This window comes from Methylobacterium sp. XJLW (assembly GCF_003254375.1).
In the GTDB taxonomy this organism is placed as follows: domain Bacteria; phylum Pseudomonadota; class Alphaproteobacteria; order Rhizobiales; family Beijerinckiaceae; genus Methylobacterium; species Methylobacterium fujisawaense.
This window is the reverse complement of record NZ_CP016429.1, coordinates 2,331,862-2,388,286: the sequence shown is the minus strand read 5'-3', so window position 1 is coordinate 2,388,286 and position 56,425 is coordinate 2,331,862. Positions and strand designations below refer to the sequence as shown.

General features: G+C 71.0%; 53 protein-coding genes and 1 riboswitch (2 of these 54 running past the window's edge). Of the genes, 23 read left to right on the top strand and 30 right to left on the bottom strand.

From position 1 onward, the window contains the following. The 7 genes from A3862_RS11000 to A3862_RS10970 form a co-directional block, all read right to left on the bottom strand. Positions 1-2,277 carry the 5' portion of an efflux RND transporter permease subunit gene (locus A3862_RS11000; protein WP_043759442.1) on the bottom strand. It extends 897 nt beyond the left edge of the window, so 2,277 of the gene's 3,174 nt are visible here — the first part of the coding sequence; its start codon is at positions 2,275-2,277; its stop codon lies off the left edge, out of view. 147 nt (positions 2,278-2,424) lie between these two features. Further along, positions 2,425-3,603 carry an efflux RND transporter periplasmic adaptor subunit gene (locus tag A3862_RS10995; RefSeq protein WP_051976111.1) on the bottom strand — a complete coding sequence of 393 codons (1,179 nt, stop codon included), beginning with the start codon at positions 3,601-3,603 and terminating at the stop codon, positions 2,425-2,427. Positions 3,604-3,660: 57 nt separating this feature from the next. Continuing rightward, the gene (locus tag A3862_RS10990; RefSeq protein WP_236952735.1) at positions 3,661-3,978 is read right to left on the bottom strand and encodes a hypothetical protein; all 318 of its coding nucleotides are present in this window, start codon (positions 3,976-3,978) and stop codon (positions 3,661-3,663) included. Between the two features lie 536 nt (positions 3,979-4,514). Then, entirely contained in the window at positions 4,515-5,684 is a 1,170-nt protein-coding gene (locus A3862_RS10985) for an MFS transporter (protein ID WP_043759443.1), read from the bottom strand. 7 nt (positions 5,685-5,691) lie between these two features. Continuing rightward, entirely contained in the window at positions 5,692-6,987 is a 1,296-nt protein-coding gene (locus tag A3862_RS10980) for an arsenic transporter (protein ID WP_043759444.1), read from the bottom strand. A gap of 34 nt (positions 6,988-7,021) precedes the next feature. Then, positions 7,022-7,459, bottom strand: coding sequence for an arsenate reductase (glutaredoxin) (gene arsC / locus A3862_RS10975; RefSeq protein ID WP_043353683.1), 438 nt, complete (start codon positions 7,457-7,459; stop codon positions 7,022-7,024). Then, complete coding sequence (locus A3862_RS10970; RefSeq protein WP_043353685.1) at positions 7,452-7,811, bottom strand: ArsR/SmtB family transcription factor; 360 nt, start codon at positions 7,809-7,811, stop codon at positions 7,452-7,454. The genes arsC and A3862_RS10970 overlap by 8 nt, the downstream gene beginning before the upstream one ends. A 50-nt stretch (positions 7,812-7,861) precedes the next feature. On the opposite strand from A3862_RS10970, the gene arsH reads away from it, so the two are divergent. After that, positions 7,862-8,608 carry an arsenical resistance protein ArsH gene (gene arsH, locus A3862_RS10965; RefSeq protein ID WP_043353686.1) on the top strand — a complete coding sequence of 249 codons (747 nt, stop codon included), beginning with the start codon at positions 7,862-7,864 and terminating at the stop codon, positions 8,606-8,608. 227 nt (positions 8,609-8,835) lie between these two features. Further along, positions 8,836-8,908, top strand: a riboswitch (Fluoride riboswitch). A gap of 41 nt (positions 8,909-8,949) precedes the next feature. Further along, positions 8,950-10,347, top strand: a complete 1,398-nt coding sequence (locus A3862_RS10960) for a voltage-gated chloride channel family protein (RefSeq protein ID WP_043759445.1) — start codon at positions 8,950-8,952, stop codon at positions 10,345-10,347. A 305-nt stretch (positions 10,348-10,652) separates the two neighbouring features. On the opposite strand, the gene A3862_RS10955 is transcribed toward A3862_RS10960, so the two are convergent. The 4 genes from A3862_RS10955 to A3862_RS10940 form a co-directional block, all read right to left on the bottom strand. After that, entirely contained in the window at positions 10,653-12,344 is a 1,692-nt protein-coding gene (locus tag A3862_RS10955; RefSeq protein ID WP_043759447.1) for a methyl-accepting chemotaxis protein, read from the bottom strand. Between the two features lie 138 nt (positions 12,345-12,482). Further along, the gene (locus A3862_RS10950; RefSeq protein ID WP_052083689.1) at positions 12,483-13,460 is read right to left on the bottom strand and encodes a sigma-70 family RNA polymerase sigma factor; all 978 of its coding nucleotides are present in this window, start codon (positions 13,458-13,460) and stop codon (positions 12,483-12,485) included. A 61-nt stretch (positions 13,461-13,521) separates the two neighbouring features. Beyond that, on the bottom strand, positions 13,522-13,938 hold the full coding sequence (locus tag A3862_RS10945; protein ID WP_043384020.1) for a cupin domain-containing protein: 417 nt from the start codon (positions 13,936-13,938) through the stop codon (positions 13,522-13,524). A gap of 31 nt (positions 13,939-13,969) precedes the next feature. Continuing rightward, a complete protein-coding gene (locus A3862_RS10940) occupies positions 13,970-14,719 on the bottom strand; it encodes an SDR family oxidoreductase (protein ID WP_043759449.1) in 750 nt (249 codons plus the stop codon). A 639-nt stretch (positions 14,720-15,358) separates the two neighbouring features. Between A3862_RS10940 and A3862_RS10935 the strand changes: the two genes are divergently transcribed. The 4 genes from A3862_RS10935 to A3862_RS10920 all read left to right on the top strand — a co-directional run bounded on the left by A3862_RS10935 (position 15,359) and on the right by A3862_RS10920 (position 17,731). Beyond that, positions 15,359-15,688, top strand: a complete 330-nt coding sequence (locus A3862_RS10935) for a CsbD family protein (RefSeq protein ID WP_111474336.1) — start codon at positions 15,359-15,361, stop codon at positions 15,686-15,688. 377 nt (positions 15,689-16,065) lie between these two features. Further along, positions 16,066-16,539 (top strand): VOC family protein, encoded by a 474-nt coding sequence (locus A3862_RS10930; RefSeq protein WP_111474335.1) that lies wholly within the window; start codon positions 16,066-16,068, stop codon positions 16,537-16,539. 28 nt (positions 16,540-16,567) lie between these two features. After that, a complete protein-coding gene (locus A3862_RS10925) occupies positions 16,568-17,392 on the top strand; it encodes a 2-keto-4-pentenoate hydratase (RefSeq protein ID WP_111473583.1) in 825 nt (274 codons plus the stop codon). A 102-nt stretch (positions 17,393-17,494) separates the two neighbouring features. After that, entirely contained in the window at positions 17,495-17,731 is a 237-nt protein-coding gene (locus A3862_RS10920) for a hypothetical protein (RefSeq protein ID WP_043353327.1), read from the top strand. A gap of 16 nt (positions 17,732-17,747) precedes the next feature. On the opposite strand, the gene A3862_RS10915 is transcribed toward A3862_RS10920, so the two are convergent. Together A3862_RS10915 and A3862_RS10910 are read right to left on the bottom strand one after the other, a co-directional pair. Then, entirely contained in the window at positions 17,748-18,455 is a 708-nt protein-coding gene (locus A3862_RS10915) for a response regulator (RefSeq protein WP_043353334.1), read from the bottom strand. After that, positions 18,452-19,045, bottom strand: a complete 594-nt coding sequence (locus A3862_RS10910; RefSeq protein WP_210274645.1) for a MarR family winged helix-turn-helix transcriptional regulator — start codon at positions 19,043-19,045, stop codon at positions 18,452-18,454. Before A3862_RS10910 ends, A3862_RS10915 begins: the two co-directional genes overlap by 4 nt. A gap of 140 nt (positions 19,046-19,185) precedes the next feature. On the opposite strand from A3862_RS10910, the gene A3862_RS10905 reads away from it, so the two are divergent. Further along, positions 19,186-20,553 (top strand): 8-oxoguanine deaminase, encoded by a 1,368-nt coding sequence (locus A3862_RS10905; RefSeq protein ID WP_111473582.1) that lies wholly within the window; start codon positions 19,186-19,188, stop codon positions 20,551-20,553. A 33-nt stretch (positions 20,554-20,586) separates the two neighbouring features. On the opposite strand, the gene A3862_RS10900 is transcribed toward A3862_RS10905, so the two are convergent. The 4 genes from A3862_RS10900 to A3862_RS10885 all read right to left on the bottom strand — a co-directional run bounded on the left by A3862_RS10900 (position 20,587) and on the right by A3862_RS10885 (position 27,523). Beyond that, the gene (locus A3862_RS10900) at positions 20,587-22,260 is read right to left on the bottom strand and encodes a formate--tetrahydrofolate ligase (RefSeq protein ID WP_043384032.1); all 1,674 of its coding nucleotides are present in this window, start codon (positions 22,258-22,260) and stop codon (positions 20,587-20,589) included. A 258-nt stretch (positions 22,261-22,518) separates the two neighbouring features. Then, the gene (locus tag A3862_RS10895; protein ID WP_111474334.1) at positions 22,519-23,478 is read right to left on the bottom strand and encodes an OmpA family protein; all 960 of its coding nucleotides are present in this window, start codon (positions 23,476-23,478) and stop codon (positions 22,519-22,521) included. Positions 23,479-23,826: 348 nt separating this feature from the next. Further along, entirely contained in the window at positions 23,827-25,695 is a 1,869-nt protein-coding gene (locus A3862_RS10890) for a tetratricopeptide repeat protein (RefSeq protein ID WP_043759454.1), read from the bottom strand. 154 nt (positions 25,696-25,849) lie between these two features. Next, entirely contained in the window at positions 25,850-27,523 is a 1,674-nt protein-coding gene (locus A3862_RS10885) for an electron transfer flavoprotein-ubiquinone oxidoreductase (RefSeq protein WP_043353371.1), read from the bottom strand. A 312-nt stretch (positions 27,524-27,835) separates the two neighbouring features. On the opposite strand from A3862_RS10885, the gene A3862_RS10880 reads away from it, so the two are divergent. Both A3862_RS10880 and ypfJ read left to right on the top strand, forming a co-directional pair. After that, positions 27,836-28,726, top strand: coding sequence for a uracil-DNA glycosylase (locus A3862_RS10880; RefSeq protein ID WP_100794022.1), 891 nt, complete (start codon positions 27,836-27,838; stop codon positions 28,724-28,726). Between the two features lie 143 nt (positions 28,727-28,869). Then, entirely contained in the window at positions 28,870-29,781 is a 912-nt protein-coding gene (gene ypfJ, locus A3862_RS10875; RefSeq protein ID WP_043384038.1) for a KPN_02809 family neutral zinc metallopeptidase, read from the top strand. A gap of 87 nt (positions 29,782-29,868) precedes the next feature. On the opposite strand, the gene A3862_RS10870 is transcribed toward ypfJ, so the two are convergent. Further along, on the bottom strand, positions 29,869-30,129 hold the full coding sequence (locus A3862_RS10870) for a hypothetical protein (protein WP_043384142.1): 261 nt from the start codon (positions 30,127-30,129) through the stop codon (positions 29,869-29,871). Positions 30,130-30,366: 237 nt separating this feature from the next. Between A3862_RS10870 and A3862_RS10865 the strand changes: the two genes are divergently transcribed. Next, complete coding sequence (locus tag A3862_RS10865) at positions 30,367-31,989, top strand: ABC-F family ATP-binding cassette domain-containing protein (protein WP_111473581.1); 1,623 nt, start codon at positions 30,367-30,369, stop codon at positions 31,987-31,989. 104 nt (positions 31,990-32,093) lie between these two features. Then, entirely contained in the window at positions 32,094-32,573 is a 480-nt protein-coding gene (locus A3862_RS10860) for a hypothetical protein (RefSeq protein WP_043356918.1), read from the top strand. Positions 32,574-32,674: 101 nt separating this feature from the next. Here the strand turns inward: A3862_RS10860 and mnmE are convergent, their stop codons facing one another. After that, positions 32,675-34,000, bottom strand: a complete 1,326-nt coding sequence (gene mnmE, locus A3862_RS10855) for a tRNA uridine-5-carboxymethylaminomethyl(34) synthesis GTPase MnmE (RefSeq protein WP_111473580.1) — start codon at positions 33,998-34,000, stop codon at positions 32,675-32,677. A 123-nt stretch (positions 34,001-34,123) separates the two neighbouring features. Between mnmE and bla the strand changes: the two genes are divergently transcribed. From bla to A3862_RS10830, 5 genes are all read left to right on the top strand, one after another. Next, positions 34,124-35,002 carry a class A beta-lactamase gene (bla, locus tag A3862_RS10850; RefSeq protein ID WP_053609610.1) on the top strand — a complete coding sequence of 293 codons (879 nt, stop codon included), beginning with the start codon at positions 34,124-34,126 and terminating at the stop codon, positions 35,000-35,002. An 11-nt stretch (positions 35,003-35,013) separates the two neighbouring features. Beyond that, positions 35,014-35,499, top strand: a complete 486-nt coding sequence (locus A3862_RS10845; RefSeq protein ID WP_043356908.1) for a YbaK/EbsC family protein — start codon at positions 35,014-35,016, stop codon at positions 35,497-35,499. A 67-nt stretch (positions 35,500-35,566) separates the two neighbouring features. Further along, positions 35,567-35,923 (top strand): hypothetical protein, encoded by a 357-nt coding sequence (locus tag A3862_RS10840; protein WP_043356906.1) that lies wholly within the window; start codon positions 35,567-35,569, stop codon positions 35,921-35,923. A gap of 140 nt (positions 35,924-36,063) precedes the next feature. Next, positions 36,064-36,912: a pantoate--beta-alanine ligase gene (panC, locus tag A3862_RS10835; protein ID WP_043356904.1), complete on the top strand. Its 849-nt coding sequence runs from the start codon at positions 36,064-36,066 to the stop codon at positions 36,910-36,912. A 191-nt stretch (positions 36,913-37,103) separates the two neighbouring features. Then, positions 37,104-38,390: an OprO/OprP family phosphate-selective porin gene (locus A3862_RS10830; protein ID WP_111473579.1), complete on the top strand. Its 1,287-nt coding sequence runs from the start codon at positions 37,104-37,106 to the stop codon at positions 38,388-38,390. Between the two features lie 41 nt (positions 38,391-38,431). On the opposite strand, the gene A3862_RS10825 is transcribed toward A3862_RS10830, so the two are convergent. After that, on the bottom strand, positions 38,432-39,904 hold the full coding sequence (locus A3862_RS10825) for an EAL domain-containing protein (RefSeq protein WP_111473578.1): 1,473 nt from the start codon (positions 39,902-39,904) through the stop codon (positions 38,432-38,434). Positions 39,905-40,189: 285 nt separating this feature from the next. On the opposite strand from A3862_RS10825, the gene A3862_RS10820 reads away from it, so the two are divergent. Together A3862_RS10820 and A3862_RS10815 are read left to right on the top strand one after the other, a co-directional pair. Beyond that, positions 40,190-41,062, top strand: a complete 873-nt coding sequence (locus tag A3862_RS10820; protein ID WP_051976115.1) for a MipA/OmpV family protein — start codon at positions 40,190-40,192, stop codon at positions 41,060-41,062. A gap of 85 nt (positions 41,063-41,147) precedes the next feature. Continuing rightward, positions 41,148-41,369 (top strand): heavy-metal-associated domain-containing protein, encoded by a 222-nt coding sequence (locus tag A3862_RS10815; protein ID WP_043761495.1) that lies wholly within the window; start codon positions 41,148-41,150, stop codon positions 41,367-41,369. Between the two features lie 159 nt (positions 41,370-41,528). On the opposite strand, the gene A3862_RS31500 is transcribed toward A3862_RS10815, so the two are convergent. After that, a complete protein-coding gene (locus tag A3862_RS31500; protein WP_164706362.1) occupies positions 41,529-41,678 on the bottom strand; it encodes a hypothetical protein in 150 nt (49 codons plus the stop codon). Between the two features lie 416 nt (positions 41,679-42,094). On the opposite strand from A3862_RS31500, the gene mnmG reads away from it, so the two are divergent. The 5 genes from mnmG to A3862_RS10790 all read left to right on the top strand — a co-directional run bounded on the left by mnmG (position 42,095) and on the right by A3862_RS10790 (position 47,314). Then, positions 42,095-44,002: a tRNA uridine-5-carboxymethylaminomethyl(34) synthesis enzyme MnmG gene (mnmG, locus tag A3862_RS10810; protein ID WP_043759465.1), complete on the top strand. Its 1,908-nt coding sequence runs from the start codon at positions 42,095-42,097 to the stop codon at positions 44,000-44,002. Next, on the top strand, positions 43,999-44,634 hold the full coding sequence (rsmG, locus tag A3862_RS10805) for a 16S rRNA (guanine(527)-N(7))-methyltransferase RsmG (protein ID WP_043759468.1): 636 nt from the start codon (positions 43,999-44,001) through the stop codon (positions 44,632-44,634). The genes mnmG and rsmG overlap by 4 nt, the downstream gene beginning before the upstream one ends. Then, positions 44,631-45,488, top strand: a complete 858-nt coding sequence (locus A3862_RS10800) for a ParA family protein (protein WP_043354859.1) — start codon at positions 44,631-44,633, stop codon at positions 45,486-45,488. The genes rsmG and A3862_RS10800 overlap by 4 nt, the downstream gene beginning before the upstream one ends. 61 nt (positions 45,489-45,549) lie before the next feature. Then, positions 45,550-46,443, top strand: a complete 894-nt coding sequence (locus A3862_RS10795; RefSeq protein ID WP_043761497.1) for a ParB/RepB/Spo0J family partition protein — start codon at positions 45,550-45,552, stop codon at positions 46,441-46,443. A 136-nt stretch (positions 46,444-46,579) separates the two neighbouring features. Continuing rightward, positions 46,580-47,314, top strand: a complete 735-nt coding sequence (locus A3862_RS10790) for an SAM-dependent methyltransferase (RefSeq protein ID WP_043759469.1) — start codon at positions 46,580-46,582, stop codon at positions 47,312-47,314. 7 nt (positions 47,315-47,321) lie between these two features. On the opposite strand, the gene holA is transcribed toward A3862_RS10790, so the two are convergent. The 9 genes from holA to A3862_RS10745 form a co-directional block, all read right to left on the bottom strand. After that, positions 47,322-48,365, bottom strand: a complete 1,044-nt coding sequence (gene holA / locus A3862_RS10785) for a DNA polymerase III subunit delta (protein ID WP_043759471.1) — start codon at positions 48,363-48,365, stop codon at positions 47,322-47,324. Between the two features lie 6 nt (positions 48,366-48,371). After that, a complete protein-coding gene (lptE, locus tag A3862_RS10780) occupies positions 48,372-48,917 on the bottom strand; it encodes an LPS assembly lipoprotein LptE (protein WP_043346867.1) in 546 nt (181 codons plus the stop codon). Positions 48,918-49,086: 169 nt separating this feature from the next. Further along, entirely contained in the window at positions 49,087-50,043 is a 957-nt protein-coding gene (locus A3862_RS10775; protein ID WP_043346866.1) for an AEC family transporter, read from the bottom strand. Between the two features lie 107 nt (positions 50,044-50,150). Then, complete coding sequence (locus tag A3862_RS10770) at positions 50,151-52,394, bottom strand: TonB-dependent siderophore receptor (protein ID WP_043759474.1); 2,244 nt, start codon at positions 52,392-52,394, stop codon at positions 50,151-50,153. A 130-nt stretch (positions 52,395-52,524) separates the two neighbouring features. Continuing rightward, positions 52,525-53,403 (bottom strand): acid phosphatase, encoded by an 879-nt coding sequence (locus tag A3862_RS10765; protein ID WP_043346862.1) that lies wholly within the window; start codon positions 53,401-53,403, stop codon positions 52,525-52,527. A 159-nt stretch (positions 53,404-53,562) separates the two neighbouring features. After that, the gene (locus A3862_RS10760; protein ID WP_043759475.1) at positions 53,563-54,417 is read right to left on the bottom strand and encodes an alpha/beta fold hydrolase; all 855 of its coding nucleotides are present in this window, start codon (positions 54,415-54,417) and stop codon (positions 53,563-53,565) included. A gap of 40 nt (positions 54,418-54,457) precedes the next feature. Then, complete coding sequence (gene dapD, locus A3862_RS10755) at positions 54,458-55,303, bottom strand: 2,3,4,5-tetrahydropyridine-2,6-dicarboxylate N-succinyltransferase (RefSeq protein WP_043384148.1); 846 nt, start codon at positions 55,301-55,303, stop codon at positions 54,458-54,460. A 51-nt stretch (positions 55,304-55,354) separates the two neighbouring features. Continuing rightward, positions 55,355-55,846, bottom strand: coding sequence for a cyclic nucleotide-binding domain-containing protein (locus tag A3862_RS10750; protein WP_043384073.1), 492 nt, complete (start codon positions 55,844-55,846; stop codon positions 55,355-55,357). Positions 55,847-55,911: 65 nt separating this feature from the next. Then, a protein-coding gene (locus tag A3862_RS10745) for a response regulator transcription factor (protein ID WP_043346856.1) crosses the window boundary here: on the bottom strand, positions 55,912-56,425 show its 3' portion. Its footprint extends 173 nt past the window's final position; only the last 514 of its 687 coding nucleotides appear in the window; its start codon lies beyond the right edge, outside the window; it ends in the stop codon at positions 55,912-55,914.

The window sequence follows — 56,425 nt, the reverse complement described above, 5'->3', positions numbered from 1 at the left end:
GGACGACCCCACGTAGCTCGAGAGCGTCGAGAAGACCTGCCCGACCGTGACGCCGAGCGCCTCGGCCTTGATCCGGTCCACTGCGATCGCGATCTGCGGCACGCCGGCCCGGAACGAGGTGTTGAGCCTCCGCAAGCCCGATTGCGCGTTCCCGTCGGCGACGATCGTCCGGGCGAGGCTCTCCAGCAGGGGGTAATCGAAGTCGCCGTTGCGCAGCTCCACCTGCATGGTGAAGCCGCTGGCATTGCCGATGCCCTGGATCGGCGGCGGGATGAGCACGAAGGTCGCGGCGTCCTCGACGCCCTCCAGCATCGTGTTGAAGCGGTCGTAGAGGCTGCGCAGATCCTGGCCCTTCTCCCTGGCCCGGGCGTCCCAGTCCTTGAGGACGACGTAGGCGACACCGGCATTGGGCAGGGTGGCGTTGGAATCGAGGACCGAGATGCCGCTGATGGTGAGCACGTTGTCGACGCCGGCCGTCGCCTTCGCCTGCGCGCTGATGCGCTGCATCACCGCGTCGGTGCGCTCCTTCGAGGCCCCGTCGGGCAGCTGGGCCCCGATCAGCACGTAGCCCTGATCCTCCGTGGGCAGGAAGGCGGTGGGCAGGCGGGTCAATCCCCATCCCGCCAGGCCGATCAGCAGGAGCGCGAGGACGGCCATGAGGCCGCTGCGCCGGACCATGTGGGCGATCAGCCGGGCGTACCAGCCCTCGACGACCCCGTAGACGCGGTTGAAGCCGCGGTAGAACAGGTTCCGCTTCTCCGGCGGCACCGGCTTGCGCAACCACAGGGCGCATTGGGTCGGCTTCAGCGTGGCGGCGTTGATCGCGCTGATCAGCGCGGTGGCGGCGATCACCAGGGCGAACTGCTTGTAGAGCTGCCCGGTCAGGCCGGGGAGGAACGCGGCCGGCACGAAGACCGACATGAGCACCAGGGTGATGCCGATGATCGGGCCGAACAGCTCCTCCATCGCCTTCTCGGCCGCCGCCCGGGGCGAGAGGCCCTCGTCGATATGGTGGGCCACGCCCTCGACGATCACGATGGCGTCGTCCACCACGATGCCGATCGCCAGCACGATGGCGAACAAAGTCGAGAGGTTCACGCTGAAGCCCATCGCCGCCATGGCGGCGAAGGCGCCGATGATGGTCACCGGCACCGTCGTGGCCGGCACCAGCATGGCCCGCCAGTCCTGGACGAAGACCAGGATGACGATCAGGACCAGCACGGCGGCCTCGAACAGCGTCCTGTAGACCTCGTGGATCGAGGCCTGGACGAACGCGGTCGTGTCGAACGGGATGGCGTAGACGAGGCCCGGCGGGAAGGTCTTGGCGAGTTCGGCCATCCGGGTGCCGACGGCGTTCGCCACCGTGAGCGCGTTCGCCTCCGGCAGCTGGTAGATGCCGATGCCGGCGGCGGCCTGACCGTTCAGGGTGAAGGACTGGCTGTAGGTCTGCGCGCCGAGTTCGACCCGGCCGACGTCGCGCAGGCGGGTGATGCGGCCGCCGTCCTGCGCGTCCGCCTTGATGATGATGTTCTCGAAGTCCGGGGCGTCGTTCAGCCGCCCGTTGATGTTGAGGGTGTACTGGAAATCCTGTCCGGTCGGCACCGGCGGCATCCCCAGGGCCCCGGCGGTGACCTCCTGGCTCTGCTGCTGCACGGTGTTGATGATGGCGTCGGGGGTGAGGCCCCGGGCCTGGAGCAGATCGGGGTCCAGCCAGATCCGCATCGCGTACTGGCCGGCGCCGAACACCGTGACGTTGCCGACGCCGGGGAGCCGGGCCAGCTCGTTCTGCACGTTGATCACGCCGTAATTCGACAGGAACAGGCTGTCGAACTTCCCGTCGGTGGCCGACAGCGTCACGAATTGCAGGATTGCGGTGGATTTCTTCTGGGTCGTGACGCCCTGGACCTGGACCGCCTGCGGCAGCGAGGACATCGCGATCGCGACGCGGTTCTGCACCAGAACCTGCGCCTGATCGCCGTCCGTCCCGATCGCGAAGGTGACCGTGAGGGTGTAGGTGCCGTCGCTCGCGCTGGTCGACTGCATGTAGAGCATGCCCTCGACGCCGTTGACCTGCTGCTCGATCGGCAGCGCCACCGTGTCGATCACCGTGCGGGCGCTCGCACCCGGATAGCGCGTGGTGACCTGGACCGTCGGCGGCACGACGTTGGGGTATTGCGACACGGGCAGGTTGAGGAGCGACACCGCGCCGACCAGCACCATGATCAGGGCCAGCACGTTGGCCAGGACCGGCCGCTCGATGAAGAAGCGCGAGATCATGCCGTTGGCCCTCGGTGCCGGCGTCTCAGGGGCGGTCCGCCGCATCGGCGGGCCGCGGATGGGCGGATGCCGGCCTCCGGTGACCGGGCGGATCGGTGCCCTGGACCATCGGTCTCGCGGGCTCGGCCGGGCGCACCGGCCGGTGTCTCACCGCTGAAGCGGCGCCGGGCTTGGGGAGGCCTCGGCCACCGCCGACTTCTGGGGTGCGACCTTGGCCCCGGGGATGGCTCGCTGGATGCCGTCCGTGACGACCCAGTCGCCGGGGGCGAGCCCCGCCTCGATCACCCGGTACCGCCCGTCCCGCGCCCCGAGCGTCACCACCCGCTGCGCGACCGTGTTGTCGGCCCCGACCGTGAGCACGTAGCTGCCCTGCTGGTTCGTCCCGATGGCGTCGTCGCGGACCAGCAGCGCCTTGTCGTCGCGGCCGACCGGGATCCGGACCCGCACGAACAGGCCCGGGAGGAGCGCGTGATCGCCGTTCTCGATGAGCGCCCGGGCCAGCAGGGTGCCGGTGGACGGATCGACCTGCGGCGCGAGGTAGTCGAGCCGGCCGGTATGCGGATAGCCGGTCTCGGTCTGCAGGCCGATCTCCACCGGTATCTTGGCCAGATCGCCCAGCGGCTGCTGCGTCGCGCGCAGGTGCTGCTTGACCAGCAGCACCTGCTGCTCGCTGACGTTGAAGTAGACGTAGAGCGGATCGATGCGGACGAGCTGCGCCAGCTTGGTCGGCCCGCTGATGCCGACGAGCGCCCCGACATCCGCCAGGTGGTTGGTGACCACGCCGTCGAAGGGCGCGGAGACCTGCGTGTAGCCGAGGTTGATGGTGGCGATGTCGAGGTTGGCCTGCGCCTCCATGACGGCGGCGCTGGCTTGGTCCTGCTTGGTCTTGGCGTCCTCGACCCGGGCCTGCGAGGCGAATTCCTGCCGCCCCAGCGTGGATTGGCGCTGATATTCGGACTGGGCGTTCGCCAGGGCGGCCTGCTGCGCCGCCAGGGCGCCCTGCGCCTGCTTGAGCTGCGCCTCGTAGGTGTTGCGCTGGATGGCGAAGAGCGGCGCGCCCGCCTTCACCACGGCGCCGTCCTTGTAGGTGATCGCCTCCAGAAAGCCCTGGACCCGCGCCTCGAGATCGACGGCCGCGAACGCCTTGGTGTTGCCGGTGAGTTCGAAGTAGCGCGTCACCGTGCGCACGACCGGCTGCGAGACCGAGACGCCGGGCGGCGGTGGCGGGACGTACTGGTTCGAATCGCGGCAACCGGCGGCGCATCCGGCGATGGCCGCGAGGGCGAGAAGACGGACGGATCCGGGAAGCTGCAGCACGATCGGCACGGCCGGCCCTCAACCTGAGATCGTTACGGATGGTCTTTGGCCTCGGTCCTGCCGCGGCTACTGACCATCCTCGGCCTTGGCTTCCCGGGCGAGGGTCAGGCATTCGAGCAGATCGACATAGCTGGGCAGGCCGTCGAGTTGCGCTTCCGCCGCGCAGCGTGTCCGGTCACCGGCCGGGTAGCTGGACCACTTTTTTTCGACCTCGGCCCGCGCCGACCCCTCATCCTCGAGGCAGAGCTTCTGCCGGCCGGCATCGAGGGTCATCTGCTGCGTCGCCGCCCGGCAGCTGCCGTGAACGTCGAAGACCGGCATCGTGTCCGAGACCGGCGTCGCCAACGCCAGCTCCATCAGCAGGGCAGGAACGGCAAACATCATGATCGACACACCCGCGCAGCGCGCCAACCGGACAACCCGGTCGATCCTGACTTTGGCGGCCCAACACAGATGCCCCGCCCTGCGACAATACAGGTTCGATGCGCAAACGGGCCCGATTCGGTCGCCTGTGCTCTATCGATAGCACATTTCGCAGCTGAGCCATGGCCTCAAAAATTGTTATCAACCAAGGCTGACTACCGAATCCCGCGATCCCCCGGCAGATCGGGCACGCGATGTATTTACGTCTTATTTAAACGTCCCACCCGATACGGGACAGCAACAGACCCAACGATACACCTGCATCACGGTATTTCGGCGCCCCCAGGATCGACGGCCCGCGAAGATTCACCTGTGAAAGACGGGCGCCGCCAAGGAGAGGGGATCGGCCGGTCTTGGACCCGGCGGAGTGGGACGATGGACCGAGCCGCGAACAGCCGAACATGCAGGGTTCGTCGCGGTCGCGCGATCCCCCCTCCCGTCGGCCGGCGGGACAGGGCCGGTGTCGCGATCCCCTGCCTGTCGGCTTGGCCGCCGTCTCACCGCTCCGCGCGGTGGAGATGCCACAGCGCGCCGACCAGCCCGAGATTGGCGAGGCTCAGGGCGAGCAAGAGCCACAACAGGGCCTCCGGGCTGGCCTGGGTCAGCACGAACGCGCCGGCCGGCGGGGCGAGCGCCTGCGCGACCAGCCCCGGCCGCGCCAGGCGGCCGACCACCAGCGGGTAGCGCACCGGACCGAACAGGGCCAAGGGCACCGTGCCCCGCGCGATCGAATAGATCCCGTTGCCGCCGCCGTAGAGCACCAGCCAGATCCCGACGCCCGGCAGCCCCAGGGCCAGCAGCACCAAACCCAGCGCCACCAGGCCCAGGGCGGCGGTGAGAGTCCACAGCGGGTGATGCCGCCCTTCGAACGACATCTCCACGATGCGGGCGCCGACCTGCGCCGGGCCGATCAGCGCCGCGTAGGACACGGCGGACGGCAGCGCCACGCCCCGCGCCTGCAGCAGCGTCAGCAGATGCACCGACACCAGCGCCATGATCGCGCCGCCGAGGACCAGCACCCCGGCGAACAGCAGGAACGCCCGCCGCTCGGAGGCGGACAGAGGGCCGGTGCGCGCCGCGCGGTGCTCCGCCGCCGCCGCCGGCGGGTTCGGGATCAGCAGGAGCACCAGCGGCAGCGTGACCCCGAGGTGCAGGCCGGCATAGGCGAGGCAGGCGCCCCGCCAGCCGACCTGCGCGACCAGGAACGCCGAGAGCGGCCAGCACACGGTGCTGGCGAACCCACCCCACAGGGTCAGGGTGGTGATCGCCGGCCGTGCCGCCGCCCCGTAGAGGCGCCCGAGGGTGGCGAAGGCCGGATCGTACAGGCCGCAGCCCATGCCGAGCCCCAGCAGAAGCCAGCCGGCCAGGTAGACCGGCAGGACCGGCGCGGCGGCCAGCGTGATCAGGCCGGCCGCCAGCAGCAGCGCCGCCAGCGCCAGAACCGGACGGCCGCCATGGCGGTGGATCGCCGCCCCGACATGCGGCGCGGCGAACGCGGCAACGAGGAGCCCGAGGGACAGACCGCCGACCACCCAGGCCAGCGGCCAGCCGGTGCTCTCCGCCACCGGGCCGGCGAGCACGGCGGGCAGGTAGAACGAGGACCCCCAGGCGAGGATCTCGATCACGCCGAGGGCGGAGATCACCGGCCAGCGCCGCCCCCCGGACACGCGCGGCCTACCGGGTGCCGAGCAGCGGCAGCCAAGCCGCCAGCGCCAGCAGCGTGGCCAGCAGCACGGGCGGGGTGATGACCAGGCCGACCTTCATGTACTGGCCCCAGGTGATCCTCTGGCCCTTGCTGTCCAGGACATGCAGCCAGAGCAGGGTGGCGAGGCTGCCGATCGGCGTGAACTTCGGCCCGAGGTCGCAGCCGATCACGTTGGCGTAGACCATCAGCTCGCGGGTCAGCGGCGACAGGTCCGGCGCCCGCTCGATCGCGAGCGCCCCGATCAGCACGCTCGGCATGTTGTTCATCAGCGACGACAGGATCGCGGCGGCAAAGCCGGTGCCGATGGTGGCGGCCCACGGGCCGTGGCCGGCGAGCCAGACCAGGCCCTTCGCCAGCGCGTCGGTCAGGCCGGCGTTCCGGAGGCCGTAGACCACGAGGTACATGCCGAGGCTGAACAGCACGATCTGCCAGGGCGCGCCGGTCAGCACCTTGCGGATCGGGATGATCCCGCCCCGGTTGGCGAGCAGCAGGAGCACCGCCGCGCCGGCGCAGGTGACGGCCGACACCGGCACCCCGAACGGCGCGGTGACGAAGTAGGCGGCGAGCAGCACGCCGAGCAGCGGGAACGCCGCCCGGAACACCAGCGGATCGCGGATCGCGTCGGCCGGGCGTTCGAGGGCATCGACCGGGTAGGCTTCCGGCACGTCGCGCCGGAAATAGGCCCACAGCACCAGCAGCGTCGCCGCCAGGGACACCAGGTTCACCGGCACCATCACGGCGGCGTACCGGCCGAAGGTCACGGCGAAGAAGTTGGCGGAGACGATGTTGACCAGGTTGGAGATCACCAGCGGCAGGGAGGTGCTGTCCGCCACGAACCCGCAGGCGACGATGAACGCCAGGGCCGCCGCCGGCTTGAAATCGAGCCGGAGCAGGATCGCCAGCACGATCGGCGTCAGCAGCAGCGCCGCGCCGTCGTTGGCGAACACCGCCGCGATGGCCGCGCCGAGGAGCACGACCAGCGGGAACAGCCGCCGGCCCCGGCCGCCGCCCCAGCGGGCGATGTGCAGGGCCGCCCAATGGAAGAACCCGGCCTCATCGAGCAGCAGGGAGAGGATGATGAGCGCCACGAAGGTGAACGTGGCGTCCCAGACGACATGCCAGACCACCGGAATGTCGCCCGGGTGGATCACGCCCGCGGCGAGAGCGACCCCCGCGCCGGCCAGTGCGCTCCATCCGATCCCGAGGCCCCTGGGCTGCCAGATGACGAACACGAGGGTGGCAAGGAAAATGGCGAGCGCGAGCATCCGGGCGTTTTCGTCTTATGGATCGGTGTGAGGCTCAGGCCGTGGCGACGCGGCGGCCGTGCTCGTCCACGACCCGCTCACCGTCTTCCTTGACGAACTCGCCCTGCTGCACCGGCAGAAGATCGAGCACGGCTTCCGACGGTCGGCACAGGCGCACGCCCTTGGGCGTGACCACCAGCGGGCGGTTGAGGAGGATCGGGTGCGCCGCGATGGCGTCCAGGAGCTGCGCATCCGTCAGCGCGGGATCGCCGAGGTTCAGCTCCGCGAACGGCGTGCCGCTCTCCCGCAGCACCGCACGCACCGACAGACCGGCGCGGGCCAGGAGCTGCACCAGCAGCGCCCGCGCGGGCGGGGTTTTGAGGTACTCGATCACGTGCGGCTCGATGCCGGCGTTGCGGATCATCGCGAGGGTGTTGCGGGACGTGCCGCATTCGGGGTTGTGGTAGATCACGACGTCGAACGGCTCAGGCATGGGCGGTCTCTCCAAGGGCGGGGCAGCAGGGTGCCAGGGCGGCCATCGCCGGGGTGCAGACCTCCGGGCGGCCCTGGCAGCAATCTTTCATCAGGAAGGCGATCAGGCCGGACAGCGCCGGGTAGGCGGCGCTGTAGATGATCGAGCGGCCCGCGCGCCGCGAGGCGACCAGGCCCGCGTGGCTCAGTTCCTTGAGATGATGGGACACGGTGGCGGCGGAGACGCCCACCGCCTCGGCCAGCACGCCGGAGGCCAGCCCGTCCGGGCCGGCGGTCACGAGCACCCGCACCAGGCGCAGACGGTGCTCCTGGGCGAGGGCCGCGAAGGCGGCGAGGGCTTGCGGCTCGTCCATATTCGTTACAATCTTCAAATCACTCTTTGAACGTACAAGAAAGCTGAACCTTGGACAAGCCGCGCCAGCCTTTCACCGATGGCCTGCCGAACCTGAGCGCCGCGCATTTCGTGGTGCCGACCCGCGCGCGCCTGGAGGCGGTCAAGCCGCTCACCCACGCCCCCCGGTTCCTGATCCTCTACGGCTCCCTGCGGGAGCGCTCGTTCAGCCGCTTCCTCGCCTACGAGGCCGCCCGGCTCCTGGAAGCCATGGGCGGCGAGGTGCGGATCTACGACGCGCACGGCCTGCCCCTGCCCGACGACACGACCGCCGATCATCCGAAGGTGCAGGAGCTGCGCGACCTCTCGATCTGGTCCGAGGGCCAAGTGTGGGTGTCGCCGGAGCGGCACGGCACGCTGACCGGCGTGATGAAAAGCCAGATCGACTGGCTGCCGCTCTCCGAAGGCAGCGTGCGGCCGACCCAGGGGCGCACCCTGGCCGTGATGCAGGTGTCCGGCGGCTCGCAGAGCTTCAACGCCGTGAACAGCCTGCGGATTCTCGGCCGCTGGATGCGGATGATCACGATCCCGAACCAGTCGTCGGTCCCGATGGCCTACAAGGAGTTCGACGAGGCCGGCCGGATGAAGCCGGGGCCGCTCTACGAGCGCGTCGTGGACGTGTGCGAGGAGCTGATGAAGTTCACGCTGCTGACCCGGGAGCGGGCCGACGACCTCGTCGACCGCTACAGCGAGCGGAAGGAGCGCGCGCCGGAGCGGCTGAGCGCCGTGGCCGCCGACATCGGCTTTGTGAAGCGCTGAGACACACCGCCGCCGATGCGACCGTCCACGCGGGCGCCGTCGTGATCGCGGCGGCGACCGGCCGCCCGTGGGGCAGGTCTGTGCGGGACCAGGGTCCCAGCGCCCCGAGGGCCGACCGGATCCGCTGTCTCCGCGTCCACCCTCGGGGGAGCGACGGGTTCGCCCCTCCCCGCACGCCGCAGGCCTGCACGAAGGGCCTTGACGCGGTTCGGAGGGGTCCCGTATCTCTTGAGGACGGCAATGGTGTCTGCCGGGCCATCAAGGCCGAACCGCCGTCAGGCTGATGACTCCTACTTCTTGCGATCCCGCAAAGTCTTGCGGCGTCGCATCAAGGGGATGTCATGCGCGCAACCTTCCGAAATCTGTTCACACGCTTCAACGTAGCGGCTTTTGTCCGCACGCGGCACGATCATGCCGTCTCGGTCGCGCGCTGGATCCTGGTTCTGCTGCCCATGGCCGCCGCCGTGGGCTCCCTGTGCGCGGCCTTCCTCTGGAGCCTCGATGCGGCCACCCGGGCGCGCTTCGCCTATCCCGGGCTGCTGTTTCTCCTGCCGCTCGGCGGCTTGGCTATCGGGCTGCTCTACCATCGCTTCGGCCAGTCCGTGGAGGGCGGCAACAACCTCATCGTCGAGCAGATCCATGTGCCCGGGGGTGGCGTGCCCCTGCGCATGGCGCCGCTGATCTTCCTCGGCACGGTGGTCACGCATCTGTTCGGCGGATCGGCGGGCCGCGAAGGCACGGCCGTCCAACTGGGCGGCAGCCTCGCAAGCGCCTTCGGCAAGGCGGTCCGCCTGGATGCGCCGAGCTTCCGGATCATGCTGATGGCCGGGATCGCCGCGGGGTTCGGCGCCGTCTTCGGTACGCCACTGGCCGGCGCGGTTTTCGCGCTCGAGGTCCTCGCTGTCGGACGCGTCGAATATGCGGCCCTCGTGCCCTGCCTCGTCGCGGCCGTGGTCGGCGACTGGACCTGTCAGCTGTGGGGCATCGAACACGGGGTCTTCCGTATCGACGACCACGCCGGAGCCGTCGGCACGCACATGGTCGAGCCGCTGCTCCTGGCCAAGGTCGCGGTGGCAGGCGTGGCCTTCGGACTGGCCGGCTTGGTGTTCGCCGAGGCGAACCACATGCTCGGCGGATGGTGCAAGCGGGTCATCGCCTTCGCGCCCCTCCGCCCCGTGGCGGGCGGCCTCGCGGTGATCGCCCTGGTCTACCTCTGTGGCACGCGGGATTATCTGGGACTGGGCGTCTGGTCGGCGGATCCGCACGGGCTGACCATCGCCCGCTTCTTCGGTCCGGAGGTGCATCCCTGGAGCTGGGCGCTCAAGATGCTGTTCACGGTCGTCACCCTGAGCGCCGGGTTCAAGGGCGGCGAGGTCACGCCGCTGTTCTTCATCGGCGCGGCCCTCGGCAACGCGCTGGCCGGGGTGCTGGGGGCGCCGGTGGATCTCCTGGCCGGCCTCGGGTTCGTCGCCGTGTTTGCCGGAGCGGCCAACACGCCGCTGGCCTGCACGCTGATGGGTATCGAGCTGTTCGGCGCCACGCACGGCGTCTACATCGCGACCGCCTGCTTCCTGGCCTACCTGTGCTCCGGGCACAGCGGCATCTACCTGTCCCAGCGCATCGCCGTCCCGAAGGTTTCCGTGGGCACTCTGCCGCCGGACGCCACCCTGCGCCATGCGCGCACGCACCGCGCGGCCCGGCTGACCGCGCCGGCCCCCGTGTCGGCCCCCGACAGATAGGTGCGCCCCAGGGCTTCGACGCGTCCGGTCGTCCCGGCCGGGATCGGGACGGTGCGGGCATCTCAATGACGTGCGCCGACAGGGCTCGACCACGCCAAGCCCGTTCCCTGGGGGGCTCCAGGCCCCTCTGCGGGGAACGGGTCGTGCAGGCGAAGGCCGACGGCCTGCTCAAGGCCGTCGGCCGAGGACGCCCCGGTCTCAATGGGCGCCACACGCCCCCCCCGCAATCCGCGCCCTGCCCCCGCACCGCCGTCGGGCCGGCCCGCGCCGCGAGGGCGGACCGGGAGGATCCGGCCAGAGACTCGTCAGGCGGCGCGGACGGTTGCGAGGAAGCGGGCGACCTCGGCACCGAGATGCTCGGACTGGCGCGAGAGTTCGGAGGCGGAGGCGAGCACCTGGCTGGCCGCGGCGCCGGTCTCCTCGGAGGCCTGCGCGACGCCCGCGATGGTGCCGGTCACCGCGGTGGTGCCGGTCGAGGCCTGCGCCACGTTGCGCACGATCTCCTGCGTCGCCGCCCCCTGCTGCTCCACCGCCGCGGCGATCGAGGTCGCCACGCCGTCGATCTCCCGGATCCGCCCGGTGATCCCGCCGATCGCCGTCACCGCCTGCCCGGTCACCTCCTGCACCGCGCCGATCTGCCGGGCGATCTCCTCGGTCGCCTTGGCGGTCTGCTCGGCCAGCGCCTTCACCTCGGCAGCCACCACCGCAAAGCCCCGCCCCGCGGCGCCGGCCCGCGCCGCCTCGATCGTGGCGTTGAGCGCCAGCAGGTTGGTCTGCCCGGCGATCCCGGAGATCATCCCGACCATGTCGCCGATCCGGGCGGCGGTCTGGCTGAGCGCCTGGACCAGGGCGGCGGTCTGGTCGGCCTCGCCCACCGCCGATTGCGCGAGCCGGGCCGAGCCGGTGACCTGCCGGCCGATCTCCTGCACCGACGAGCCCAGCTCCTCCGCGGCGGCCGCCACGGTCTGGACGTTGGCGGCGGCCTCTTCCGCGGCCGCCGCCACGGCGGTGGATTGCGAGGCCGTCTCCTGGGCGGTGGCGGTCATCTGCCGGGCGGTGGCCTGCAGCTCCGTGGCCGAGGACGAGACCATGCCGACGACGCCGCCGACCGCCCGCTCGAACCCGTCGGCGAGTTCGATCATGGTGCGCCGGCGCGCCTGGGCCGCGGCCGCGTCGGCCAGCCGCTTGACCTCGGCCTCCTCGGCGGCCTTGCGGGCGACCAGGGCCTTGATCCCCTCCACTGCCCGGCCGACCGCGCCGATCTCGTCGCCCCGGCCAGCCTCCCGGATCTCCGCCTCGATCTCCCCTTGCGCCATGCGTCGCAGGACGACGACCAATCTGCCGAGCGGGCGCGTGATGCCGACGATCGTCACGAGGGCGGCCGCAGCGAGCCCGACCAGCAAGCCGAGCGCGCTGAACGACACCAGGGAGATGCGGGTGGCGTTGGTCTGCTCGGTCAGTTCGGCCGAGCCCTTCTCCATCGCGCCATCGATGTCGTTCCCGAGCTTCGAACTGCCCTGCACCAGGGCGACGAAGGTCGGGTCGATCGTACGATGGACCAGCGCGAGGGCCTCGGCGTTCCGGCCCGCCAGGCAGAGCTGGCGAACCTCGGAAACCTGCTGGACGAACTGATGGATACGGGCCGCCTGCTCGTCGATGCGCGCGCCAAAATCCGGCGCGAGTCGGCGCAGGTCGGCCAGAGCCTTTGTCAGGGTGGGGATGGCGTCGTCGAATCCAGTGTTGGCCACCTTCATCTGAGCTTCGTCTGTCTCAGCGAGGATGCGATACACCCAGTAATTCATCTCGAAGACGCTGCGATTCAGGCGACGCGCCGTTGCAACCGCCTTCGCATCGCGATCGATGAAAGAACTGTAGGCCTTATCGATCTGGCCGATCCGCGCCTGCGCAAACCAAATACAGCCACCGATCACTCCACCGATAAGCACGATGACCGCTGACAGCTTTGTCAATATTTTAGCGTTGGAGAGCAAGGACATGGTTCCACCTGTGTGCATCAGGCAAAACGTCAACGAACACGATTAAATTTCGGTTCAAATTTCCGTGATGCGGAGAGAGCCAGCGCGATCCCGGCGCCTCGGGGCCGGGCCGATGCGCGGCCGCTCTCGGCGATGCGGTCAAGGAACCGCCCCTCCCGGGCGCCGCTCCCCGGATCCGCGCGGTTGCGGCTCCGCATGCGGCCCGGTGCCGGCTGCGCCCGCCACAGGGGGCAGGACCTGACGGAGCACATGGCGGAGCTTGTCGGGGTTGCGGGTGATGTAGAGGGCGGCGATCCGACCGTTCTCGATGGCGAGCGCGGTCGTCTGAAGGAGATCGCCGCGTTCCCGGCTGATGTATCCCGGCAATCCGTCGATCCAGACCGGCGCGACCATCGCGGCCCGCTCGGGCCCCCATTTGCGCCGGACGCCCGCGAAGAGACGGAGCAGGCGCTCCGACCCGACGATGGGGTTGGGAAAGGCCAGGACCTTGCCGCCGCCGTCCGAGCAGAGCACCACGTCCTCCGCGAGCAGCGTGCGCAGGGTCGCGATGTCCCCGCTGGCGGAGGCCGCGAAGAACGCGTGGGCGATCCGTTCGCCCTCCTCCCGCGCCACGGGAAAGCGCGGCCGTGCGGACTGCACGTTCCGGCGGGCGCGCACCGCGAGCTGACGCACGGCGGCCGCCTCCCGATCAAGCGTGTCCGCCACCTCGCCGAGCGGGATGCCGAACACGTCGTGGAGCAGGAAGGCTGCGCGCTCGAGGGGCGAGAGGCGTTCCAGCGCCATCATCAGCGTCAGCGTGAGATCGTCCTCGTCCACGCCGTCCTCCCCCGTCTCGACCAGGGGCTCCGGCAGCCAGGCGCCGACATAGGTCTCCCGGCGGGCGCGGGCCGACTTCATCTGGTCGAGGCAGAGCCGGGTCACGATGCGGGCCAGAAACGGATACGGGGCCGCGACCGCGCCCCGATCCGCCGCGATCCAGCGCAGCCACGTGTCCTGCACCATGTCCTCGGCCTCGCTGCGGGAGCCGAGCATGCGGTAGGCGATGCGCAGGAGGCGCGGACGATGGGCCTCGAAGGTGGCGGTCGCCGCGTCGGTCTGCGTGTCGGTCGGCGGCATGGGATCTGTCTGCGGAGCGATGGCGAGACCCGGGGATCCTCGCACGCGGCCGGAGGGGGTGTCACCGCCGGTCCGGCACGGTCAGGTCGCGGTCGTCCGTGTCGACGACGAACACCGCGAGAAGGCGGGACGGCTCCGTGGCGCTGGCATTGGCGCTCACGGCATGGTGGTCGCCCGGCTGCTCCACGAAGCTCTCGCCGACCCGGAAGATCTGCTCAGGCCCGTCGTTGATGCGGCTGCGGATCGCGCCCTCGATCACGGTCGCGGTGATGAAGGCGGAGCGCGCATGCCTGTGGGCGGGGGAGGACCCGCCCGGCCCGTACGCGACGAGGACGCCGCGCAGACTCTTGCCGGGGATGCCCGGCAGGGGGTGGTCGAAGATCGTCGTGACGCGGGCCTCGCCGGCCCGCAGCTCCGCCGCCCCGACCGGGAGCGCGAAGCCGGCCAGGCAAGCGGAGAGGATGAGTGCTTTGACCATGGGGGTTCGTCCAGCGTGGTGAAGGAGGCCGTCAGACGGTCGCGAGCCAGGTCGCGAAGCGCGTGGATCCGAGGCGCGCCGCGGCAGCGTCCTCGGGAACGAGCGAGCCCTTCTCCAGGGCGGCGCCGAAATACCGTGCGCCGCGGTCGGCCGACACCGCCCGGCGGTCGCCGGCGGCGGCGGCGCATCGGGCGACGAAGTCGCGGAAGGGCAGCCTGTCCGGTCCGGCGATCTCGATCGTCCGGCTGCGGGGCTCGTGGACGGCGACCTCCGCCAGCGCGGCCGCGACGTCGGCGGCGGCGATGGGCTGGAAATCGGCGTCGGGGACGACGATGCGATCGCCCACGACCGACGCCGCGGTGATCGTGGCGACGAACTCGAAGAACTGGGTTGCACGAACGATCGTGTAGGGCAGGCCGGACGCCACGATCAGCCGCTCCTGCGCGACCTTCGCCCGGAAGTATCCGTTCCCGTCCAGGCGATCCGTGCCGACGATCGAGAGGGCGACATGGTGCGTCACGCCGGCCCGACGCGCGGCGGCCAGGAGGTTGCGGCTCGACCGCTCGAAGAAATCGAGCACCGCCGCATCCTCGAAGGACGGTGCATTCGCGACATCGACCACGACCTCGGCGCCGACGAGAACCTCGGCGAGCCCCTCACCCGTCAGGGCGTCGACGCCCGTCCGCGGGGAGGCGGCGACGGCTTCGTGTCCCCTGCGGCCGAGTTCGGCGGTCAACTGCCTGCCGATCAACCCGCTCCCGCCGATCACAACCACCTTCATGACGCGCGTCTCCTGCGTGAACCGGGCGGCGCGGCGGGGTGCCGCTGAGGCGCTCGTTCGACGTCAAGACGAGGGGACGACGCGGGATGTGACATGCCGTCGGAGAAAAAGGCGATGCCGCCGTGTGGGACGCCGTCCATGGCCACCACCGGACGCCAGCCCCCCCTCCGGGCTGAGCGTCACGGGGTCGATCCGGGCCTCCCCCATCAAGCCGACCCGGAGGGCGTTCCAGCGGACAGTCCTGGCCAGACCCGGCCAGTCCCGTGACGGTCTCGCCGACCGTGTCGGCGCCGGCACCGATGCGTCCGCGGGCGACCGGACGGCCTCAGCCGCCCTTCGCCGTCGCGGCGACGTCCGCGCCTCCGACCAAACCGCCGATCCGCACAGGGTCCCGATTGAAGACGTCCGCGCCGGCGTCGCGTGCGGCTCAACCGATATCGCCTTCCGCGCGACCCCGACGGGACAGCGCGCCATCCCGGAATGGCCAGGGTCCGTGGCGGAAGCCTGGACCCACTGGACTGGACCGCTCGCCGGAACGCTTGGAGGAGGCCGCCGTTGCACCCGTCGCGAGAGGGTGGGCGTCGGGCTTGCGAGACCGCAGCCGATGCCAGCCCGAGACAGGATGTGAAGGACAGCGCGATGATCGACACGGACAGGATCACGGGGGCCGCGCGCGCGTTCGGCGGCACGGTTCAGGGCTCGGTTGGCGACCTCGCCGGTTCGAACCGCCATGCGGTCGAGGGCCGGCTCCGCGAAGCGCAGGGCACCGCCGAGAACCTCTACGGTCAGGCCAAGGACGCGGTCCGGCACGCGGCCGACGAGATCTCGGACCACGCCGCGGAGGCCTATGGCCGGAGCCGTGCCTACGCGTGGGAAGGTCACCAGACCTCCGTCGCCTGGCCCCACGCTTCCTTGCTCGTCGCCGGGCTCGCGGGCTTCGGTCTGGGCTTGCTCGTCAGCAAGCTCTGAGCCGCGACGCCCGCTCGCATCGACACCGTCGGCGGCGTGGCACTCGCGGATCTCCCAGGCGGGGCCGCTCGCGGGGCCCGCGCGGCCGATGATCGGCCCGCGTCCCGGCCGGGCCTCCACGGCGCCGGGCAAAACGGTCCCCGCGCGGTCGATCGCGCGGCGACGCAAATCCGTGCGGCCAACCCGACCGGCCGGTCCCGCGTGTCGGTCTTTGCCGGGTCGACCTCTCATGGTTGTATGGGGGCGTGCCGCGGCCCCTGTCGGCCGGCGGCGAGGCCCGCCCGTCGGCACGGCACGGGAACGGCAAGGGAGGCACCGCAATGGCCAGCGTGGTCGCCGAGGATCAGGACGCCCGGAACGCGCTCGGCGAGAGCGAAATTCCCAAGGCCACGATCTGCCTCTGGTACGACACGGAGGCCGAGGCGGCCGCCCGATTCTACGTCGCGACCTTTCCGGACAGCGCCATGGGCGCGATTTACCGGGCACCGGCCGATTACCCGTCGGGCAAGGCGGGGGACGTGCTGACGGTGGCGTTCACGGTGGCCGGCATCCCGTGCATCGGCCTGAACGGCGGTCCCGCCTTCCGGCACAGCGAGGCCTTCTCGTTCCAGATCGCCACGGACGACCAGGCGGAGACGGACCGGCTCTGGACCGCCATCGTCGACAATGGCGGGCAGGAGAGCGCCTGCGGCTGGTGCAAGGATTGCTGGGGCATCGCGTGGCAGATCACGCCACGCGTGCTCACCGCCGCGCTGGCGGCCGGCGGCGCGGAGGCCCAGCGCGCGTTCACGGCCATGATGACCATGGGGAAGATCGACGTCGCCGCGATCGAGGCGGCCCGGCGCGGATGACGTCGCGTCGGCCTGGACCCTGTTGCCGATGACCGAGCCGATATCCGCCGCGGCCCACGCGCGCACCATCCTGGCCGCGCACGAGCATCGCCGCCCCATCGCACCGCTGACCGGCTGGGATCCGACCTTCGACCTGCCGGCGGCCTACCGGGTCGCCGAGGCGATCCGGTGCCTGCGTGCCGGGCGCGGCGAGCGGAATGTCGGCTACAAGATCGGCTTCACCAACACGACCCTGTGGGAGCGGTACGGCGTCCGGGCGCCGATCTGGGGGCATGTCTACGACACGACCCTGCGCGACCGGGCCGCCCTGGGCGGACCGGTGCCCCTCGCGGCCTTCGTCGAGCCCCGGATCGAGCCGGAGATCGTGTTCGGTCTGGCACGCGCGCCGGAACCCGGCATGGATGCCGAGGCGCTGATCGCCTGCCTCGACTGGGCCGCGAGCGGCTTCGAGATCGTGCAGTCGCTCTATCCGGGCTGGCGCTTCGCGGCGCCCGACACCGTGGCGGCCTTCGGGCTGCACGGGTTGCTGGTGGTGGGCGAGCGGGTGCCGGTTCCGGCGGCCGCGCGGCGCGGCTGGATCGGCGACCTCGCGGGCTTCACCGTCGACCTGCTGCGGGACGGCGCCGTCGCCGACCGGGGCGGCGGCCGCAGCGTCCTCGGGACGGGACCGCTCGCCGCCCTCGCGCACTTGGTCGATGCGCTGGCTAACGATCCGGTCGCCCCGCCGCTCGCAGCCGGAACGGTCGTCACAACCGGCACGCTGACAGACGCGCTTCCGGTCGCCTCCGGCCAGCACTGGAGCACGCGGCTCGACGGGCTGCGGCTTCCCGGCATCGACCTTGCCCTGATCTGAAAGACCCGGCACGGGTTATCGTGCCAGGATCGTGTCGTTTCCCGGGCCGGCTCCGGGACTCTGGCATTGGTGATGGTTAGCCGACATGCCAAATGCTGAGCCATGCCTGGACGCCTGCGGCGACGCCACACGACCTTCCTCGTCTCCGTCACCGTGCAGGGCTCCAGCCCGGCATCCGGCGCCACGGTCTACGCGGTGATGAAGCCCAGCGCCGCGGAGGCGCTGGAGGCCGTCCGCCCTCTGGTCGACCCGTCGGCCACACTCGCCGTCGTGGGCAGCCTGTCCACCCGGATCGCCAAGGCCCTCAAGCTGAAGCGCGACGAGCCGCGGGTGGTCTGAGCCGCCCGGTTCCGGCTCAATCCACCGCGAGCCGGTAGCCGACGCCCCGCACAGTCTGCAGGAAGACCGGATTGGCGGGGTCGACCTCGGTCTTGCGGCGCAGGCGGTTGATCTGCACGTCGACGGTGCGCTCCGCCGCGGCCCCGCCCGGGCCGGCGAGCTGCTCGCGCTCGACATTGGCGCCGCCCGCCATCGCCAGGATCGTCAGGATCTCGCGCTCGCGCTCGGTGATGCGGATCAGCTCGTCGTCCCGGCGCAGCTCGCCCCGGTCGACCCGGAACGCGAACGGCCCGAAGGTCACCGCCTCGGCGGCCGCCGCGCGGGGCCGCGCGCTGCGCTTGATGATGTTGTTGAGCCGCAGCGTCAGCTCCCGCGGCTCGAAGGGCTTGGGCAGGTAATCGTCCGCGCCGATCTCCAGCCCCATCACCCGGTCGTTCGGGTTGGAGCGGGCGGTGAGCATCAGGATCGGCACCCGCGACGTCTCGCGCACGCTGCGGGCGTAGTCGAAGCCGTTCTCGCCGGGCATCATCACGTCGAGGACCATGGCGTCGAACACGACGCTCTGGGCCCGGGCCCGCGCCTCCGCGGCGCTCGCCGCGGCGGTGACCCGGAAGCCCTGGTCGGTGAGGTAGCGGGCGAGCAATTCGCGCAGCCGGCGGTCGTCGTCGACCACGAGGACGTGGGGCGCCTCGTCGGGCAGGTCGGCCCGGGCGGCATTGCTCACGCGCACTCCTCCCCGGCGACGCGCCCGTCGCTCCCGCCCCCGCGCCGCGCCATCAGGCGCTGGACCGCCGGGCGGTCCTCCGGCTCGATCATCGCCATCAGGAAATCCTCCGGGGAGCCCCGGGCATCCGGCGCCGCGAGCGCCCGGGCGAGGCGGCGGGCCTGGACCCGCGTGAGGTCGGCTGCGAGACGGGCGCCGGCCTCGGTGCAGTAGAGGAGGCGCTGGCGCCGGTCGCTGGAACCGGGTTTCTGCGCGACGTAGCCCTGCCCGATCAGGTCCTTGAGCACCCGGTTCAGGCTCTGCTTGGTGATGCGCAGGATGTCGAGGAGTTCGGCGATGGTCAGGCCGGGATAGCGGTCGACGAAGTGCAGCACCCGGTGGTGGGCCCGGCCGAAGCCGTAGGCGGCCAGGATCCGGTCGGGATCGCCCACGAAATCCCGGTAGGCGAAGAACAGAAGCTCGATCAGGTCGTCGCTGCCGAGGGCGGCCGGCGCGGCACCCGGGACGGGTTTCGCCGCGAAGATCGCCTCGCGCGGGGCTGTCCGTGTCACGGCGCGGCCGCTCCCAACGGGTGATAGGTCAGTCCCCATGACGTTTCTCAAGGCGGCCCGGGCCCGTCAACCCTGACCGGGCCGGCCGGGGCGCCGGCCGGCGGCGATCCTCAAGCGGGATTGCCGCCGGTCCGGCCCCTCCGCTACGCAGGATCCTCGATCGACGGGAGCGGACGGACATGGCCGAGGTAGCTGAACCGGGACCGGGACGCCTCTGGATCCGCGATCCGCGCGCCATCCTGGCCGAGGGCGCCGGGGGCGGGATCGTCGTGGCGGGCACCCGGATCGTCGAATGCGTGGCGGCGGGCGCGAAACCCGCCGCGCCCGTGGACGAGACCTTCGACGCCTCGCGCCACGTGGTCATCCCGGGGCTGATCAACACCCATCACCACGCCTTCCAGACGCTGACCCGCGCCCACCCGCTGGCGATCAACAAGCCGCTCTTTCCCTGGCTGAAGGCGCTCTACACGGTCTGGGGGCGGATCACCCCGGAGGCGTTCCGGCTCGCCACGCAGGTGGCCTTCACCGAGCTGCTGCTCTCGGGCTGCACCACGGCGGGCGACCATCACTACCTGTTCCCGAAGGGGCTGGAGGATTCGATGGACGTCCAGGTCGCGGAGGCCCGGGCCCTCGGGATCCGGGCCGCGATCACCCGCGGCTCCATGAGCCTGTCCGACCGGGAGGGCGGGCTGCCGCCCGAGAGCCTGACCCAGGACGACGACACGATTCTTTCGGATTGCGAGCGGGTGCTGAACCTGTTCCACGACCCCGCCCCCGGCGCGATGGTGCAGGTCGCGCTCGCCCCCTGCTCGCCCTTCGCGGTGACCCGGCGTCTGATGCGCGAGAGCGCGGCGCTCGCCGCCCGGCACGGGAGCCGGCTGCACACCCATCTCGGCGAGACGCTGGACGAGGACGCCTATTGCCAGCAGATGTTCGGTTGCCGGCCGGTGGAGTACCTCGAGGAGGTCGGCTGGCTGAACGACCGGGTCTGGCTCGCCCACGGCATCCACTTCACCGATGCCGAGGTCGCCCGGCTCGGCAAGGCCGGGGTCGGCGTCTGCCACTGCCCGACCTCGAACATGACCCTGGCCTCGGGCCGCTGCCGCACCTGCGAGCTGGAGGCGGCGGGCTCGCCGGTGGGCCTCGGTGTCGACGGCTCGGCCTCGAACGACAGCTCGAACCTGATGGAGGGCGTGCGCCACGCCCTGATGATCAACCGGCTCACCTACGGGGCGGAGGCCGTGACGCATCTCGACGCCCTGCGCTGGGCCACCGAGGGCTCGGCCGCCTGCCTCGGCCGCACCGATATCGGCCGGATCGAGCCGGGCCGGGAGGCGGACCTCGCCCTGTTCACCCTGGACGAGCTGCGCTTCTCCGGCGCCCACGACCCGCTGGCGGCTCTGGTCCTGTGCGGCGCCACCCGGGCCGACCGGGTGATGGTGGCGGGCCGCTGGCGGGTGATCGACGGCCAGCCGCTCGGGGTCGATACCGGGATGCTGCGCGAGGCGCATTCCCGGCTGGCGGTGGACCTGTTCGGAGCGGTGTAGAGAGCGAGCCCTGACCCGCCCCGCGCGTGATCCTCAGAACAGCCCGTCGATCTGCCCGTTGGCGTCCAGCCGGATTGTGTCGGCGGCGGGCACCCGGGGCAGGCCCGGCATGGTCATGATCTCCCCGCAGATCGCCACCACGAAGCCGGCGCCGGCCGAGAGCCGGACGTCGCGCACGCCCACGATGTGGCCCTCGGGGGCGCCCATCAGGGTCGGGTCGGTGGAGAACGAGTACTGGGTCTTGGCCATGCAGATCGGCAGGTTTCCGTAGCCGTCCTTCTCGAAGGTGGCGAGCTTGGCCTGAGCCTTCGTCTCGATCTGGATGTCGGCGGCCCCGTACAGCTTGGTGGCGATCGCCCGGATCTTGTCGGAGAGGCGGCTCTCCGTCTCGTAGGCGTGGCGGATCGGCGCCGGCTCGGCCTCGGAGAGCTTCACCACCGCGCGGGCCAGCTCCTCGGCCCCGGCCCCGCCCTCCGCCCAGTGGCGGCAGGTGATCGCCTCGACGTCGAGCCGCTCGCGGCACAGTTCCTTGAGCTTGGCGTGCTCGGCATCGGTGTCGGCGTAGAAGTGGTTGACGCCGACCACCACCGGCAGGCCGAAGCCGCGCAGATTGGTCACGTGCCGGGCGAGGTTGGCGAAGCCCTTCTCCAGGGCGTCGATGTTCTCGGCCCCGAGGTTCTTCTTGTCGACGCCGCCATGCATCTTGAGGGCGCGGATGGTCGCCACCACCACCACGGCCGAGGGGGTCAGCCCCGCCTGCCGGCACTTGATGTCGAGGAACTTCTCGGCGCCGAGATCGGCGCCGAACCCGGCCTCCGTCACCGTGTAGTCGGCGAGCCGCAGGCCGGCCCGTGTGGCGATCACCGAGTTGCAGCCATGGGCGATGTTGGCGAAGGGGCCGCCATGGATCAGCGCCGGGTTGCCCTCGAGCGTCTGCACGAGGTTGGGCTGCAGGGCGTCCTTGAGCAGCACCGTCATGGCGCCGGTGGCCTTCACGTCCTTGAGGGTGACGAGCTTGCGGTCGCGGGTCTCGGCGATCACGATCCGGCCGAGGCGCTCCTCCAGGTCGGCGAGGTCCTTGGCGAGGCAGAACACCGCCATCACCTCGGAGGCCACCGTGATGTCGAACCCGTCCTCCCGGGGGAAGCCGTTGGCGACGCCGCCGAGCGACTGGGTGATCTGGCGCAAAGCCCGGTCGTTCATGTCGACGACGCGGCGCCAGTGGATGCGGCGCACGTCGATGTTGAGCTCGTTCGCCCAGTAGACGTGGTTGTCGATCAGCGCGGCCGCGAGGCTGTGGGCCGACGTGATGGCGTGGAAGTCGCCGGTGAAGTGCAGGTTGATCTGCTCCATCGGCACGACCTGGGCCTTGCCGCCGCCGGCGGCGCCGCCCTTCATGCCGAAGCACGGCCCGAGCGACGGCTCGCGCAGGCAGATCATGGTCTTCTCGCCGATGCGGTTCAGGGCGTCGCCCAGGCCCACCGTGGTGGTGGTCTTGCCCTCGCCCGCGGGCGTCGGGGAGATCGCCGTGACCAGCACGAGCTTGCCGGGCTTCCGGCTCTCCAGCCCGGCGATGTAGCCGTGGTCGATCTTGGCGATGTGCTTGCCGTAATTGTGGAGCGCGTCATCCGGGATGCCGAGCTTCTCGGCGACCTGCGCGATCGGCTTCAGGGTCGCGGCGCGGGCGATCTCGATATCTGACGGCATGGGCCTTCCTCCCTGACTCGCGGGCGCGATGCCCGCCCGCCGGCTCTTGCCGTGCGAATTTCCTGCCGTGCGGGCTGCGGCTTGGCCGCCCGCGAACGGCTGCGCACTGTGCGTCAAAGCCCGGGAAAATGCGCGTCGATTTTTATGATATGGCGGACAAAATACTCTTGTCGCCCCCGACGTCCCCAGCTCCGACGCACGGAGCGGGTCCGGACCAGCGAGACGCCCGGTCGAGGCCTGCCATCGGCGCCTCGGCCGTCAGAACCTGACCAGCTCGACGCGCCGGTTCTTCGCCCGTCCCTCCGCGCTGTCGTTGGCGGCGACCGGGCTGGACGCCCCGAAGCCCCTGGCCTTCAGCCGATCCCTCGCGACGCCGGCGGCGACGAGCTTCGCCATGACCGCCTTGGCACGGCCGTCGGACAGGGCCTGGTTGTGCGCGGCGGCTCCGGTCTCGTCGGTATGGCCGTTGATCGCGAGCCGCAGGCCGGGATTCGTCCGCAGCAGGCCCGCCACCGCGTCGATCTGCGGGGCGGAGGCCGGCAGGATCTCGGTCCTGTCGGTGGCGAAGTTGACCTGGATCACCGCCTTTCCCGTCGTGTCGAGGTCCTGCTTCAGCTGCTCGGCGGGCAGGAGGGCGGCGGTCTGGAGAAACGGCTTGGTCTCCAGGATGGTCCAGGCCGCGTTGTTGCTGCCGGGCACGAAATGGACCCAGATCTGCCGGTCCGGCCGGCGGATCACCCAGGTCTGCACCGGCTCGTTGTAGACATTGCCCAGGCCCTCATACATCCCGATCCGGATGTCCTCGGGCAGCGTCTCCGTGAGGGAGGCGGGGATCCTGCTGTCGGCGATCTTCCGGCCGCCGGCCTGTGTCAGCACGGCCTCGATATTCTTCTTCAGCTCATAGGATGCGTAGGTCTTGCCGTCCTTGGTGCCGATGAGGGACAGGAAGACCTTGCCCTCGACCTCGTGGAGCGCCGTGCCGGTCCAGAACAGGAAATGCCCGAAAGCGCGGGTCTCGGGCGGGTTCAGCGGCTGGTAGCCGTCGGGGAGCGCGAAGTAGGGAAAGCCGCCGAGCGGCGCGTTCGAGACGGGGACGGCCTCCAGGATGGACGCAGCCGGCCCGGACACCGTGTCCTGCGCGCTCGCAGGATCGGCCGGGATTCCGGATGCCGCATAGGCGAGGGCCAGCAGGATCCAGACCGGCTTCAGCGCTTTCACGATCCACTCCGACAGGTTGCGGAGGCGCGAGCCTAGCGGGCCCGGATCGGCAGGCAATTAGGCCTCTTGAGCTACGGTCCCCAAGAGAATCCCGTTCGTCTTTGCGCTTTGCAGGACGGCGCGACGGGATGTCGGGTGCAGAATACCGGCGATCTTACGCAGGCGCCGGGAGCCTGAACGGGCGCAGGCTCATGCCCGGAGGCCGAAGATCTTGCCCTTGCGGCCCGAAGCCGCCTTGCGGATCTTCGGGACGGCGCGCCCGAGCGTCGGCTGCGGGCGGCGCCGGCCGCCGCACCGCCGTGACGAACGAGGTGCGGACCGCCAGGGCGCCGGATCGGGAGAGGGGCGCTAGCCCCCCGACTTCTTGGCCTTGTCGGCGGCGCCCGGCGCCTCGTGCGGCTGGGGGGCGCCCTTCGGCAATTCCGGGTTCTCGGCGTTGTGCGGGGCGGCGACCGGGGCCGGCACGGTCTCGGCGGTGGCGGTCGGCTTCTCGATGTCGGGCAGACCGTCCTTCAGCTTCGCGTTGATCTGCGTGAGGTCGTCCGGCTCGGGGTTCAGATCCTTGGCGTGCTGCCACTGGAACTTGCCCTCGAGGCGCCGGCCCGAACGCCAGTAGGCGTCGCCCAGGTGGTCGTTGATGGTCGGATCGCCGGGCTTCAGCTCGACCGCCTTCTCCAGCTCGCGCACCGCATCGTCCCAACGGCCGAGGCGGAAATAGGCCCAGCCGAGGCTGTCGACGATCATCCCGTCCCGGGGGCTCGCATCGGCGGCCTGCTGCAGCAGCTTGAACGCCTCGTCGATGTTGACGTTCTGATCGACCCAGGAATAGCCGAGATAGTTCATCACCTGCGCCTTGGCGGCCGGCTGGTTGGCCGGCACCAGGGACAGGGCCTTCTTCAGGTCGGCCTCGGCCTTCGGCCACTGCTTGGCGCGCTCGTAGGCGGTGCCGCGGAAATAGTAGGTCGTCCAGTAATTGGCCTGCGGCCGGTCGCCGATCAGGCCGATGGCCCGGGTGTAGGTGGCGGCCGCCTCCTCGTATTTCTTGCGGGCGCGCTGCACGTTGCCCAGCGCCGTGATGACGTCGATGTCGTCCGGGTGGGCCTTCATCGCCGCGTCGAGATGGGCCAGGGCCTCGTCGCCCTTGCCCATCTGCTCCAGGTTCAGGCCGATCTGGATGTCGGCGTTGAGCTTGAGCGGGGAGGCGGCCGGGATCTGCGCGTAGGCCTCGTTGGCCCGCTCGGGCTGCTTCATCCGGTCCAGCGTGTCGGCCAGCGTCAGCCGGGCGAGGGCGTGGTCGGGGGCGAGGTAGAGCGCCAGCCGCAGGTAGATCACGGCGGGCAGTTCGTCGCCCTGCGTCGAGCCCGCGGAGCCTAGCCCGTACAGCACCTCGGCTGCGCCCTCCTGGGCGGTGCCGATCAGCCGCGTGAGCGGCTTGCCCTCCTTGAGCTTGTCGAGGGCGTCGCGCACCAGCGGGTGGCGGGGCGAGAGCTGGTCGAAGTCGGAATAGGCCTGGATCGCCAGATCGGTGCGGCCGAGGCTCGCCTCCATCCGGGCATAGGCGTCGACGATGCGCAGGGTGTTGCGGTCGGCCTCGTAGGCGGCCTTGAGGCGCCGCTCGGCCTCGGCGTTGTCGCCGGTCACCGAGGCGATCAGGCCGGCATGGTAGTCGCGGAAGGTGTTGTAGTAGCGCTCGCCCCGGAGCTTGTTGACCGTCTCCAGCGCCTTCTTGCCGTCACCCGCGCCGGCATACGACCAGGCGGTGAGCAGCGTCGCGGTCAGGTCGGTGGCCGCCCCGCGGCCGCTGCGCGAGAAGTTCTGGCGGGCGGCGGCCCATTGGCCCGCCTTGATCTGGCGCACCCCCAGCGAGAGGTTGGCGAGCCCGTTGGTGGGATCGCGGGCGATGAGCTTCTCGGCGGTGCGGAACGCGTCCGGCAGGGCGCCGTCGGCGAGCAGCGAGATGAAGGCGCGCTCGACCAGCTCGGCGTTGCGCGGATCGGCCTTGACCGCCTCGCGGTAGAAGGTCGCCGCCGCCGCCGTGTCCCGGGACGCGCCCGCGATGTAGGCGGAGAGGAAGTTGCCCTCCAGCGAATCCGCGGGCTCGTAGTCGAGCACCGGGGTCGATTCCCTCGGCTGCGCGGCCAGCACGGTCTGCGGCAGCCCGGCGGCGAGCAGAAGGGCGAGCGCCGAGACGCTCCGGCGGGCGCGTGTGATCATCATGAACCGATCGCGGCTCCTGGGCGCCGGCCCGTCAGGGGCCGGGCGCGAGAATGGCGGGGCATCCCCGAAAAAACGCTGGGGACACTGAACCCATCCCGCCAGCCCCGCAAGGCGAAAGGATGACGCCGCGCCATCCCGGCCCGGTCCGGGCGCCTCACATGTTCGGGTAGTTCGGCCCGCCGGGCCCCTCCGGGGTCACCCAGTCGATGTTCTGGTTCGGATCCTTGATGTCGCAGGTCTTGCAGTGGACGCAGTTCTGCGCGTTGATCTGGTAGCGCACCCCGTCGCTCGCGGCGGAATCCGCCACCCACTCGTAGACGCCCGCCGGGCAGTAGCGGCCGGACGGCCCGCCATAGACGTCGTGCTCGGAGCGCTTCTGCAGCTCCAGGTCGCGGACCTTGAGGTGCGGCGGCTGGTCCTCCTCGTGGTTGGTGTTCGACAGGTAGACCGAGGAGAGCCGGTCGAAGGTCAGCTTGCCGTCGGGCTTCGGGTAGACGATCGGCGTCACCTCGGAGAGCGGCTTGAGGCAGGCGTGGTCGGGCTTGCCGTGCTTGAGCGTGCCGAACGGCGAGGCGCCGAAGATGCTCGTCGCCCACATGTCGATCCCGCCGAGGCCGACGCCCACCAGCGTGCCGTACTTGGACCAGAGCGGCTTGACGTTGCGCACCGCCTTCAGGTCCTGCCCGATCGGGCTGTCGCGCCAGCCGGCCTCGTAGGCGGTGAGCTCGTCGCCGGCGCGGCCCGCCTTCAGGGCGTCTGCGATGGCGTCGGCCGCCTGCATCCCGGAGAGCACCGCGTTGTGCGAGCCCTTGATCCGCGGCACGTTGACGAAGCCCGCCGAGCAGCCGACCAGGCAGCCGCCGGGGAAGACCAGCTTCGGCACCGATTGCCAGCCGCCCTCCATGATGGCGCGCGCGCCGTAGCCGATGCGCTTGGCGCCCTCGAAGGTCTCGGCGATCAGCGGGTGGGTCTTGAAGCGCTGGAACTCCTCGAACGGCGACAGGGTCGGGTTCTCGTAGTTCAGATGCGTGACGAAGCCGACCGAGAGCAGGTTGTCGTCGAAATGGTAGAGCCAGGAGCCGCCGCCGGCCTTGTTGGGCAGCGGCCAGCCCATGGTGTGGCGCACGAGCCCGGGCTCGAACTTGCCCGGCGCGAGCTGCCAGAGCTCCTTCACGCCGAGCCCGTACTTGAAGTGGTCGCTGTGCCGGTTGAGCGAGAAGCGCTGGATCAGACCCTTGGTCAGGTTGCCCCGGGCGCCCTCGCCGAACACCGTGTACTTGGCGCGCAGCTCCATGCCGCGGGTGTAGTCCTCGCGCGGCGCGCCGGACTTGCCGATCCCGAGATCGCCCGTGGCGATGCCCGCCACCGCGCCCTTGTCGTCGAACAGCACCTCGGAGGCCGGGAAGCCCGGATAGATCTCGACGCCGAGCGCCTCGGCCTGCGCGCCCAGGTACTTGCAGACGTTCGAGAGCGAGCCGACGAAATTGCCGTGGTTCGACATGAGCTTGGGGAAGAACAGGTTCGGCAGGGTGATGCCGCTGTTCTTGGTGAGCATCATGAACTCGTCGCGCTGAACTTCCGTCTTGAGCGGCCGCTCCGGGTCCTGGCGCCATTCGGGCAGGAGCCGGTCGAGGCCGATCGGGTCGATCACCGCGCCCGAGAGGATGTGGGCGCCGACCTCGGAGCCCTTCTCGACGACGACGACGCTGATCTCCTCGCCGATCTCGGCGGCGCGCTGCTTCAGGCGGATCGCGGTGGCGAGGCCGGCCGGGCCGGCGCCCACCACGACCACGTCGAAATCCATGCTCTCGCGTTCGGGCAGCGCCATCCTCGCCTCTCCTTTTCTTCTTCCAGTCTTCTTCCAGCCCCCGATCCGCGGTGGGCCGGCATCCCTGCTGCCGTCTCAAGCGATTCCAAGCTAGAAAGGCAAGTTGCCGAAGATCCGGCTTAAGGCAAAGTTCCCTTTGCCGCACGGGGCGGTACATGTGACGGGTGCCGGACGATCCCACCCCGTCCGCAACCCGGCATGCCGGTCAGAGGGCGGGTGGGGCGGGGCCCGCGGGATCGCGCTGTTCCGTCACGCAAGACCTTGCCCGGCCGGCGGGTTTCGAGAGTTGTCCACAGGCCGCGGCGTTCCCACATGCTCCTCTCCATGCCGAGCCCCAACGACGCGCAAGCCGATCTGATCGCCTATCTCGACTTCCACGTGGAGGCCGGTGCCGACGCGGTTCTGGACGAGCGGCCGCACGACCGGTTCAGCGAGGCGGATGGGCCGGCGCCGACCCTGCGGGCACCGCGCCGGGCCCCCGACCCGCCCGTCGGCCAGACCGCCGGCCCGACCGCCGGCAGCCTCGTGCCGCCCCCCGGTTCGCCGCCGCCCGCCGCGCCGTCGCGGACCTTCGGCCGCGCCGCCAGCGCCCAGCCCGACGAAGCCGCGAGCGACGCCCGCGCCCGGGCGCGGCAGGCGAAGACCCTGGACGAACTGGAGCGGATCCTCGCCGATTTCGACGCCTGCCCGCTGCGCTTCACCGCCAAGAACCTCGTCTTCGCCGACGGCAATCCCGAGGCGCGGGTGATGTTTCTCGGCGAGGCGCCCGGCGCCGACGAGGACCGGATCGGCAAGCCGTTCATGGGCCGCTCGGGCCAGCTCCTCGACAAGATGATGAAGGCGATCGGGCTCGACCGGACCAGCGCCTACGTCGCCAACATCGTGCCCTGGCGCCCGCCGGGCAACCGCAACCCGACGCCCCAGGAGGTTGCGGTGTGCCGGCCCTTCGTGGAGCGCCAGATCGAGCTGGTCGATCCGGACCTCATCGTCTGCCTCGGCGCGCCCGCGACCCAGACGCTGACCGGCACGAAGGATGGCATCCTGCGGACCCGCGGCCGACTGTTCCCCTACAAGCTGCCCAACCGCGAGGTGAAGCTGCTCGCCACCCTCCACCCGGCCTTCCTGCTGCGCCAGCCGGTGCAGAAGCGTCTCGCATGGCGGGATTTCCGATCCCTGCGCGCCCTTCTCGACGGGAAAGCTTGACCACGTGGGCGGAACCGGGTCTCCCCTCCCGCCATTAGAGCTTCGTTCCCGCCGCTGGTCCACCGTCGGCCGGACATAGCGACGCATAGCAAACCGTGGGCTGCCCGAGGCGGCCGGCGCAGCATTGATGGCGGGACCCAACCATGCGCTGGGAAGATCTACGCAGCTCCGACAACGTCGAGGATCGCCGGGGCGAGGGCGGTGGCGGCGGCGGCATGGGCTTTCCCGGCGGCGGCGCCGGCGGGCTCGGCATCGGCACCATCGTGGTGCTGCTGATCATCAGCTATTTCACCGGCATCAACCCGGCGATCCTGATCGGCGGCGCCGAGCGGATCGGCGGCGGGCGCGGCCAGCAGGAGCAGCAGGTCGATCCGCAGACCCAGGCCAAGCGGCGGCAGGCGCCGACGGACGAGAGCGGCCGGTTCGCCTCGAAGATCCTCGGCAACACCGAGGACGTCTGGAGCCAGATCCTGCCGCAGCAGACCGGCAAGCAGTACACGCCGACGACCCTGGTGCTGTATACCGGCGGCACCCGCTCGGGCTGCGGCTCGGCCCAGGCGGCGATGGGCCCGTTCTACTGCCCCCTCGACAAGAAGGTCTATCTCGACACGGGCTTCTTCAAGGAGATGGCCTCGAAGTTCGGCGTGAAGGGCGATTTCGCCTACGCCTACGTCATCGCCCACGAGGTCGGCCACCACGTCCAGGACGTGCTCGGCATCCTCGGCAAGGTCCAGGCGCGCCAGCAGCAGGCGTCCAGCAAGACCGAGGCGAACGCCCTCTCGGTGCGGATCGAGCTGATGGCCGACTGCCTCGCCGGCGTCTGGGCCAAGAACTCCAACGACAAGTACGCCGAGCTGGAGCAGGGCGACATCGACGAGGCCCTGAACGCCGCCGCCCAGATCGGCGACGACGCCCTGCAGCAGCGCTCGAAGGGCTACGTGGTGCCGGATTCCTTCACCCACGGCTCCTCGGCCCAGCGCCAGCGCTGGTTCAAGGCCGGCTACAAGAGTGGGCAGACCAAGGCCTGCGACACGTTCAGGACGGCGAACAACTGAGGTGTGCGGCGGGGCGGAGAGCCTCGTCCGGACCTGACATACGCCCTCCCTCCCCTCTTCGCGGGGGAGGGAGACGCGCACTCCGCCTCACCCCCGGCTCAGGCGCCGGGCATTGGCCTGGACCTTCCGCCGGTAGCTGCGGATCACCTTGCCGTTCGAGGCCCCCGCGGCGAGCATCAGAGCCGCCTCGCCGGCGGCCAGCATCTTCTCGGTCACCATGAGCTGCGCCTCGACCTGCGCGGCCGGCCCCCCGAGGGCGAACATCGCCATCCGCTGGGCGATCACGCCCTGAGCCTCCAGGCCGAGCATGGCCATGTCGAGGCTCGTCGTCCACCAACCGCAAAACATCATCGTCCTCAAAGGCGTCCGCCACGGCCAAGCCCGGCACCATACGCCGGAGCGGCGGCTGGAGCGGCAGGGAAACGACTTAGCTCGCAGAATCGGGCAGAAAAGGCGTCCGGCGATCGGATGACGGTCACGGTTGCGCGCCATGCAGGGCCCAGCGGCCGCGCCCGTCTTTGCGCCGTCTCGATCGATGCCGTAAGCGCCCCGGAGCCCCATTCCCGGACACCGCGCCCGCACTTCATGATTCGCCTGGACAAGATCACCAAGCAGAACGGGCGGCAGCTCGTCTTCATCGAGGCCTCGGCCGCCCTGCAGCGGGGCGAGAAGGTCGGGCTGGTCGGCCCGAACGGGGCCGGCAAGACCACCCTGTTCCGGATGATCATCGGCCAGGAGCAGCCCGACGAGGGGCAGGTCGCCGCCGACCGGGGCATCACGATCGGCTATTTCAGCCAGGATGTCGGCGAGATGTCCGGCCGCAGCGTCGTCACCGAGGTGATGGACGGGGCCGGCCCGGTGAGCGCGGTGGCGGCCGAGCTCGCCGAGCTCGGCGCGGCCCTCGCCGACCCGGACCGGGCGGACGAGATGGACGCCCTGATCGAGCGCTACGGCGAGGTCCAGGCCCGGTTCGAGGAGCTCGACGGCTACGCCCTGGAGGGCCGCGCGCGGGAGGTGCTCGACGGCCTCAGCTTCAGCCAGGAGATGATGGACGGGGATGTCGGCGCCCTCTCGGGCGGCTGGAAGATGCGCGTCGCGCTGGCCCGCATCCTGCTGATGCGCCCGGACGTGATGCTGCTCGACGAGCCGTCCAACCACCTCGACCTCGAGAGCCTGATCTGGCTCGAATCTTTCCTGAAGGCCTATGACGGCGCCCTGTTGATGACCTCGCACGACCGCGAGTTCATGAACCGCATCGTCACCAAGGTCATCGAGATCGACGGCGGCGCGCTCACCACCTTCTCGGGCGACTTCGCCTTCTACGAAGGCCAGCGGAAGTTGAACGAGGCGCAGCAGCAGGCGCAGTTCGAGCGCCAGCAGGCGATGCTGGCCAAGGAGATCGCCTTCATCGAGCGGTTCAAGGCCCGGGCCTCCCACGCCGCCCAGGTGCAGAGCCGGGTGAAGAAGCTCGACAAGATCGAGCGGGTCGAGCCGCCCCGGCGGCGGCAATCCGTGGCCTTCGAGTTCCAGCCGGCGCCCCGCTCGGGCGACGACGTCGTGATGCTCAAAGGGGTTCACAAGCGCTACGGCAGCCGCACGATCTACGAGGGGCTCGACTTCTCGGTGCGCCGCCGGGAGCGCTGGTGCGTGATGGGCATCAACGGCGCCGGCAAGTCGACGCTGCTCAAGCTCGTCACCGGCACCACCGCACCGGATGACGGCTCGGTCACGGTGGGCGGCAGCGTCAAGCTCGGCTACTTCGCCCAGCACGCCATGGACCTGCTCGACGGCGACCGCACCGTGTTCCAGACCCTGGAGGAGGCCTTCCCGCAGGCCGGACAGGGCTCGCTGCGGGCGCTGGCCGGCTGCTTCGGCTTCTCGGGGGACGATGTCGAGAAGCGCTGCCGGGTGCTCTCGGGAGGCGAGAAGGCCCGGCTGGTCATGGCGCTGATGCTCTACGATCCGCCGAACTTCCTGGTGCTCGACGAGCCGACCAACCACCTGGACATGGGCACCAAGGAGATGCTGATCGAGGCGCTGGCCAACTACGAGGGGACGATGCTGTTCGTCTCCCACGACCGGCACTTCCTGGCCGCACTCTCGAACCGGGTGCTGGAGGTGACCCCGGAGGGCATCCACCAGTATGGCGGCGGCTACACCGAATACGTGGCCCGCACCGGCCAGGAGGCGCCGGGCCTGCGGAGCTGACGGGCGCGGACGGACCCCGTCCCGGTGCGGTGCGACCGGCGCGCCGCTATCCCCCCGGGAGGCCCCACGCTAGGCTGCGCCGAAACGGCCCCGGGTGAGATGCCGTGCGACGCCTGCTGAAGTTCCTCCACACGATGGGATCCGCCGGGCTGCTGGGGGCGATGGCGTCCCTGGTGGTCATGCTGAGCCTCGCGCCCGCGCCATCCGCCCTGGCGGGATACGCGGCGATGCGGGGCGCGATGGGGGCCGTGGCCACCTGGATCTTCCTGCCCGCCCTGGCGGTGACGCTGATGTCCGGCCTGCTGGCGATGGCCCTGAACCGCGCCTTTCTGAACGCCGGCTGGGCATGGCTCAAGCTCGCCACCGGGGTCCTGATGTTCGAGGGCGGCCTGGTCTACGTGCAGGGACCGATGAAGCAGGAGGCGGAGCAGAGCGCCCGGGCGCTGGCCGGCCTCGTCGATCCCGCCGTGCTGGCCGTGTCGCTCCCCGGCGAACGCGGGACCCTCTGGGTGCTGCTGGCGGTCGCGACCGCGAATGTCGCGCTGGGGATCTGGCGGCCCCGGATCCTGCGGATCCCCCAGTAGGCGCGCCGCATCCGCCGATCATCCCGGTCCCAGCGCGGCACGACCGGCGACGAAACCGGGAAAGCCGCGCCGAATGCCGCTTTGAGTTGCCGGCTATAGAACTACTTTCCGATGCAGAAGCCGCTGAACAACCGATCGAGCACATCCTCGACGCCAACATGACCCGCGACCTCGCCCAGCGCCCGGACGGCGAGACGCAGATCCTCCGCGGCGAGCTCCGGCAATCCGCCCGTGCTTTCGAGCAGGCGGTCGAGATGGCCCACGCAGGCTTCGAGCGCCGCCCTGTGCCGGGCCCGGGTGATCAGCGCATCGCCGGTGCCGAGACCGGATTCGGCCGCAGCCTGGATGGCATCCAGCAACCGCGCCATGCCGGCGCCCGTGCGGGCCGAAACGGCCGGACCGTCCGACTCCCGTTCCGTTTCTGAGCCGGCAAACAGATCGGCCTTCGTGCGGACCGTCAGGATCGGCGTGCGGGTCGGTCCGAGCTCCGGAACCGCCCCGTCTGGGGGCACCAGGGCGATCACCAGATCGGCGCTGTCGATCCGCGCCCGCGTCCGCACGATCCCCTCCGCCTCGATCGGCTCCGCGGTCTCCCGGAGCCCGGCCGTGTCGACCAGCAGGACGGGCAGGCCGCCGAGGTCGAGCCGCACCTCGATGGCGTCGCGGGTCGTTCCCGGACGGTCCGAGACGATCGCCACGTCCCGTCGGCTGAGGGCATTGAGCAGGGTCGACTTGCCGCTGTTGGGTGCCCCGGCCAGCACCACCGTGAAGCCCTCGCGGAGACGCTCGCCCCTCTGCCCGTCGCGCAGGGTCCCGGCGATCGCGTCGCGAAGCCGCGCGGCGCGGCCGAACAAGGCGGCGTCGAGCCCGGCATCGTCCACGTCGCCCTCGTCGGCGAAATCCAGCGCCGCCTCCGCGGCGGCGAGGCAATCGACCGCTTCCGCCCGCCACGCGGCCACTTGCCGGCTGAGGGCGCCGTCGAGCTGACGGAGGGCCTGCCGGCGCTGGCCCTCGGTCTCGGCATCGATCAGATCGGCGACGGCTTCGGCCGCGGCGAGATCCATCCGGCCGTTGAGAACCGCCCGACGGGTGAAGGCGCCGGGCTCGGCCGCGCGGCACCCGGGAAACCGGGCAAGCGTGGCGAGAACGCCCATCCGCACCGCCGCACCGCCATGGATGTGCAGCTCGGCCATGTCCTCGCCGCTATACGTGTCCGGCCCCGGAAACCAGGCCACCAGAGCCCGATCGAGTTCGGTGCCGTCGGCCGGATCGCGCAGGCTTCGCAGGGACAGCCGGCGGGGTGGCGGCAGGCTCCCGCAAAGGGCGACGAGCACGTCGCGCGCGGCCGGGCCGCTGATGCGGATCACCGCGACGGCCGCGCGGCCGAAGCCGCTGGCCGGTGCGAAGAGGGTCTCGGCTTGGGTCATGATCCGGCAGGGTCGTGCGGAGGGGCAGAGTTTCACGTGAAACAGGCGCAGGTGCCCTATACCATTCCGGCGTCGCGGTGCCGCGCCGGGTTGCGGCGTCGCGCCCTCGAACCCGGATGCGCCATGCTCGTCACGACCCGCCGCACCGTCAGCCTCGGCCTGCTCGCCGCGCCCTTCGCCCTGCCCCTGCGGGCCGCCGAGGCTGAGCCGGACTGGGGCGCCCTCGAGCGTCGGCTCGACGGTCGCCTCGGCATTGCGGCCGCCACGGCGGACCGCGTCCTCGCCGCCTATCGCGCGGACGCGCGCTTTCCGATGTGCAGCACCTTCAAGGTGCTGGCGGCGGCGGCGGTGCTGGCGCGGGTCGATACAGGCCGCGAGACCCTCGACCGGATCGTCGCCTACGGTTCCGGCGACCTCCTGAGCTACGCGCCGGTGACCCGGAAGGCCCTGGAGGCCGGTGCCGGGACAGGACAGATGACCGTCTCGGATCTCTGCGCGGCCGCGATCGTGTGGAGCGACAACAGCGCCGCCAATCTGCTCCTGGCGAGCCTCGGCGGCCCCGAGGCGCTGACCGCATGGCTGCGCGACACCGGTGACCCCGTCACCCGCCTCGACCGGACGGAGCCCACCCTCAACACGGCGCTCCCCGGTGACCCGCGCGACACGACTACGCCGGACGCCATGCGGGCGAGCCTGGGCCGGATCCTCCTGGGCACCGTCCTGTCGCCGGCGTCGCGCGGCCGGCTGGAAGCCTGGATGATCGCCTGCGAGACCGGGCGCAAGCGCCTGCGGGCTGGGCTGCCGCCCGACTGGATCGTGGGCGACAAGACAGGCAGCGGCGACAACGGCTCGATCAACGACATCGCGATCCTGCGGCCGCCGGGGCGTGCACCGGTTGTCGTGGCGGTCTACGTCACCGGCTCGACGGCGTCCCCGGAGACCTACGCGGCGGCCTACGCGGAAATCGGCCGGCTCATCGCCGCGCGAGCACAGGCAGCCTGACCGGACGACCCATGAAGACCCCCGCCAAGACCACCCGCGCGACGCTCGCCCTGGACAAGGCCGGGATCCGCCACAGCCTCCACGTCTATGCGTACGATCCGGACGCCCCGCGCATCGGCCTGCAGGCCGCGGAGGCGCTCGGGGTCGCGCCCGGACGTATCCTGAAGACCCTGATGGCGGCCGTGGACGGACGGACGATCTGCCTGCTCGTGGCCTCCGACAAGGAGGTGTCGATGAAGCGGGTCGCCGCCGCCTTCTCGGGCAAGGCGGCGGCCATGCTCAAGCCCGCCGATGCCGAGCGGCTGACCGGCTACCATGTCGGCGGCATCAGTCCCCTGGGGCAGAAGCGGCCTGTCCCGACGGCGATCGATGCCGGATCGCTGACCGACCCGGCGGCCGAGATCCACGTGAACGGGGGCGGTCGGGGCTTGCAGATCCGCCTGACCGAAGGCGATCTCGTCGGCGCCCTGAAGGCCCTCGTCGTGCCGCTCACGTGAGCGCGCGGTAATCATCCGTTTACCCTGCCGCCCCACAGTGACGCCTTCCGGCGGAGACGGGTACGGCATGCGGAAGACGGGACGAAGGGCGATGACGGCGCTCGGATTCGTCCTGCTGCTCGCGGGATCGGCCCGCGGGGCGGATCTCGACATCCGTGGAACCGCCGAGACGGGTGTGGGGGCCAGCCCGCGCTTCTTCCCGCGCAACGACGGGCTCGATCGCCGCCCGGTCTACGCCGTCCGGTCCCGTCCCGTGCCGGTGGGCTGCACGCCCCGCCGGGTGCCGGTGCCGACCAACGCGCCGGACGATCCGAGCTATGTCGGCTCCGAGTACGGCCTGGGGCATCCGAGCTATTACGGCTTCACGCCGCCGCCCGGCGTGGACGATCCCTTCGGCCGCTCCCTCCTGCCCTACTGCCCCTGACGCCGAAACACGCGCCATTCCGGAGACCGCGTCGCCACGGCAGATCCAGGCCCGTGTTCACGCAGGCGGATCGGAGTGCCGGATTCCACCGCTCCGCATCATGCTCTAGACCGGCCCTGCCCTCCTCCGGAGCCCGTCCCGTGCCCGAGCCGACCCTTCAGCCCTTCCGTGATCTCGCAGCCCTGCGCCGATGCGTCGCCGCGTGGCGCGCGGCGGGTGAGCGCGTCGTCCTGATCCCGACCATGGGGGCCCTGCACGAAGGGCATCTCGCCCTCGTGGCCGAGGCGCGGCGGATCGGCCGCCGGACGGTGGCGAGCATCTTCGTCAATCCGACCCAGTTCGGCCCGAACGAGGATTTCTCCCGCTATCCCCGCGACCTGGAGACCGACCTGGCCCTGCTCGCGCAGGCCGGCGCGGATGCCGCCTGGACGCCCGGGGTGGAGACCATGTACCCGCCGGGCTTCGCCACCCGGATCGAGGTCGCAGGCCTGACCGAGGGCCTGTGCGGCCCGTTCCGGCCCGGCCATTTCGCCGGCGTCGCCACGGTGGTGACCAAGCTCCTCAACCAAGTCCGCCCGGACGTCGCCCTGTTCGGCGAGAAGGATTTCCAGCAGCTTCGGGTGATCCAGCAGGCCGTGGCGGATCTCGACCTCGCGGTGGAGATCCACGGCGTGCCGACCGTGCGGGAGCCCGACGGCCTCGCGCTGTCGTCGCGCAACCGCTACCTCTCGGCCGAGGAGCGTGCCGTCGCCCCGAAGCTTCAGGCGGTCCTGGGTGAGATCGCGGCGGCCTCCCGCAACGGCACCCCCGTGGCCGGGCGGATCGCCGCCGGGCGGGCGGCGCTGGAGGCGGCGGGGTTCCGGGTCCAGTATCTCGCGGTCTGCGACGCCCGGACCCTGGCGCCGGTGGAACGGGTCGACGGCCCGGCCCGCGTGCTCGCCGCCGCCTTTCTGGGCCGGACCCGGCTGATCGACAACCGCGCCGTGTAGGCTGGCCGGCCCCGGGCCGGCGGCGCGGGGATCGGGGGAATGCACCCCCCAGCCGGCCCGCCGGGTGTTGCCCCCGGCCCCTCGACCGGCCCCGCGCCGTCGTGGCCGTCTGGCCACGGCCCTCGGACTTTTCGGATTTTGCGGCCTCGGCTCATTGGCTCCGGCCGGCCGACCTGTTCTCTGCTGGGACCGTGAATGGACTGCGCACCGCTCCGGCCGTCCTGGCCATGTCCCTCGCCCTGGCGGTGCCCGCGGGCGCCGGGGAGGACGCGTTCGAGGGGATGGCCGGCCCGTACGGCGAGCGTCTGCGCGTCGATGCCAAGGGGCTGACCCTCACCTTCCCCGCGCCCGATGTGAAGCTCCAGATCGGCGGCCGGCTGCATATCGACGGCGGTGCGGCGGGTTTCAGCCGGCCGGACCTGCCCGAGGCCTTCCCCGACACCGTCGCCGTGCGCCGGGCCTGGATCGAGCCAACGCTCACCATCGGCCGCGACTGGGTGATCGCCTTCCAGTACGATTTCGCCGACCCGATGCTGCCGATCAACGACGCGCTGGTGGCCTGGAAGGGACTGCCGGACACGATCCTGACGCTCGGCAACATGAAGGAGCCCTTCAGCCTGGAATGGCTGCAGAGCAACAACGACACCCTGTTCGTCGAGCGCTCGGTGGCCAATGCCCTCGTGCCGGAGCGTCGCTTCGGCGTCGCGGCCGGGCATCACGGGCAGGCCTGGACCGCGGTGGCCGGCCTGTTCGGCAACGCCGCCAGCAACGGCATCGACGGGGATGGTGTCGCGGTGGCGGCCCGCGCCACCGTCGCGCCGATCATGACCGCCGACGAGACCCTGCATCTCGGTCTCGCCGGGATCGTCCGCAACCGATCGCGGTCCGACGGAGCCTTCGGCTTCTCGAGCCCCGCGGGAGCCTTCCTGTTCGAGCGCCCCCTGGTGGACACCGGCGATCTCCCCGATGCCGCCAGCGTGTCCCGGCTCGGGGCCGAATTCGCCTATCGCCGCGGTCCGGTCCTGATCCAGGCGGAATACATCTACGCGGCGCTGCAGCCGTTCCGCGGCCCCGGACAATCCGGCTCCGCGCTCGACTTCCAGGGCGGCTATGTCGAGGCGGCGCTCGTGCTCAACGGCGAAGGCCGTGCCTACGCGCTGACGCCGCAGAGCGGCACCACCTACGCGACCTTCAGGGGCGTGGCGGTTCCGGAGGCGCAGCGTGTGTCCCACGGCGGGATCGGCGTGTTCGAACTGGCGGTGCGCTACAGTGCCATCGACCTGAACGCCCGCGGCTTTCGCGGGGGCATGGAGCAGGACGTGACCCTCGGCCTGAGCTGGTATCCCGAGCCGAATCTGCGGCTGATCGGGAACGTCATTCACGGGCGCGTGCAGCCGGGGGAGGCCCAATCCGCGACCCTGGGCACGGCCCCCTTCTCGGTCGACACGGTGATCGCACGCCTGCAGATCTACTGGTGACGGCGTGTGCCGGGAAAGCCAGCGGCCTCAGCTGACGCCCGTCACACCGCCCGGCGCAGGACAGATCGGAAGGGGCGCCGTTCGGGCGTCGGTTCCGGGGGCGGCACGGGCTGCTCGACGGGCGGGGCGGCCAGAACCTCCGACCGGACCGGCCGCGGGGCCGCGAAGGCCGTGCCCTGGGCGAACGGCACGTCGAGGTCGATCAGGTCCGGGACGTCGGCCTCGTCGGCGACGCCGGTGGCGATCAGGCGGATGCCGGCCCGGGTCAGGGCCGGTGCGATGTCCTCCACGGCGATGTCGGACAGGCTGCCCCGGTCGGAGCGCGGGCGCAGCAGCATCTCGGCCGGAACCTTGACCTGACCGATGCCGCGGTCCGCGAATTCGGCCGCATCGAAGCGCAGGTCGTCCGGACGGTCGAGGCTGAAGCCGATCCGACCCCGGAGCGGCGCGAGCAGGCCCCGCTGGCCTGCATCGAGACGGCGCCAGCTCGCCTGCGGCAGGGCGATGGTCAGACCCGCCAGGGCCGGATCGTCGGTGGCGGTGCGGGCGAGCTCGCGCAGGAGCCCGGGCTCGAACAGCGACAGCGGCGACAGGCTGTAGGTCAGCAGCGTCTCGCTGCCGCGCCGGGCGAGGTGACGCGCCACGATGGTGGCCCGCTGCAGCATGCGGCGGTCGAGTTCGGTGGTCCGTCCGAAGCGCTCCAGCACGGGCAGGAAGACCTCGGGCTCGGCCGGCGGAACGCCGGGGCCGCCGATCCGGAGTCGGGCCAGCGCCTCGTAGGCCACGACCTTGCGTTGAGGCAGGGTAACAACCGGCTGCAGATGGATCTCCAGACCGTCCCCTTCGAAGGCGCCGATGAGACCGGCCTCGTCGACGGGGGGAGCAGCGGGCCGGGGCGGGATCGGCCGCGGGGGGATCGGCCGTGCCGGGACGGATGGGGCCGGGTTCGGGGCCGGTTGCGGGTCCGGCGGAACCGCCTGCGGCCGGAGCGCCCCGTCCTCGCGCGGGGGGGCGGCCGACACCTGCGGACGCGGCAGGGCCGGGGCCGGGGCGGCGTCCGGAAGGGCCGCGCCGGGCGCCGCCTCGGGCTGCGGCCGGAGCGCCTCCGCCGGCCGGGCCTTGAGGGCCGCGATCTCGGCATCCTGCGCGCTCAGCACGGTGGTGAGGTCGCGCACGATGCCGCTGAGCAACCCGAATTCGACCGTCAATTCCTCGATCTGCGCCCGCAACGCCGCCTCGGCGGCTTCGGGGCGCGGCTGAGCCGCGGCGCCGGCTCCCGCCGTCTCGACCTTGAGCAGGCGCCGGGACAGCAGATCGACCTCGCCGGACAGCTTCTCGCAGCGCGCCTTCAGGGTGGCGATACGGGTCAGGGCGAGACCGCCGGCCAGGGCGGCGGCGGCGCCGAGCGTCATGGCACTCCAGAGCGGCAGGAACACCGCGAGTGGCCCGAACACGACGAGCCCAAGAAGGCCGACCGTCAACAGCCCCGCATACCGGCCGAGGACCGGGACCATCGTCTAACCACCTGCCGGGAACGCGCGCCGGTCGCCGGGGGACATCCCGAGCGAACCCCACCGGGCGCGAACCGAATCACTGGATCATTGGCCGGGCGCACCGGGCCCGGCAAGGCTCCGGGAGGAGGATGATGCGCCATCACCTGTTAATTCCGGGCGGTGTGACGCCGGCGCCCGCTGGAACGTTGCGGAATCATCACGGCGGATCCGATTGCGAGGCGCTCCGGGGAGGGTTGCGCGGCTTGCGAATGCGGAGGGGATGAAAAAGGGTCATAAAGCGTGGCCATGACGTTCGTCCCCCCGCGTACTTCCCGATTTCGCGCCGTTCTCGGCGCCGGCGCGCTCCTCGCGGCCTTCGGCGCGACGGCGCCGCAGGCCGCGGATCTCGGCGCAGATCTTCCGCGCACCACGCCGACCTTCGCGATGATCGATCCCAATACGTGGATCGTCACGCTGAGCGGCTCGATCCAGGCCGTGCCGCGCTATCCCGGCGCCAGCGACTACACGGCCGTCGGCTATCCCTCGATCGATATCCGCCGGGTGGGCGAGCCGCGCCGCTTCTCGACGCCGGATGACGGGTTCAGCCTGTCGCTGTTCGACACCGAGTCGTTCCGGATCGGCCCGACCGCGCGCTTCGTGCCGGGGCGCTATTACGGCGACGACCGGCGGCACCTGTACGGCTTCCGCGACGCCCGCTTCGCGGTGGAGCCGGGCGTGTTCGCGGAGTTCTACCCGGTCTCGTTCATCCGGACCCGCGTCGAGGTGCGCCAGGGCCTCTACGGTCACCACGGCACGGTCGGCTCGGTGGCGGCCGACTACCTGATCCCGGCGGAGAAATTCCTGTTCTCCATCGGGCCGCGCCTCAACATCGGCGATGCCAGCTACGCCCGGAAGTATTTCGGCGTCTCCCCGATCGAGGCGGCGCTGAACGGGCGCGTCACCCCCTACGACCCGCGCAGCTTCTACTCGGCGGGCGTGCTCGGCGGCGTGACCTACACGCAGAGCGAGACCTGGGCCTACACGGCCTATGCCGGCTATACCCGCATCCTAGGCGCCTCCGGCAACAGCCCGCTCGTGCGTCGGCCCTTCGGCAATCCCAATCAGTACCAGTTCGGCCTGCGGATCGATTACGCCTTCCGGATGCCTGCGCTGTTCTGAGCCGCACGCACGGCTTGCACCGGTCGCACACGGGCCCGACATCCCGGCGATACGACGGAAGGCGATACGGCTGATGGAGGCCCGGATGGACGAGACGCGCACCGACCTGCTGATGCGGGTGGAGGGGATGACCTGCGACGGCTGCGCCGCCGCGGTGACCCGCACGGTGAAGCGGATCGATCCCGCGGCCGACGTGCAGGTCGACCGGGACGCCGGGCGGGTGGCGATCCGCACCGACGCGCAGGCGCTCACCCTCGCCGAGGCTCTGACCAAGGCCGGCTACACCGCGACGGCCATGACGGGCTGACGCCGAGTCGGGTCCCGGAACGCCGGATCCGGGGTGTCGGGCTGCGGCAGCAGATGTCGCGGCGCTCCATCGTCCTGGCCAAGCCGTCATCCTGGCCAAGCAGGCGTCCTGACCGAGCAGGTATCGGGACGATGATGGCCGGCCTCCGAGGAACCCCACTCAGGAGCGGCTCAGGAACATCCCCGTCAGCAGCAGGGCGAAGCCCGCGAGGCCGAACAGCCCTTCCTTGCGCTGGGTGCGGTCGAGGAAATGGGCGGCGGCGCCGGCCGCGCAGCAGGCGGCCCCCAGACCGATCGTCAGGGACGACATGTCGAATCTCCTCATCCCGCGTCGCCCCGCGACGCGGCGAAACAGCCCCTCTCGTGAGCCTGCCGGACGGCGCTGTCCGTTCAGGATGAAGTCACGGCGCAAGACTTGCACGGTCCGGGGCGACTGGCAAGCTACGATAGCCAAGTCCTCACGCATCTTTCACGAGCAATGCTTGAGGTTACGATAGATCTCGGCGCCTCGATCGCACCGAATATCGTATCCATTTGCGGCTTCGACCGCCGACCAGGACGGAGGCCGCGTCTGGCGAAGGACGACGGGGATGCGTTGACCGCCGCGCCCGCCCCCGCTTAGACCTCCCGGAAGAACCGCCGCCCCCGGGCTCCAGTCCGGAGGACAGCGGGTGTGCGTCACCCGCATCCGCGGCGGGATGTCTGCGAAAGGCTGCTCGTCACCCCATGCTCACCACCTCCTCCGCCCGGTTCGACGTCGCGGTCGTCGGCGGCGGCCATGCCGGCGTCGAGGCCGCGGCCGCGGCCGCGCGCTGCGGCGCGCGCACGGCGCTGGTTACCCACGATCCGGCGACGATCGGGGCGATGTCGTGCAACCCGGCCATCGGCGGCCTCGGCAAGGGCCATCTCGTCCGCGAGGTCGACGCCCTGGACGGGCTGATGGGTCGCGTTGCCGACGCGGCGGGCATCCAGTTCCGCCTGCTCAACCGCCGCAAGGGACCGGCGGTGCGCGGCCCCCGGACCCAGGCCGACCGCAAGCTCTACGCCGCCGCCATGCAGGCCGCCGTCGCCGACACTGCGGGGCTCACGGTGATCGCGGGCGCCTGCGAGGATCTGACCTTCGACGCGGATGGCCACCTCTGCGGCCTCGGTCTGGCGGATGGGCGCACCCTGGCCTGCGGCGCGGTGGTGCTGACCACCGGCACCTTCCTGCGCGGGCTGATCCATATCGGCGAGCGGCAGATCCCGGCCGGCCGGGTCGGCGAGGCGCCGGCGATCGGGCTGGCGCAGACCCTCGACCGCCTCGGCCTTCGCCTCGGACGCCTGAAGACCGGCACGCCCCCGCGCCTCGACGGACGGACCATCGATTGGTCGGGCCTGGAGATGCAGGAGGCCGACGCCGAGCCGGTGCCGTTCTCGACGCTCACCGAGCGGATCACGACGCCACAGATCCGCTGCGGCATCACCCGGACGAGCCAGGCCGTCCATGACTTGATCCGCGCCAACCTGCACCGCTCGCCGATGTATTCCGGCGGGATCGCCAGCCGGGGCCCGCGCTACTGTCCGTCGATCGAGGACAAGGTCGTGCGCTTCGGCGACCGGGAAGGGCACCAGATCTTCCTGGAGCCCGAAGGCCTCGACGATCCGACGATCTACCCGAACGGCATCTCCACGGCGCTGCCGGAGGAGGTCCAGCACGATCTCGTCCGCCTGATCCCCGGGCTGGAGCGGGCCGCGATCCTCCGGCCGGGCTACGCCATCGAGTACGATTACGTCGATCCCCGGGAACTCGATGTCGGCCTGCAGGTGAAGCGCCTGCCGGGCCTGTTCCTGGCCGGCCAGATCAACGGCACCACGGGCTACGAGGAGGCGGCCGGCCAGGGGCTGGTGGCCGGCCTCAACGCCGCTCGGCACGCGGGCGGCCGTGGCATCGTGGGCTTCGACCGGGCCGAGTCGTATCTCGGCGTGATGATCGACGACCTCGTGACCCAGGGGGTCAGCGAGCCCTACCGGATGTTCACCTCGCGCTCGGAGTATCGGCTGTCCCTGCGGGTCGACAATGCCGACGCCCGGTTGACGCCGCGGGGGATCGCGCTGGGCTGCGTCGGCGGAGACCGGGCAGCCCATTACGCGGCCGGACAGGCGGCCCTGGACGAAGCCCGCGCCCGCCTCGAAGCCGTGAGCCTGACGCCGAGCCAGGCCGCGTCCCATGGGATCAGCCTGAACCACGATGGCATCCGCCGCACGGGCTTCCAGCTGCTGGCCTATCCGGAGATCGCGTGGTCCGATCTGGCGGCGGTGTGGCCGGACCTCGCGGATGTCGCCCCGCGGATCGCCGACCGGATGAAGACCGACGCCACCTACGCGGTCTATCTCGATCGTCAGAACGCGGACATCGCGGCCTTCCGCCGGGACGAGGCGGTGTGCCTGCCGCCGGCCCTGGATTACGCGACGATCAGCGGGCTCTCCAACGAAATGCGGGTGAAGCTCGAGACCGTGCGCCCCGGGACCCTCGGACAGGCGGCACGGATCGAGGGCGTGACGCCGGCGGCCCTGACCCTGCTGGCCGCGCATGCGCGGCGCGGCGCCCGATCGGTCCCGGTCGCGGCCCCCGTGGACCCGCTTTCGGCATGAGCGATCCGGATCGCGCCCGCGTCCTCGCGGCTGCCGGTGTTTCACGTGAAACAGCCGAGCGGCTCGACCTCTACGTGGCCCAGCTGCGGCGCTGGCAGCCCATCAAGAACCTCGTCGGCCCGGCGACGCTGACGGAGGTCTGGAGCCGCCATATCGACGACGCGCTCCAGCTGCTCGACCTGGCACCGGAGGCGCGCACGTGGCTCGATCTCGGCTCCGGCGCGGGCATCCCCGGCCTGATCCTGGCCATCGCCGGCCAGGAGCGCGGCATCCGGGTGGACCTCGTGGAGAGCAACGCGCGCAAATGCGCCTTCCTCACCGAGACCGCACGGCTCACCGGAGCCCCGGCCCGGGTGCGCAACGCCCGGATCGAGGCGGTGATCGGGGACTATGTCGGCACCGACGTGGTCTGCGCCCGCGCCCTCGCGCCGATGACGCAGCTCCTCGCCTGGACCGAGCCTCTGTTGAAAACGGGCACCACCGGACTGTTTCCGAAGGGCCGGGACGTACAAGCCGAATTGACCCAGGCCGGCGCGCAGTGGACAGTCGTTAACGACCTCGTGCCGAGCCGGACCGATTCCGAAGCCCGGATCGTGCGCGTCACTGCCCTCGCCGCCCCGAGCCACCGATGAGCGAAGCGATCCTCGGCGATTCCGCCGACCGGTCCATGGATTCATCCATGCGACGCCCTCTGCGCGTTCTGGCGCTCGCCAACCAGAAGGGCGGCGTCGGCAAGACCACGACGGCGATCAACCTCGGCACCGCCCTGGCGGCGATCGGCGAGGATGTGCTGGTGATCGATCTCGATCCGCAGGGCAACGCCTCCACGGGTCTCGGGATCGACCGCGCCAAGCGCAGGGTCTCGACCTACGAGGTCATGGCCGGCGAGGCCTCCCTGGCGCAGGCCGTGGTCCCCACGGCGGTGCCGCGGCTGTCCCTGGCGCCCTCGACCATGGACCTCCTCGGCCTGGAGCTGGAACTGGCCACCCTGCCCGACCGGGCGCACCGGCTGCGCAGCGTCCTGAAGAGCCTGACCCAGGCGCCGAGCCTCAGCCGAATCAGCTACGTGCTGATCGACTGCCCGCCCTCGCTCAACCTGCTGACCATCAATGCCCTGGCGGCGGCCGACGCGGTGCTGGTGCCGCTGCAATGCGAGTTCTTCGCCCTGGAAGGCCTCAGCCAGCTGCTGCGCACCGTCGAGCAGGTCCGCGGCGCCCTGAACCCGAAGCTGACGATCCAGGGCATCGTGCTTACGATGTTCGACCCGCGCAACAACCTCTCCGCCCAGGTGGTGGCGGATGTGCGCGGGTTCATGGGCGACAAGGTCTACGAGACCGTGATCCCGCGCAACGTCCGGATCTCCGAGGCGCCCTCGCACGGCAAGCCGGCGCTGCTGTACGACCTGAAATGCGCCGGCAGCCAAGCCTACCTGCGCCTCGCCTCGGAGGTGATCCAGCGCGAGGGCCGGGTTCCGGCCGCGGCCTGATTGATTTGAGCCCCCTCCGGTTCGAAGAGGGGGAGTGTGGAGCGTGACACGGGTGGCGATCATGGCGGAGGAGGGGGCGAAGCCTCGACTGGGGCGCGGGCTCGCGGCGCTGATCGGCGATTTCAACGAGGCGGGCCGTGGGTCGGCCAAGGCCGAGGAGCAGCACAAGGTTCCGATCGAGTTCCTGCGTGCCAACCCGCGCAACCCGCGCCGGAGCTTCGCCGAAACGGAGCTGTCGGAGCTCGCGGTCTCGATCGGCCAGCGGGGCATCATCCAGCCGATCGTGGTGCGGCCGATCGGCGACGTGCCCGGCACCTTCGAGATCGTGGCCGGCGAGCGGCGCTGGCGGGCGGCCCAGCGCGCCGGCCTCGACGAGGTGCCGGTGGTGGTGGTCGAGATCGACGACCGGGGCTCCCTGGAATTCGCCATCCTGGAGAACGTCCAGCGCACCGACCTCAACGCGATCGAGGAGGCGTCCGGCTACGAGCGCCTGATGAAGGATTTCTCGTACACGCAGAAGGAGCTGGCCGAGATCCTCGGCAAGAGCCGCAGCCATCTGGCCAACACGCTCCGGCTGCTCAACCTGCCGCTCTCCGTGCAGGAGCGGGTCTCCGCCGGCGAGCTGACCGCCGGTCATGCCCGCGCCCTGCTGGCGGTGCGCGATCCCGAGGCGACGGCGCGCCGCGTCGTGGCCGAGGGTCTGTCGGTCCGGGACGTGGAGGCCATCGCCTCCGCGGAGGCCGCGCCGGCCGAGGCACCCCGCCCCGGGCGCCCACGCCTCTCGGCCGAGCGCCCCGCGCCGGTGCGCGATCTGGAGTTGCGGATCCACCGGGCGCTCGGCGTCCCGGTCTCCTACAAGCCGAAGGACGCCGATTCGGGCGAGATCCGCATCCGCTACGAGACGAAGGACGAGCTTCAGGCCCTGCTCAACCGGTTCAAGGTCTCGGACGCCTGATCGGGCCCCCTGCCCTGCCGGTGGCGCTTGCAGGCGGGAGCGCGCACCGTATCGGTGGCCGGCGCGCGTGTGCCGCCCGGCCCAGAGTTGGGACATGCGGGCCGGTCCGCAGTCCGGATGACCGGAGGGCCGGACCTTGGCGGACGGTGTCAGCGCGGCGGCTCGGAAATTCGACGCCGACCGGGCCGGCGAATACGCGCAGCAGAGCCGGATCGCCCTGGCCGGCTACGAGGCCTGCCATGAGCTCGCCGCCTGCATGCTTGCCGCCGTCCTGGGCAGCGGCACGCCTGCGCGGCTGCTGATCGTCGGGGCGGGCGGGGGCGGCCCGGAGATCGTCACTGCGGCGGCCCTCGAGCCCGGCTGGCGCTTCACCGCCGTCGACCCGTCCAGCGCCATGATGGATCTCACGATCGCGCGGCTGGAGCAGGACGGTCTCCACGACCGGACCGAGATCGTCCTCGGAACGGTGGATGCCCTCCCCCAGGACGCGGTCTACGACGCCGCGACCCTGATCGGCATGCTGCACCATCTGCCGGGCGACGCGGAGAAACGGGCGATCCTGCAGGCCATCGCCGCGCGCCTGAAGCCGGGCGCGCCTCTGGTGCTCGCCGGCAACCATTACGCGTATGCAAGTCAGCCCCTGCTGCTTGCAGCCTGGGGCGAACGCTGGCGCCAGCACGGCGCCAGCGCCGACGCGATCGAGGCCCGACGCGGGAAGATCCTGCAGGGGGCCGATCCGCCCCATTCCGAGGCGGCCGTCGCGGCCCTGCTGGATGCCGCCGGCTTCGCGCCTCCGACCCGCTTCTTTTCCAGCCTGTTCTGGGGCGCGTGGCTCGCGCTGCGCCGTGCCGGAAGCGCCGACGGCGCCTGAGCCCGGACTAGCGCCGCCGCCGCGCCCCCGCCTCCGCGACCCGCAGGAGGGCCGCCGAGGCCAGGGCGTGGGCTAGGTCGGGCTCCGCCCGCCGGCAGGCCAGGACCGCCGCCTGCAGGGCCGCGACGGCCTGCCGGAGGGTGCCGGGCGGCCAGGCGCCGAGCTGGCCCTCGATGCTGGCCTTGCGCTTGAAATGCAGGCCGCGCCACGTCGCGACCATCATGGCGGGCGTCTTGTCGGGATTGTCGAGCCGGGTGGTGAGCAGCGTCAGGGCGTGCCGCAGCGCCGAGCCCAGCACCACGCCGGGGTCGAGGCCCTCGTGCCGGAAGCGGCGGTAATCGCGCTCCACCGCGTCGCGGCGGCCGTCGAAGGCGGCATCGATCAGGGTGTTGAGCACGCTCGCCGCGACGTCGCTGGTGATCGCCTCCACATGGTCGAGGGTCACGGTCTTGTCCCCTCCCCCCTCGTCCCCGGCGTAGAGGGCGAGCTTCTCGATCTCCATCAGGCTCGCCCGGCGGTCGCCGCCGAGGCTGCGGGCCAGAACCTCCCGGGCGGCCCGGTCGATGCGCAGGCCACGCTCCTGAAGGGTGCGCTCGATCAGGTCCGAGAGGGTCCGCTCGTCGTCGGCGTAGCAGGGGATCGCCAGCGCCTTCGGAGAGCGCTCGCACAGGGTGCGGAGCGGGTTGTTCTTGGCGAGATCCCCGGCCTCGACGACGATGCGGGCGTCGGCAACCGTCGCGCCGAGCACCGCCTCGACGGCGGGGGCGTAATTGCGGGTGCCCGGACGGACCCAGATCGACCGGCGGCCACCGAACAGGCCCATCGTCCCGGCCTCGTCGCACAGCCGGCCCGGATCGGCCGCCAGAGCGTCGCCGTCGATCCGAACCAGCGCGAAGGGATCGGCCGGGTCGTCGACGAAATCCTCGGCGAGCTTCCGGGCCCGCTCGGTAACCAGCCCGGTATCCGGCCCGTAGACGAGGATGACGGGGATGCGCGGATCGGGTCCGCGCCGGATCAGCCCCTCGATCTCACCCGCCTTGACCGCCGTCACGTCGGATTACGGCTTCGTCGAGAGCACGGCGGCGAGGCGGCTCTTGATCTGATCGGACAGCACGCTCGCCAGCCGGATCTCGGCGTCCCGCGCCGCCCGTTGGCTGGCGAAGCGCTGGACCGAGCGATCGTAGGTCGCGGTCGAGGTGGCCACGCCCTCGGTATAGACCTTGGCGCCGCTCATATCCTCGAGGCTGTACTTGATGTTGGCCACCAGGGTGCCGGCCTCGGCGCGGCCGGTGGTTGAGGAGACGATCGGGGTCTGCACGATCTCGGAGCCCGAGAGCTTCAGCCGGTAGCGCTTGGTCGCCGGATGACCGGACCCGTCGAGATCGAAGACCAGTTCGCTGCGCAGGTAATGGCCGAGGCGCTCCTGCCCCTGGGCCATCGCCACGTCGTCGACCTGGACCGAGGCGAGCAGCGCCTGGACGGACTCGCCCGATGCGGTCGGCCCGTAGAGCGGCCGAAAGCAGGCCGAGAGGCTCAGCGCCAGGCCGGTCGCGCAGGCGAGGCGGACGATCCGCCCCGCGATGGAAACTCCCGAACCCACCATCCGCCGTCGTTCCGCCCCCGCTTGTCGGATCGTTCTAGCGCGGACACGGCATGCCGCGCCACGACGCTAGGGGGCAAACGTTACGATTCCTCTGCGGCAAGAGCGTGATCGTCCGGTTTCCGAATGTCATGCCGCGGCGGGAGAGAAATCCGATGACCGGCCGCAAATCCTAGGCGATCGCCGACAGGTAGGCCGAGACCGTGACGATCGCCAGCACCGTCGAGACCAGCACCACGGTAGCGGTCAGGTCGGCCTCGCGCCGGTAGAACTCCGCCAGCATGAACGGTCCGGTGCCCGTGGGGAGGGCGGCCATGAGCACCGCGGTGTGCAGCAGGAGCGGGGGCAGGTCGAACAGGTAGCGGCCGAGGCCGTAGGCCAGCAGCGGATGAAGGGCGAGCTTGAGGCCGACGAGGAGCGCGGCGGTCCGCCCCTGCCCGCCGCCGGCGTGACGGGTCTGGGCCAGGAACAGGCCGAGCGCCACCAGGGCGCAGGGCGCGGCCGCGCCGCCGAGGAGCTTCAGGAAGGTCTCCGCGGATTCCGGCACGGTCAGTCCGGCACTCGGCACCAGGGCGCCCAGCGCCGGCGCCACCAGAAGCGGGTTGCGCATGAGCGAGCGGCCGACCGACCGCCAGACGGGCATGCGGGGGCCGCTGCGGCCCGACGCGGCCGCCTCGCGCCGCAGCCCGGTCTCGATCAGCACGATGGCCACCGCAAACACGCCGCAGACCGTCAGGATCGCCGCCACCGTGGTGGGGGCGAGCGCCTCGGGCCCGAAGGCGACCAGCGCCAGGGGGAACCCCATGAAGCCGGTATTGGCGTAGCCGGCGTTGAGCCCGTCCACCGCGGCATCGGCCAGCGGCCGCCCCTCCCCGCGCCGGATCAGCACGGTGAGGGCGAAGACCGCGAGACTGCTGAGACCGAAGGCGCCGATGAAGCCGGGCTTCCAGATGGCGCTCCAATGGGCGTGTGCGGTGACGTCGAACAGGAGGGCCGGCAGGGCCAGGAAGACCACGAACCGGTTGAGTTCGGTGGTGGCGGCGGCGCCGAGCACGCCGATCCGGCGGGCCAGCCAGCCGGCGAAGATCAGCGCGAAGATCGGCAGCACGACCAGCACGGTCGAGAGCATGGCAGGTCCGGGTCGGAGGACGATGCTCCGGCCTTAGGACGGTTTGCGGGGCCATCTCCAGTGCCGGGGGCGGGGACCTGCCATGCCGCGGCCCCCGCTCACAGGACCTACCAGCGGTAGATCAGGCTGCCGATGACCGTCGCGGGCGCGCCGCGATAGCAGAAGCCGGCTTGGCAGTTGTAGTAATCGCGATCGAAGATGTTGAACGCGTTGATCTGCGCCCGGAAGCCTTTGTACTTCGGATCGAGCGCCGCGAAGTCGTAAGCGACGAGGGCGTCGAACAGCGTCACGGTCGGATTGCGCACCGTGTTCTCGTCGTCGGCGAAGCTGTTGGCGTTGAACCGGATGCCGCCGCCGATCGTCAGGCCGCGCAACGCGGAGGAGGGCGGGAACAGGTAGGTCAGGAACGACGCGAAGGTGTCCCCCGGAATGCCGGAGAGCTGGTTTCCGTCGATCGCCGCACCGGTCACGGCCGAGGTCTGCTTCACGAAGCGGAAGTCGAGATGGGTGTAGGCGAGCGTCAGGTTGGTCCCCGGCGCGAAATTCGCCGTCGCCTCCATCTCGAAGCCGCGCGAATTGACTTCGCCGGTCGCAACTTGGTTGGCAAAGTTTGTGGGATCCTGGCGCAGAATGCTCGTCTGATTGATATCGAAGCCTGCGATGCCGGCGCTGATATTCGTGCCCGGGATCAGGTATTTCACACCCGCCTCGATCTGGTCGCCTGTGGCCGGGCGATAGGGACGGCCGGTAACGGTGTTGACGCCGACCTGGGGGGTGAAGGTCGTCGCATAGCTCGCGTAGGGCACGAGGCCGGGCGCGAGTTCGTAGTTCAGGCCCGCCCGGTAGGTGAAGGCGCTGTCGTTCTGGCTCTGCGGTCCGGCGACGACGCCCCGCGTCACGCTCGCCGTGTCGGAGGCGACCCAGTCCTGCCGTCCGGTCAGCGTCAGGACAAACTTCCCCCACTTCGCCTGTTCCTGGAAATAGACGCCGACCTGATCCTGCGCCTGTCGCGAGGAGCGATCGATGCTGGGGCGCGCGATCGGCTGGCGACCGTAGTTCAAGGTGAGCAGGTTGAGATCGGGCGCCACGCCGAAGCCGGCGACGCTCGAGAAGTCGTAATGATAGTAGTCGATGCCCGTCAGCAGCGTGTGGGCGATCGGGCCGGTGTGGAGATGACCCTCGAGTTGGGTGTCCACCGCGAAGGAGGCCAGCGATTGCTTGAACAGGCCCGTGGAGCGCTGCGCGCTGAGGCCCGTCACCCCGTCGACCTGCGTGTACGAGAAATTGGCATCGACGCCGGAATAGCGGAAGTTCTGCCGCAGGATCAGGTCTGGCGAGAACCGATGCTCGAAGGCGTAGCCGATCCGGTGCTGATCCGTCCGGTAGGTGTTGAGCGCGCCGTCACCCGAGTAGATCCGCGACACGCGGAAGCCGGGGAAGTTGTAAAAGCTCGCATTGCCCGGGACGTTCGATTCTTGGAACTCGGTCAGCAGCGTAAAGGTCGTGTCGGCCGTGGGGCGCCACGTGAAGGCGGGCGCGATCGTGAACCGGTCGTCCCGGACGCCGGGGCCGGGCAGGAACGTATTGGATTGCCGGGCGACGCCGGTCAGCCGGTAGGCCATCGTGCCGTCCGACCCCTCCACCGGGCCGCCGATATCGAAATTGCCCTGGTAGCGGTCGAAGTTGCCTCCCTGGAACCACACCTCGCCGAATTGGGCGAAGACCGGCCGCTTGCTGGTCACGTCGACGATGCCGCCGGGCGAGCCCAGGCCGTATAGGCCGGAGGCCGGCCCGCGCAGGATCGTCAGGGCTTCCGTTCCGTAGGGTTCGATCCGGGGAACGGCGAAGCCGACTCCGGTCTGGCGCAGGCCGTCGCGGAACACACCGTCGTAGGTCTCCGCAAAACCGCGAATGTAGAACGCGTCGGCCCGCGGATCGAAGCCGAACACGTTGCTCGACACGCCGGGCGTGTACGCCACCGCCTCGTTGAGGCTCTGCACGTTGCGGTCGTTGAGCTGCTCGCGGGTGACCACGGAGACCGATTGCGGGGTCTCGATCAGGGGCGTGTTGGTCTTCGTGGCGGTCGGGCTCACCCGCGCCACGTAGCCGGTGATGCCGGAGGGCCCGCCGCCGCCGCCGCTGGTGGCGGCGCTGCCGCCGTCACCGCCGCTGACATTGCCGCCGCCGCCGCCGGATCCCGTCGGAGCCGCCACGGCCGGCCGGGCGGCCTCCACGGAGATCTCGTTGAGCTGCACGGCGGTCTCTTGCGCGGCAGCCGCCGGGGCGAGGGCAATCGTGGTCAGCGCCGTGGTGGCGAGCAGCAGGCCGGACTGGGCGATACGGAATGACATCGGAGACCCCGAAACGCGCCCTTACGCGGCGCCTGGGGTCCACGTACCATCGTTCACGGGTCCTTGAGCAAGCCGAAAACGTGTTGTAAATCACACACTTAGAAGACTTCAAATCTGGAACGGTTCGAGCCTAGAACTCGAGCGGCGGCTCCCGCAGGGCGTCGGCCTCCCGGGTACAGGCGGCCTGATCCGGCACCGTCCCGGCGCCCGCCATGGCGCTCCGGAGCTCGGCCCGGGCCCGGTCGAGGTCCGCCCGGAAGGTTGCATCCCCCATCAGGGCGGCGAAGACCGCGGTGCCGGTGAGGCGTCCCGCCGCCACGTCGCTGAGCCAGTGCACGCCGCAGACGATCCGGCTCTCGCCATAGGCCCGGCCGCGGGTCAGGATCGGCGTCGCCTTCTCGGGAACCAGGGATGCAAGGATCAGCGCGTAGGCCCACCCCTGGGTGGCGTGCCCGGAGGGATAGCTGAAGCTGTCGGCCAGGGCTTGGCTGCGCTGCACGCAGATCGGCGCCTCGTTGCCCACGAACGGGCGCAGGCGGCGGTAATGGACCTTGGGGCCCCGCGTCGCCCGGGCGAGGTCGAGGCGGGCGCGCTCCAGGAGGTTGATCACCGCCGGCACCCGCGCCTGATCGATCCGGGTGCCGAGGACGCAGGCGAAATTCTCCAGCACCGCCGCCGCGCCCTCCGCGACGTCGTTGGCGGCCAGGTCCCAACGGGCCGTTCCCTTGAGGACACGGGTGCTGTTGAAGGCCGCCCGGTCGGCCTTGTCGAGGGGCGCGTCGTGGGCCGGCGGGGCCGGCAGGATCTGGACGGCGTCCGGCACCGCCGCGTCCGCCAGGTAGGGCTTCACGGCCGGCTTGCCGGGCTTCAGCGTCTCGGCGCCCAGGGACGGGGCTGCAGGGGTCATCGCCGGGGGGTGGTGGGGCGCATCCTCAGCCCGGGCCGCGACGGCCAGGAGGAGGGCGAGGGCGGCCGGGGCGAGGAGAGGCAGGGACGGCGTGCGCAGCATCGGATCCGGGGCTCTATCGGATGGAATCTGCGGGGCGCGCCCGCTGCCGGACGAACGGCTCAGCCGGCCCATCCAGTCCCTGCACAGGCGCCCTCTTCTGTCCAGGGTGACGGTGCCGATCCGCGCCGACTGTCACGCGTGATCGCGCCCCCGCCGCGATCACGCCGCCCGGATCGCGGCGGCCACGGCGCCCGGATGCTCCTCGTGCGGGCTCAGGGCGCCGGGGATCGCGGCGCCGGTCACGCGGCCGCCGGCGATGAGGGCGTCCATCTCGGCGCCCGAGCGCCGGGGTGCGCCCTCGGGCCGCAGCACCAGGGTCGGCGGCAGGCCGTCCCCGACCAGGGCCAGGAAGGCGTCGCGGCTGCCCACCGGATCGAGGCCTCCGGTGACGAAGGCGGCGGTGCCGAAGCGGCCGTTGCGCTGGCGGGTGATGGCGTGCTTGTCGCGGATCAGAGCCGGGGTCACCCGGGCGGCGTCGGCATAGACATGGGCGCGCATCATCCGGCCGATGATCGGTGGGCTGATGTTGATGCGGTAGAGCGCCTCGCCGAGGAGCGGCGCCTCCACGGCGCGGCGGATGCGCGGGAACCAGTGCGCCCGTCCCGGCATCGCGGTGGGCAGCGGCCCCCGCCAGGTCGGCGCCACCAGGACCAGGCGCGCGAAGGCCTGCGGATGGCGCCGCGCCGCCGCCACGAGGTAGCCGGCGGCATGGCCGGCCGCGACGCCGAGCGCGTACGGGCCGGGGGCGGCGGCGAGCAGGGCGTCGAGGAAGGCGTGGAAGGTCGCGGGGGCGAGGGGCACCCGCGTCCGCGGCCGGGCGCCGAAACCGGGCCAGTCGGGCACGAGGCAGCGATACGCGGTTCCCAGGTCGCGGGCGAGGTCCCGCATCTCGGCGCGCGCCGAGATGGTCGACAGGGCCGGGAGCAGAAGGGCGTCGGGCCCCGCTCCGAACACGTCGCAGGGGGTCGGCACCGGCCGGCCCGCCACCGTGAGGTTCAGCTCCAGCGTCTCCATCGCGCTCCCGCCAAGCACGCTCCCGCCCAGTCTCAGGACATCAGGTGCGCAGCAGCTCGTTGATGGCGGTCTTCGACCGGGTGCCGGCATCGACGCGCTTGACGATCACCGCGCAGTAGAGGCCCGGGCCGGGCGATCCGTCCGGGAGCGCCTTGCCGGGCATCGTGCCCGAGACGACCACGGAGTAGGGCGGCACGCGGCCGTACATCACCTCGCCGGTGGTCCGATCGACGATCTTGGTGGAGGCGCCGATATACACGCCCATGGACAGGACGCTGCCCTGGCCGACGATGACGCCCTCCGCCACCTCGGCGCGGGCGCCGATGAAGCAATCGTCCTCGATGATCACCGGGTTGGCCTGGAGCGGCTCCAGCACGCCCGCAATGCCGGCGCCGCCGGAGATGTGGCAGTTCTTCCCCACCTGCGCGCAGGAGCCGATCGTCACCCAGGTGTCGACCATCGTGCCCTCGCCCACATGGGCGCCGAGATTGACGAAGCTCGGCATCAGCACGGCACCGGGGGCGATGTAGGAGCCCCGGCGGACGAAGCAGCCCGGCACGGCGCGCAGGCCCGCGGCGCGGAACTCGGCCTCGCCCCAGCCGGCGAATTTCGACGCGACCTTGTCCCACCAGGGCGCGCCGCCGGGGCCGCCCTCGATCGTCGCCATGTCGTTGAGGCGGAAGGAGAGCAGCACCGCCTTCTTCAGCCACTGGTTGACCACCCAGTCGTGGTTGCCGCTCTTCTCGGCGACCCGTGCCTTGCCCGAATCGAGCAGCTCCAGGGCCGTCTCGACCGCCTCGCGCACCGCCCCCTGGGTGGCGGTCGAGATGTTGGCGCGGTCTTCCCAGGCGGCTTCGATGGTCTGGGCGAGATCGGAATGGGGCAGGCCGGCCTGGGACATGGAACGGGTCAGAACTCTTGCGGCGGGAGCCCGTGCTTACAAGCGGCCATCGGAGCTGTCACCTGAGGAGATGCCGTCGATGACCTCGAGGAGCCCGCGCACCTGATCGAGATCGGTCACCAGCCCGGCGAGGTCGTCCGCCAGGGTGTCGTGGACGGCCTGCGCGGCCGCGGGGAATTCCTCCAGCACCCGGCGCATCAGCATCGGCGTGATGCGCATCACCGCGGCGCTCCCCTCGGCCCGGGCCTCGGTCGGGCGGGTCCCGCGCACGAACAGGGCGAGCTGGCCGATCAAGGCGGAGCGCCCGGCCCGCACCGGCTCGGCCCCCGGGGACCGGGGTGCCAGCCGGATCGTCCCGGCCATCACCACGAAGCCGCCATCGGCCGGATCGCCGCGGGAAAACAGCAGGTCGCCGTCCGCGAGGTCGCGGCGCTCCGCCGCGAAGGTCAGCAGGCGCAGGGCATCCCGGTCGAGGAAGCCGAACAGCGGTGCGGCCGCGAGGATCGCGATGTCGTCGTCGAGCCCCAAGAACGCCTCACCACCCTGCGCATACGCGAACCTGCCGGATCGCCTACACGTAAAGCTTCAATTCGTCAGGGCAGCAACTTGTATCCGCCCCCCTCGGTCACGAGGATCGCGGCGGTGGCGGGGTTCGGCTCGATCTTCTGGCGCAGCCGGTAGATATGCGTCTCCAGCGTGTGCGTGGTCACCTGGGCGTTGTAGCCCCAGACCTCGGCGAGGAGGGTGTCGCGGTTCACCACGGCCCGGCCCGCCCGGTAGAGGAAGCGCAGGATCGCGGTCTCCTTCTCGGTGAGCTTCAGCTTCGAGCCGCGCTCGCCGACGAGGAGCTTGGCCCCCGGCCGGAACGTGTAGGGGCCGATCTGGAACACCGCGTCCTCGGAGGCCTCGTGGCTGCGCAGGTGGGCGCGGATCCGGGCCAGCAGGATGCCGAACTTGAACGGCTTGGTGACGTAGTCGTTGGCGCCGGCCTCCAGCCCCTCGACATGGTCCGCCTCGGAATCCTGGGCGGTCAGCATGATCACCGGGCCGCGGAAGCCGCCGGCCCGCATCCGGCGCACGGCCTCGCGCCCGTCGAGGTCGGGCAAG

Coding starts and splice junctions, on each gene's coding strand:
- A3862_RS10990 (WP_236952735.1), bottom strand. CDS start 3,978: ATGATGTTTGCCGTTCCTGCCCTGCTGATGGAGCTGGCGTTGGCGACG.
- A3862_RS10980 (WP_043759444.1), bottom strand. CDS start 6,987: ATGCTCGCGCTCGCCATTTTCCTTGCCACCCTCGTGTTCGTCATCTGG.
- arsC (WP_043353683.1), bottom strand. CDS start 7,459: ATGCCTGAGCCGTTCGACGTCGTGATCTACCACAACCCCGAATGCGGC.
- A3862_RS10970 (WP_043353685.1), bottom strand. CDS start 7,811: ATGGACGAGCCGCAAGCCCTCGCCGCCTTCGCGGCCCTCGCCCAGGAG.
- A3862_RS10960 (WP_043759445.1), top strand. CDS start 8,950: ATGCGCGCAACCTTCCGAAATCTGTTCACACGCTTCAACGTAGCGGCT.
- A3862_RS10955 (WP_043759447.1), bottom strand. CDS start 12,344: ATGTCCTTGCTCTCCAACGCTAAAATATTGACAAAGCTGTCAGCGGTC.
- A3862_RS10950 (WP_052083689.1), bottom strand. CDS start 13,460: ATGCCGCCGACCGACACGCAGACCGACGCGGCGACCGCCACCTTCGAG.
- A3862_RS10945 (WP_043384020.1), bottom strand. CDS start 13,938: ATGGTCAAAGCACTCATCCTCTCCGCTTGCCTGGCCGGCTTCGCGCTC.
- A3862_RS10940 (WP_043759449.1), bottom strand. CDS start 14,719: ATGAAGGTGGTTGTGATCGGCGGGAGCGGGTTGATCGGCAGGCAGTTG.
- A3862_RS10935 (WP_111474336.1), top strand. CDS start 15,359: ATGATCGACACGGACAGGATCACGGGGGCCGCGCGCGCGTTCGGCGGC.
- A3862_RS10925 (WP_111473583.1), top strand. CDS start 16,568: ATGACCGAGCCGATATCCGCCGCGGCCCACGCGCGCACCATCCTGGCC.
- A3862_RS10920 (WP_043353327.1), top strand. CDS start 17,495: ATGCCTGGACGCCTGCGGCGACGCCACACGACCTTCCTCGTCTCCGTC.
- A3862_RS10910 (WP_210274645.1), bottom strand. CDS start 19,045: ATGGGGACTGACCTATCACCCGTTGGGAGCGGCCGCGCCGTGACACGG.
- A3862_RS10905 (WP_111473582.1), top strand. CDS start 19,186: ATGGCCGAGGTAGCTGAACCGGGACCGGGACGCCTCTGGATCCGCGAT.
- A3862_RS10900 (WP_043384032.1), bottom strand. CDS start 22,260: ATGCCGTCAGATATCGAGATCGCCCGCGCCGCGACCCTGAAGCCGATC.
- A3862_RS10890 (WP_043759454.1), bottom strand. CDS start 25,695: ATGATGATCACACGCGCCCGCCGGAGCGTCTCGGCGCTCGCCCTTCTG.
- A3862_RS10885 (WP_043353371.1), bottom strand. CDS start 27,523: ATGGCGCTGCCCGAACGCGAGAGCATGGATTTCGACGTGGTCGTGGTG.
- A3862_RS10880 (WP_100794022.1), top strand. CDS start 27,836: ATGCTCCTCTCCATGCCGAGCCCCAACGACGCGCAAGCCGATCTGATC.
- ypfJ (WP_043384038.1), top strand. CDS start 28,870: ATGCGCTGGGAAGATCTACGCAGCTCCGACAACGTCGAGGATCGCCGG.
- A3862_RS10870 (WP_043384142.1), bottom strand. CDS start 30,129: ATGTTTTGCGGTTGGTGGACGACGAGCCTCGACATGGCCATGCTCGGC.
- A3862_RS10865 (WP_111473581.1), top strand. CDS start 30,367: ATGATTCGCCTGGACAAGATCACCAAGCAGAACGGGCGGCAGCTCGTC.
- mnmE (WP_111473580.1), bottom strand. CDS start 34,000: ATGACCCAAGCCGAGACCCTCTTCGCACCGGCCAGCGGCTTCGGCCGC.
- bla (WP_053609610.1), top strand. CDS start 34,124: ATGCTCGTCACGACCCGCCGCACCGTCAGCCTCGGCCTGCTCGCCGCG.
- A3862_RS10845 (WP_043356908.1), top strand. CDS start 35,014: ATGAAGACCCCCGCCAAGACCACCCGCGCGACGCTCGCCCTGGACAAG.
- A3862_RS10840 (WP_043356906.1), top strand. CDS start 35,567: ATGCGGAAGACGGGACGAAGGGCGATGACGGCGCTCGGATTCGTCCTG.
- A3862_RS10825 (WP_111473578.1), bottom strand. CDS start 39,904: ATGGTCCCGGTCCTCGGCCGGTATGCGGGGCTGTTGACGGTCGGCCTT.
- A3862_RS10820 (WP_051976115.1), top strand. CDS start 40,190: ATGACGTTCGTCCCCCCGCGTACTTCCCGATTTCGCGCCGTTCTCGGC.
- A3862_RS10815 (WP_043761495.1), top strand. CDS start 41,148: ATGGACGAGACGCGCACCGACCTGCTGATGCGGGTGGAGGGGATGACC.
- A3862_RS31500 (WP_164706362.1), bottom strand. CDS start 41,678: ATGTCGTCCCTGACGATCGGTCTGGGGGCCGCCTGCTGCGCGGCCGGC.
- mnmG (WP_043759465.1), top strand. CDS start 42,095: ATGCTCACCACCTCCTCCGCCCGGTTCGACGTCGCGGTCGTCGGCGGC.
- rsmG (WP_043759468.1), top strand. CDS start 43,999: ATGAGCGATCCGGATCGCGCCCGCGTCCTCGCGGCTGCCGGTGTTTCA.
- A3862_RS10800 (WP_043354859.1), top strand. CDS start 44,631: ATGAGCGAAGCGATCCTCGGCGATTCCGCCGACCGGTCCATGGATTCA.
- A3862_RS10795 (WP_043761497.1), top strand. CDS start 45,550: ATGGCGGAGGAGGGGGCGAAGCCTCGACTGGGGCGCGGGCTCGCGGCG.
- lptE (WP_043346867.1), bottom strand. CDS start 48,917: ATGGTGGGTTCGGGAGTTTCCATCGCGGGGCGGATCGTCCGCCTCGCC.
- A3862_RS10775 (WP_043346866.1), bottom strand. CDS start 50,043: ATGCTCTCGACCGTGCTGGTCGTGCTGCCGATCTTCGCGCTGATCTTC.
- A3862_RS10770 (WP_043759474.1), bottom strand. CDS start 52,394: ATGTCATTCCGTATCGCCCAGTCCGGCCTGCTGCTCGCCACCACGGCG.
- A3862_RS10765 (WP_043346862.1), bottom strand. CDS start 53,403: ATGCTGCGCACGCCGTCCCTGCCTCTCCTCGCCCCGGCCGCCCTCGCC.
- A3862_RS10760 (WP_043759475.1), bottom strand. CDS start 54,417: ATGGAGACGCTGGAGCTGAACCTCACGGTGGCGGGCCGGCCGGTGCCG.